The sequence below is a fragment of the Nocardiopsis sp. RV163 genome, from assembly GCF_001029525.1.
GTDB classification, from domain to species: Bacteria; Actinomycetota; Actinomycetes; order Streptosporangiales; family Streptosporangiaceae; genus Nocardiopsis; species Nocardiopsis dassonvillei.
The window spans coordinates 1-57,671 of sequence record NZ_LEKI01000006.1; the positions used below are offsets into that span (position 1 = coordinate 1).

The window sequence follows — 57,671 nt, forward strand, 5'->3', positions numbered from 1 at the left end:
GCGGGGAGACCTCCTGGTCGCCCAGGGTGAAGGAGCTCCACACCTGCAGGTCCTCGCCGTCCGCGCGGTGGACGCCCAGGCTCCGGGCCATCTCCGCCGTCTCGCACAGGCCGACGCGTTCCTGGAGCTGGGCGAAGTAGGTGTTCACCGAACCCTTCGTCCCGCTGATCATGTTGTGCTCGCCGCCGTCGCTCTCCCCGGCGTTGCCCACGTCCCAGGGCGCCATCCTGCCGCCCTCGCAGTTCTCCAGACCGCTCACCGTCGTGGACTTGGGCGAGGAGAAGCTGGTGTCGTACTTGAGCCCGGCGTCCAGGGCGGCGGCCAGGGTGAACGGCTTGAACGTCGAACCCGCCTGGTAGCCCAGCGACCCGCCGTCCTCGTGGTCCACGGACAGGTTGATCGAGGTGGTGCCCGGCTCGTCGCCGAAGCCGTAGCGCATGTTCTGGGCCATCACCCGCACCCGGCCGGTACCGGGCTCCAAGAGGACCTCGGCGGCGAACTTGTGGGAGTCGCCCGCGGGGACGTAGCGCTCGATCGCCTGCTCGGCGGCCTCCTGCATGTCCAGGTCCAGGGTGGTGCGCACGGTGATCCCGCCCCGCTCCAGTATCCGGTCGCGCTCCTCCCGGGTCTCGGCGAGCGCGTCGGAGCCGCCCAGCCACCGCATGACGTAGTCGCAGAAGAAGGGCTCCTCGCTGCTGAAGCAACTGCCCGCGCGGGGGGTCTCGTCCACCTCCAGGCCCCGGCTCTTGTACTCCTGCGCCTCCGCGCTCTCCAGGTGTCCGGTGGCGACCATCCGGTCCAGCACCAGGTTGCGGCGCTCGACGGAGGCCTCGGGGTTGGTGAGCGGGTCGTAGTACGAGGGCGCGCGCACCAGCGCCACGATCGTGGCGGCCTGCGCGGGATCGAGCTCGGAGGCCGGGACGGAGAAGTAGCGCTCGGCGGCGACCTCGATGCCGTACGCGTTCTGGCCGAAGTAGGCGAGGTTGAGGTAGCCCTCCATGATCTCGTCCTTCGTGAGCTTCTCCTCCAGCTCGATGGCGTAGCGCAGCTCCAGCACCTTGCGGGTCAGGGTGCGCGCGTTGGCGCTCGCCAGCTCCTCCTCGGTGTCGGCCTGTTCCATGAGGAGGTTCTTCACGTACTGCTGGGTGATGGTGGACCCGCCCTGGGTGTTGCCCAGGGCGGTGCGGACGGCGGCACGCAGCGTGCCGCGCAGGTCCAGCCCGGCGTGCTCGTAGAAGCGGTCGTCCTCGATCGCCATGAGGGCGGCGGGCGCCCAGGGGCTGATCTCGTCCAGCGGAACCACGTCGCGCTCGCGCTCGGCGACCTCGGCGATCGGCTCTCCGTGGACGTCGGTCAGCAGCACGCGCTCGGACGGACGCGGCACGGCCAGGTCGCTGGGCAGGGCCATGAAGGCCGCGGCGGAGTCCTTGGCCGCCAGTCCGAGACCGCCGACCCAGGGCATGACCATCGCCGCCGTGAGCAGCCCGGCGACCGCGCTGGTTCCGGCCAGGCGCTGTACCGTCTCCCGGCGGTCCCCCGTCGGGGTCGGCTCCGACACCTTTCGGCGCAGGACCTCGGCCCACCGCCGGACACGCGGACCCGCGGCGGCCGGCACCGCGCGGGAGACGGCCCCGCGCCAGTTCCGGCGCGGGGCCTCGTGCCGCCGCCCACGCGGCGGACGCTGGTTGGACTCCGTCACGTCGCCCCCTACGTCCGTGTGCCGCCCCGCCCGCGGAACGTGCGGGCAGGCAACTCCGTCGACCACGCTCTCAGGGCGGACGTAAAGGGCGGACCGGGTTGACGGGCGCGTCGGCGAAAAAATTCCTCAATGACAAGCAAAGCACCGCATGGCGAACATATTTCGTCGATCACCATGAAACAGGCACGCCACACAACCGACACCGGAAGGGGCGCCCCCGGAGAAGAGCCCGCGGGCCACGGGTGGACGAATACGGGACAAAAGTTCCCTAGGCGACTATCCGTCCACGCCCGGATGTCCGGAATACGGCCATACAGCTCGCGCGTGCATTCGGTCATCCCTACCCACCGCAGCACACCGTCCAACATTACCGATCAGTTTTCCGTCATTTCCACATAATGCATCGGAAAACAACCACAGAGACGCCTGAATCGACTGCATCCTTATGACCGTTTTGAGAGGTTTACTCGGTAGAAACCCGACAAACACCGGCTCTTAGCACACACACCCAGCGTGATCAGGATCACAGAAATTATCCGGCCATGGCACTCCGCCAAACACCACAAGAGGGCAGACGATAGACAGCGGAGGGCACCGAAGCCTTAATCCGGACAGTTTCTGTTCCGGATTATCCGCGAACTCCGCCTTGCCCCGGACCAACTCCCGGTTATTTCCTCCTGCCGAAAAACAGCACGGTTCCGCAACGTCGAACCACGACAATTACGGTGTAGCCAGTGATCGGACGCCTGCCCATCCTCGATATCTCTCCAGAGAACGACCTCGGACCGGTGAAAGCGGTTCCGGGCGAACGCTTCACCGTGGGAGCCACGGTGATCCGCGAGGGCCACGACTCCCTCGCCGCGGGCGTCGTCGTCTACTCCCCCGAGGGACGCCGCGAACAGCTCGTCCCCATGCGCGAGCACGTCCCCGGCACCGACCGCTACGAGGCCCTTGTCAGCCTCCCCGCGGAGGGGACGTGGTCCTTCGCCGTCGAGTCGTGGACCGACCCCTTCGCCACCTGGCACCACGTCGCGGGCGTCAAGCTCCCGCTGGACCAGGACACCGGACTCGTCCTGGAGGAGGGCGCCCGCCTGCTCGCCCGCGCCGGGCGACGGGTTCCGCGCCGCCCCTTCCTGAACGCCGCCGCAAAGGCGCTGCGCGACACCTCGATGACACCGGTGGAGCGCTTCGAGGCGGCGCTCACCCCCGAGGTCCTGGCCGAGATGGAGCGCGCGCCCCTGCGCGAGCTGGTCACCAGGTCCAGGCGCACCAGCGTCGTCGTCCACCGCGAGCGCGCGCTGTTCGGCTCCTGGTACGAGTTCTTCCCGCGCTCGGAGGGCGCCCAGGTCGACACCGTGCCCGGCCAGGAGCTCTCGGGCACCCTCGCCACTGCGGCCAAGCGCCTGCCCGCCATCGCCGACATGGGCTTCGACGTGGTCTACCTCCCGCCAATCCACCCGGTCGGCACCACCCACCGCAAGGGCGCCAACAACGCCCTGACCGCCGGTCCCGGCGATCCCGGTTCGGTGTGGGCCATCGGGTCGGCCGACGGCGGCCACGACGCGGTCCACCCCGACCTGGGCACCCTCGCCGACTTCGACGCCTTCGTCGCCGAGGCCCGCGAGCACGGCATGGAGATCGCCCTGGACCTGGCCCTGCAGTGCTCCCCCGACCACCCCTGGGTCACCGAGCACCCCGAGTGGTTCACCGCCCGGGCCGACGGCTCCATCGCCTACGCCGAGAACCCGCCCAAGAAGTACCAGGACATCTACCCGCTCAACTTCGACCGCGACTTCAAGGGCCTTTACGCGGAGGTCCTGCGGGTGGTCGAGCACTGGATCGCGCACGGCGTGCGGATCTTCCGCGTCGACAACCCGCACACCAAACCGGTCGCGTTCTGGCAGAAGCTGCTCGCCGACGTCGCCGACAGGCACCCCGACGTGCTCTTCCTCGCCGAGGCCTTCACCCGGCCCGCCATGATGCGCACCCTGGCCAAGGTCGGCTTCCACCAGTCCTACACCTACTTCACCTGGCGCAACGGCAAGGAGGAGCTGACCGACTACCTCACCGAGCTGAGCCGGGAGAGCGCCCACTACCTGCGGCCCAACTTCTTCGCCAACACCCCGGACATCCTGCACGCCTACCTCCAGCACGGCGGTCGGCCCGCTTTCGCCGTCCGCGCCGTGCTGGCGGCCCTGCTCTCCCCCACCTGGGGCGTCTACTCCGGCTTCGAGCTGTGCGAGAACACCCCGGCCGGACCGGGCAGCGAGGAGTACCTCGACTCGGAGAAGTACCAGTACCGCCCCCGCGACTGGGCCGCGGCCGAGGCCTCCGGCGAGACCCTCGCCGGCCTCCTCACACTGCTCAACCGGCTGCGCCGGGAGCACCCGGCCCTGCGGGAGCTGCGCAACCTGCGCTTCCACCACGTGGACCGTCCCGAGATCGTCTGCTTCTCCAAGCACCGGCCCGGTACCGGCCCCAAGGACCCCGACGACGCCGTGATCGCCGTCGTCAACCTCGACCCGCACCGCGCACGCGAGGCGACGGTGCACCTGGATCTGCCGTCCATCGGCCTCACAAGGGAGGAGGAGCTCAGGGTGACCGACGAGCTGACCGGCCGTTCCTACACCTGGGGTGCGGACAACTACGTCCGACTCGACCCCGCGGCCGGTCCCGCGCACGTGTTCACCGTCAGCGGCAGATAGCGGCTCCGGAACCAGCGCGCGGGGCCCGGCGGAGCCGCTGCTCCGCCGGAGCCCCGCCGTGTCCGAAACGCCTGTTGAACCGACGCCGAACATTCTTGGTGGGGAGCATTAGATGAGCAAAGACGAGCCCGGCCCCGGCGGACGCGGTCACGCCGAACACGGCCCGCTCGCCCCGGCCACCGGGGCCGCCACCGGCCCGCTGATGTCCTCCGGCGGCACCAGTGATCCCCACTGGTACAAACACGCCGTCTTCTACGAGGTGCTCGCCCGGGGCTTCTTCGACTCCAACGGCGACGGCACCGGCGACCTCGCCGGTCTGGTGCAGAAGCTGGACTACCTCCAGTGGCTGGGCATCGACTGCGTGTGGCTGCTGCCGATGTACGAGTCGCCCCTGCGCGACGGCGGCTACGACATCTCCGACTACTTCAAGATCCTCCCGGAGTTCGGCCGCACCGCCGACTTCGTGGAGCTCCTGGACGAGGCGCACCGGCGCGGGATCCGGGTCATCACCGACCTCGTCATGAACCACACCAGCGACCAGCACCCGTGGTTCAAGGCCTCCCGCGAGGACCCGGACGGGCCCTACGGGGACTTCTACGTGTGGTCGGACACCGACGACCGCTACGACGAGGCCCGCATCATCTTCGTCGACACCGAGACGTCGAACTGGACCTACGACGAGGTCCGCGGCCAGTACTACTGGCACCGCTTCTTCTCCCACCAGCCCGACCTCAACTTCGAGAACCCCGCCGTCCAGGAGGCGATCCTGGAGGTCCTGCGCTACTGGCTGGACCTGGGCATCGACGGGTTCCGCCTGGACGCCGTGCCCTACCTGTACGAGCGCGAGGGCACCAACTGCGAGAACCTCAAGGAGACGCACGAGTTCCTCAAGCGCGTGCGCGCCGAGGTGGACCGGCTCTACCCCGACCGCGTGCTGCTGAGCGAGGCCAACCAGTGGCCGTCCGACGTCGTCGACTACTTCGGCGACTTCGAGTCCGGCGGCGACGAGTGCCACATGAACTTCCACTTCCCGCTGATGCCGCGCATGTTCATGGCGGTCCGGCAGGAGCAGCGCTTCCCCATCTCGGAGATCCTCGCCCAGACGCCGCCGATCCCCCGCAACTGCCAGTGGGCGATCTTCCTGCGCAACCACGACGAGCTGACCCTGGAGATGGTCACCGACGAGGAGCGCGACTACATGTACTCCGAGTACGCCAAGGAACCCCGCATGCGCGCCAACGTGGGGATCCGCAGGCGGCTCGCACCCCTGCTGGACAACGACCGCAACCAGATCGAGCTGTTCACGGCCCTGCTGCTGTCCCTGCCGGGCTCGCCCGTCCTGTACTACGGCGACGAGATCGGCATGGGCGACAACATCTGGCTGGGCGACCGCGACGCCGTGCGCACGCCCATGCAGTGGAGCTCGGACCGAAACGCCGGATTCTCCAAGGGCGACCCGGCCCGCCTGTACCTGCCGCTGATCATGGACCCGGTCTACGGGTACCAGGCGCTCAACGTGGAGTCCCAGCGCGACAACCCCGGCTCGCTGCTGCACTGGACGCGCCGCATGATCCAGATCCGCAAGCGCCACCCCGTGTTCGGCACCGGCGCCTTCACCGAACTCAACGCCACCAACCCGAGCGTGCTGGCCTTCATCCGCGAGCACGGCGACGACCGGATGCTCTGCGTCAACAACCTGTCGCGGTACCCGCAGCCCGTGGAGCTGGACCTGGGGCGCTACGCCGGGGTCGCTCCGGTGGAGTGCGTGGGCGGTGTGCGCTTCCCCGAGATCGGGGAGCTGCCCTATCTGCTCACCCTGCCCGGGCACGGCTTCTACTGGTTCCAGCTACCCGTCACAGCCCACCGGGAGTCCGAGGGCACGAGCCGGGACGGCATGCCGTCCTACGGGCTGCCCGGGGCCGGGGCCCGGGTGCACGCCACCTTCGAGAGCTCGCCGGTGTCGGCGGCCTCGGCCCGGCCGCACGCACCGGACCACCCACTGAGCACGACGTCCAGCATCCCGGCCGGGTTCTCCCCCGCCTTCGGCGACGGCGCCCGCACCCCCTCCCACGGGAGCGCGGTGCGCGCCCCGGGCCCCTCCGGCCCGGCCGCCGAGCGCACGGGCCGGGGTGGGGGCGAGAAGGGGAACGGGTCGCTCTGACATGTCCCAACTCGAAGAACTCCTGGCCGTGTGGCTACCGAGACAGCGCTGGTTCTCCGGCAAGGGGATCCCCATCCGCCAGATCCGGGTCGAGAGCAGGCACACGCTGGTCACCTCGGGCCCCGAAGGCCCGGACCTGAGCGTCCTGGTCCTCCAGGCCGGACAGCGGGGCCGCAGCTCCCGCTACCAGGTGCTGCTGGGCTCGCGGCCGCCGCGGTCCCTGCCACCGGACCTGGCGCGCGTGGCCATCGGCGTGTGCCGGGTGGCGGGCGGCAGACCCAGGGTGGTCTACGACGCCGCCCACGACGAGGAGCTGACACGGATGCTCCTGGAGCGGTTCGCCGCCCCCACCGGGGCCGAGCCCTCCGGGAAGGTGCGCTTCCGCAGCCTGCCGGGCGCCAGCATCCGCACCGGTTCGGCCGGGCGGCTGCTCACCGGCGAGCAGTCCAACACGTCGCTGGTCTTCGGCGAGGACTACGTCCTCAAGACCTTCCGCAGGCTCTGGCCCGGGCCCAACCCGGACCTGGAGCTGAACATGGCCCTGTCGGGGGCCCCTTACGTGGCCCGGCCGTGCGGGTGGATCGAGGCCGACCTGGTCGGGCACTCCACGCCGACGACGCTGGCCATGCTCCAGACCTACATCCCGCACGCCACGGACGGGTGGGTACTCGCCACCGCCAACGTGCGCGCCCTGTTGGAGGGGCCGGGGGACGGTCGCGAGTCCGCGTTCACCGGCGAGGCCGCCCGGCTGGGCCGCACCACCGCCGAGGTGCACCGGTCGCTGGCCCGGGCCCTGCCCACGGACGTGCTCACCCCGACGGGCGCGGCCGAGATGGCCGACGCCATGGTCGAGCGCCTGGCGATGGCCAGCGCCGAGGTGCCGGAGCTGGCCGAGCACGCGCCCCGGGTGATGGAGGCCTACGCCGACTTCTCCGAGGTGGACGAGCCGCTGCCGATACAGCGCATCCACGGCGACTACCACCTGGGGCAGGCGATCCGGACCGGGTCCGGATGGGTGCTGCTGGACTTCGAGGGCGAGCCCACCGTGCCGGTGCGCGACCGCCAGCGCCTGTCCAGCCCGCTGCGGGACGTGGCGGGGATGCTCCGCTCCTTCGACTACGCGGCCGGGCACCTGCTGATCGGGCACCCGGGCGACCCCGATCTGGAGTGGGCGGCCCGCTCCTGGGCCCGGCACAACCGCGAGGCGTTCTGCCGGGGCTACGCCGACGGCGGCGGGGCCGACCCGGAGAAGCACCTGGCGGTCCTGCGGGCCTTCGAGTTCGACAAGGCCGTGTACGAGGTGCTGTACGAGGCCCGCAACCGGCCGAACTGGCTGCGGGTCCCGCTGGAGTCCATCGCGACCGCGGCCGCGCCTCCCGTGCCCGGTTAGGCGGTGTCCGGTGAAAGTTCGCTTGGCCCCTGGGTGGCCGGGCTCGGGCGTCGGCGGGGTTCCGGAGGTGCCGGAGGCGGGTTCGCGAGGAACGGGCCGACCCGCCGAAGGCGCCGAGGGTTCGGGCCCTTGAGGCGCCCGAGCACGGGGCGGAGCGAAGCGGAGCCCCGAAGAGCCCGGCCTCCCCCGAGCGGGGCGGCCTCAGCTTCGACCACCACGCCCCCCGATCCGTCCGCACGAGTACCACGGAGTCAGCATTGACCTCGCCGCGCAGCGAACAACGTCCGCGTGCCAGCGCAGCCAAGACTGCGACGAACGGGAAGAACCCGAAGAAGAAGGCCGTGGAGAGCATCCCGGTCGTGGAGGAGGTGCCGGTCGCCGAGGCGGCGGCCGCGGTGGAACCCGCCCCCGTGAAGCCCGCCGGAGCCGGGGCGGCCAGGGCGAGCGGGAAGGCCGCGACGGCGAAGACGGCTGAGAGGGCTCCGGCCGCGAAGCGGACCCCGGCCTCCTCGAAGGGCCGGGCCTCCGCCGACGGGAAGGCCGCGGCGAACGGGAGGGCCCCGGCCGCCTCCCGGCGCAAGGGGCCCGACCCCGAGCTGTCCGCCGCCCTGGACCGGCTGGTGGACGGCCACCACCACGACCCGCACGCGCTGCTGGGCGTGCACGCCGAGGGCCGGGGCACCGTCGTTCGGGCCCTGCGGCCGGGCGCGGTGGAGGTGCACGCCGTCCTGGCCGACGGCTCGCGGCTGCGCCTGGACCACCTGCACCGGGGCGTGTTCTCCGCGAAGGTGTCCCGGAGCAGGCTCGGCTCCGGGCCCGACTACCGGATCAGCGCCCGCTACGAGGACGGCGCCGAGCACGTTGCCGCCGACCCCTACCGGTTCGCGCCCACCCTGGGCGAGCTGGACCTGCACCTGATCGGTGAGGGCCGCCACGAGGAGCTGTGGAACGCCCTCGGAGCGCACGTGCGGGTCGAGGACACCGCGATGGGCGAGGTGGTCGGCACCCGGTTCGCGGTGTGGGCGCCGGACGCGCGGGGCGTGCGGATGATCGGCGACTTCAACCACTGGAGCGGCGTCGGGCACCCGATGCGGAGCCTCGGCTCCAGCGGCGTGTGGGAGCTGTTCGTGCCCGGGATCGGCGAGGGCGGCCTGTACAAGTTCCAGATCCTGGGCGCCGACGGGCACTGGCGCGACAAGGCCGACCCCATGGCGCGGTGCACGCAGATGCCGCCGGCGACCGCCTCCGTGGTCACCTCCTCCACGCACGTGTGGTCCGACCAGGAGTGGATGGCCGAGCGCAAGGGCGTGGAGCAGCACCGGGCGCCGATGAGCGTGTACGAAGTGCACCTGGGCTCCTGGCGGCCCGGACTGGGCTACGCCGAACTGGCCGAGGAGCTCGTCGGGTACGTGACCGACATGGGGTTCACGCACGTGGAGTTCCTGCCCGTGGCGGGGCACCCCTACGACGGCTCCTGGGGATACCAGGTGACCTCGTACTACGCGCCCACGCCACGGTTCGGCACGCCGGACGAGTTCCGCCACCTGGTGGACGCCCTGCACCGCGCGGGCGTCGGCGTGCTGCTGGACTGGGTGCCCGCGCACTTCCCGAAGGACGAGTGGGCGCTGGCCCGCTTCGACGGGAGCGCGCTGTACGAGCACCCCGACCCCCGCCGGGGCGAGCACCCGGACTGGGGGACGCTGATCTTCAACTACGGGCGGACCGAGGTGCGCAACTTCCTCGTGGCCAACGCCCTGTACTGGTTGGAGGAGTTCCACGTCGACGGCCTGCGGGTGGACGCGGTGGCCTCGATGATCTACCTGGACTACTCGCGCGGCTCCGGGGCCTGGGAGCCGAACGTGTTCGGAGGCAGGGAGAACCTGGAGGCGATCGACTTCCTCAAGGAGCTCAACACCACCGTCTACCGGCGCAACCCGCACGTGGCGATGATCGCGGAGGAGTCCACCGCCTACACGGGCGTGACCGCGCCCGTGGACCACGGCGGGCTCGGCTTCGGGTTCAAGTGGAACATGGGGTGGATGCACGACACCCTGGAGTACGTCAAGAAGGAGCCGGTCCACCGCCAGTACCACCACGACGACGTCACGTTCTCGATGGTCTACGCCTACAGCGAGAACTACGTGCTGCCGCTGTCGCACGACGAGGTGGTGCACGGCAAGCAGTCGCTGTTCAACAAGCCGCCCGGCGACGAGTGGCAGCGGTCGGCGACCCTGCGCGCGCTCCTGGCGTTCATGTGGTCCCACCCGGGCAAGCAGCTGCTGTTCATGGGCGGGGAGATCGCCCAGGGCGACGAGTGGTCGCACCGGGAGGGCGTGCCGTGGTGGCTGCTCCAGTTCGAGCACCACGCGGGGGCGCAGCGTCTGGTGCGGACTCTCAACGAGGTCTACCGGCCACGGGCCGCACTGTGGTCGCGGGACACCGAACCGGCGGGCTTCACCTGGCTGGACGGCGGTGACCGCGAGGGGAACACGCTGTCGTACCTGCGCCACGGAGAGGACGGTTCGGTGCTCGCCTGCGCGGTGAACTTCTCGCCGGTGCCCCGTACCGGGCGGCGGATGGGCCTGCCCTCCGGGGGCCGCTGGAACGCGGTGCTCAACACCGACGAGGCGCGCTTCGGCGGGTCGGACCACCCCGCGCCCGCCCGCGTGGACGCCGAGCCCGTGCCCTGGGACGGGCAGCCGTTCTCGGCGGAGATCGCCTTGCCCCCGCTCGGCGCGGTCTGGTTCGAGCCCGAGGCCTAGCAGGGCCCACGGTGCGGTGCCCGGGCCCGTCGGCCCGGGCACCAGACTGTGTATCATCTACACTGTACTTGATACACAGTTAAGGGGCGGCGCCGTGGCCAGTACCGAGATCCGGACCTTCCGCGAGGACGACCGCGCCGAACTGCGGGCGCTGTTCGCCCGTGCGGGCGAGGGGTCGCCGTCCGGGGAGCTGTGGGGACACCTCCCGTCCGAGGCCGCGATCTACCTGGACCCCTACATGGACCACGTGCCCGACTCGCTGCTGGTCGCCCTCGTCGACGGACGGATGGCTGGCTACCTGACCGGCTGCCCCGAACCCGCCGCGATGCCCGGGGAGAGCGAGCTCATGGACCGCGCGATACGGGAGCACCGGCTCGCGCTGCGTCGCGGACCCGCGGCCTTCTTCGCCCGGGCCATGCTGGACACGGGAGTGTCCGCCCTCAGGCGCAGGCCCACCGCGGGCGAGCTCTCGGACCCGCGCTGGCCCGCCCACCTGCACGTCAACGTCGAGTCCCGGGCACGCGGCACCGGCGTGGGCGCCGCCCTAGTGCGCGAGTGGCAGGAGCGGCTGCGCTCCCGGGGATCCCGCGGCTGCCACCTGCAGACCCTCGTGGAGAACACCGGCGCCGTGCGCTTCTTCGCGCGGGCCGGGTTCGAACCCCACGGTCCGGCCCCTGTGGTGCCGGGCCTGCGCTTCCGGGGGAAGCGCGTGCACCAGCGGACCATGGTGTGGAACCCGTGAGCTCTTCGGCCCCGGAGGGAACGGGCTCACGGACGAACGTCTGACCGCCCGTCGGGAACACCCGCCGCGTCCGGCCGCCGGACCGCGCGTTCGCGGGTGGGGCGTCCTCGCCGACCGGCGGCCGCGCCCGGGCACCGCACCGGTGCGCGAGCGGTGCGGGCGGCGGAAGCGGAACAGGACCGAAAACCTCCGCGAGGGGCCCTTCCGCTCACCCCCGCCGCGTGCTTGTGTGTCCCGCACCACAGGCGCGACCGCTGGGAGGCCCCGTGTCCGACAACAGCCAGAGTTTCGTCCGGGTGCTGGGAAGGGGTGACGTCCTCGCCCTCGGCTTCGGCGCGATGATCGGTTTCGGCTGGATCGTGCTGGTGGGCGACTTCGTCGGCGCGGCGGGCAGCGCGGGCGCGGCGCTGTCCTTCGTGGTCGGCGGAGTCATCATGGCCTTCGTCGGCCTCACCTACGCCGAACTCGTCGCCGCGATGCCGCACGCGGGCGGGGAGCACCACTACGCCATGCGCGCCATCGGACCCAAGTGGGCCTTCACCGCCTCCTGGGCCATGATCCTGGGCTACGTCTCCGTCGTCGCCTTCGAGGCCGTGGCCGTCCCCCGGACCCTCGTCTACCTCTTCCCCGACATGGCGGTCGGCCGCCTGTGGACCGTCGCCGGGTACGACGTCCACGCCGGTCTGGTCGCCGTCGGCGTGGCCGCGGCCGCGCTGATGACCGCCGTCAACTACGTCGGGATCAGACCCGCGAGCGCCTTCCAGACCATCGCGGTACTTTTCCTGCTGGTCACCGGGGCCGTCATGGTCACCGGCGCGTTCGTCGGCGGGTCCGTGGACAACATGCGACCGCTCTTCGGCGGCGTCCCGGGCATGTTCGTGGTCCTGGTGGCGGTCCCGTTCCTCTTCGTAGGCTTCGACGTCATCCCGCAGTCGGCCTCCGAGATCAGACTCCCGTACCGCATGGTCGGCACCCTGCTGGTGCTGTCGGTGCTCTGCGCGACGGCCTGGTACGTGATGGTCGTGCTGACGGCGGGCTCGGGCCTGGGCCCGGCCGAACCGGCGGACTCGGAACTGGCCTCCGCCGACGCCGTCGCCGCCATGTGGGACAGCGCGGCCATGGGCAACCTGCTCGTCCTCGGCGGTGTCGCGGGCCTGCTCACCAGCTGGAACGCCTTCCTCATCGGCGGCAGCCGCCTCATCTACGCCATGGCCGCCTCGCGGATGCTCCCGGCCTGGTTCGGCCGTCTGCACCCTCGCTTTCGCACTCCGTCCAACGCCGTGCTGTTCGTCGGCTCGCTCTCCCTGGTGTCCCCGTTCTTCGGCGAGCCGATGCTGGGCTGGCTGGTCAACGCCGGCGGCCTGAACATCGTGGTCGGCTTCGTCACCGTGGTGGTCAGCTTCCTCGTGCTGCGCCGCCGCGAACCCGCCATGGAGCGGCCCTTCACCGTCCCGGCGGGCGTCCCCGTGGGAACGCTGGCACTCGTGCTGTCCGTGGGACTGCTCCTGCTCTACCTGCCCGGCATGCCCGCGGCGCTGAGCTGGCCCAACGAGTGGCTGATGGTGCTCGTGTGGTGGGTGGCCGGGGCCGCCCTGATGTGGCGCCTGCCCCGGATCACCGCGGGGCCCGACGCGGAGCGGCGCCTGGTCGAGGTGATGGACGCGCGCTCCCGCCGGGTCCCGCGGGCCTGACGGACGCCGCCGTGCGCACCGGCGGAGCGCACGGCGGCGGGATCCTAGCTCCCCCGCGCGTGCCAGCCCGAGAGGCGGGCGACCGCCTCGTCCAGCACCTCGTCCCTCTTGCAGAACGCGAACCGGAGCAGGTGCGCGCCCTCCTCCTGACTGTCGTAGAACACCTGGGCGGGCACCGCCGCCACCCCGGCCTCCCGGGGCAGAGCGCGGGCCACCTCCACCCCGTCGGTGTACCCGAGCGGGCGGATGTCGGCCATGACGAAGTAGGTGCCCTCGCACGCGTCCACCTCGAAACCGGCCCCGGTCAGCCCCTCCACCAGGCGGTCGCGCTTGCCCTGGAGGGCGGTGCGCTGGGCGGCTACCCACTCCTCCTCCCGGTCGATTGCCCCGGCCGCGGCAAGCTGGAGCGCGCCGTTCGCGGAGAAGGTGAGGAACTGGTTCACCGTGCGCACCGCTTTGACCAGCGGTTCGGGCCCCATCACCCAGCCGGTCTTCCACCCGGTCACCGCGAACATCTTGCCGACCGAGGACACCGACAGCGTCCGCTCGCGCATGCCCGGCAGGGTGGCCAGCGGCACGTGCGGCCGCCCGTCGAAGGTGAGGAACTCGTACACCTCGTCGGTGAACGCGATCAGGTCGTGCTCACGGCACACCCGCGCGACCTCTTCCAGTTCCCCGGCGGTGAACACGGTCCCCGTGGGGTTGTGCGGCGTGTTCACCAGGACCATCCGCGTGCGGGGGCCCACGGCCGCGCGCAGCTCGGCGGGGTCGAAGGCGAACCGGCCGGTCACGGGGTCCGGCCGCAGCGTCACCGGCCTGCGCACCCCGCCCGCCAGCGTGATCATGGCGGCGTAGGAGTCGTACATCGGCTCGAAGACGATCACCTCGTCTCCGCGCTCCACCAGGGCGAGCATCGCGGCCGCGATCCCCGCGGTGGCGCCGACGGTCACGTAGACCTCGGTGTCCGGGTCCAGCTCGATGCCGTAGTGGCGGGCCCGGTAGCGGCTCACCGCCCGGCGAAGCTCGGGGCGGCCCGGCCCGGGCGGGTACTGGTTCACCCCCTCCAGGATGTGCCCGGAGGCGGCCTCCAGCAGGGAGCGGGGACCGTCGGTGTCGGGGAACCCCTGCCCCAGGTTGACCGATCCGGTCTCCACGGCCAGCCGCGTCATCTCGGCGAAGACCGTCTCGCCGTACACGCGCATTCGTTCGATCAGCGGTTCATCCACCCGACGAGCGTATCCACCCGCCCGGTCGGGGGGCCAGAAGCGGGGACGCCGACGGGGCGGGCCCCGGGAGGACCCGCCCCGTCCGCGACCGCCTACAGCAGCAGGCTCAGCACCATCCACGTCACGGGGCCGGCGATCAGCAGCGAGTCCAGGCGGTCCATGAGGCCGCCGTGCCCGGGCATGAACCTGCCCATGTCCTTGACCCCGAGGTCGCGCTTGAACAGCGACTCGATGAGGTCTCCGACGGTGGCGGCCAGCACGACGGCCAGGCCCAGGACCACGCCGACCCACCACGGGCCGTCCAGCATGAGCGTCACGCACAGCGCGCCCGCCACGGCGCAGCCCACGACCGATCCGCCGAAGCCCTCCCAGGTCTTGTTGGGGCTGATCACCGGCGCCATCCTGTGCCGACCCAGCAGGATTCCGGCGAAGTACCCGCCGATGTCGCTGGAGATCGTCACCACGATGAACGTGACCAGGCGGTACTGGCCGTCCTCGGGATGGGAGATGAGCAGCAGCCACGTGCCGAAGAGGAACGGCAGGTACACCAGGGTGAACAGGTTGGCCGCGACGTCGGCCACGAACCCTTCCGTCCCTCCGCGCAACCGCCACACCAGAGCGACGATCGCGGTCAGCGCGGTCGTGCCCACCAGCCAGTCGGTTCCTCCGAAGTAGGCGGCGACCTGCATGGCCACGCCGCCCACGGCCAGCGGTGCCAGTGCCAGGGCCATACCCTTGCCCGCGAACGCCCGGTTGACCTCGCGCAGGCCGATCAGCACCCCCAGGGAGGTGATGATCGTGAACAGCTGGGGGAGGGGGAAGATGGAGAAGAACACGAGAGCGCCCAGGGCGCACCCGCTGGCGATGGCCACCGGGAGGTTGCGGCCCGTCCGGACCGGCTCACCCCCCGGTTTGTGCAGCACGAAGCGCTGCCCGTCCGGATCGGGACCGCCCTGCGGCCCGCCGCCGGGTCTGTGCTCGGGAGAGCGGTCATCGCCTCCCGAGTCGCTGGAGGAAGGAGGGGTCACCGGCTAAACCTCGAGCAGTTCCGATTCCTTGTGCTTCAGCAGCTCGTCGACGGAAGCGACGTACTTCGAAGACAGCTCGTCCAGCTCGGCCTGGGCGCGGTGCGCCTCGTCCTCGCCGATGTCGCCGGACTTGACGGCCTTCTCGAAGGTGTCCTTGGCGCGGCGGCGGACGTTGCGGATCGAGACCTTGCCGTCCTCGGCCTTGGTCCGCGCGACCTTGACGTACTCCTTGCGGCGCTCCTCGGACAGATCGGGGAAGACCACGCGGATGACCTGGCCGTCGTCGGAGGGGTTCACACCCAGGTCGCTGTTGCGGATGGCGTTGATGATGTCGGTTCGCGAGTTGACGTCGAACGGCGAGATGACCACCATGCGCGGCTCGGGGACCGAGAAGGAGGCAAGCTGGTTGATCGGCGTCCGGGCGCCGTAGTAGTCGACGGTGATCTTGTTGAAGGTCGCCGGGGTGGGGCGGCCGGTACGGATCGTGGCGAAGTCCTCCTTCGCCACGGTCACGGCCTTCTCCATCTTCTCCTCGGCCTCGAGGAGGGTCTCTTCGATCATGTGGGCGCTCCCTGGTGTCGTGGCTTGCTGTGGTCGCGGAGGCTGTCTAGACCGGGGTCGGCCCGACGATGGTGCCGATCTTCTCACCGCGCACCGCGCGCAGGATGTTGCCCTGGCTCATCAGGTCGAACACCACGATGGGCAACCCGTTGTCCATGCACAGGCTGACCGCGGTGGCGTCCATGACCTTGAGGCCGCGGGTGAGGACCTCGTTGTAGTTGAGCTTGTCGAACTTGACCGCGTCGGGGTTGCGCTGGGGGTCGGAGTCGTAGACCCCGTCGACCTGGGTGCCCTTGAGGACCGCCTGCGCGCCGATCTCCAGCGCGCGCTGGGCGGCGGTGGTGTCGGTCGAGAAGAACGGTGCGCCCAGACCGGCGCCGAAGATGACCACGCGGCCCTTCTCCAGGTGGCGGACGGCGCGGCGGGGGATGTAGGCCTCGGCGACCTGGCTCATGTGGATCGCGGTCTGCACGCGGGTGTCCACACCGAGCCGCTCCAGGAAGTCCTGGAGGGCGAGGCAGTTGATGACGGTGCCGAGCATGCCCATGTAGTCGGCGCGTCCGCGCTCGATGCCGCCCTCGGTGAGCTGGGCCCCGCGGAACATGTTGCCGCCGCCGACGACCACGGCGACCTGGATGCCCTCGGAGACCGCCTCGGCGATGGACTCGGCCACGTACTGGACGACCTCGGTGTCGATGCCCAGGCCGCCACCGCCCGCGAACGCCTCGCCGGAGAGTTTGAGCATCACGCGCTTCCACCCGGAACCGTGCATCGCCGGTTCGGTGCTCGTCGCTTCGTTCACAGCCTGTGGCCTCCCTTGTCGTCCCCGAGCGGCACAGGGTCCCCCGAGTGATCATCGCTGCGGCCGGCCGGGTTCACGCGCCCCGCCACCCGCCCATATCCACCGAAGGTGCCGGGGAGCAGTCTCCCCGGCACCTCCATCATCTCAAAAACCTCAGGCCTGGCCGACCTTGAAGCGGACGAAGCGCTTGACGGTCACGCCGGCCTCGTCGACGACCTTCTGGACCGTCTTCTTGTTCTCCTTGACGAACGGCTGGCCGAGCAGCGTCACGTCCTTGAAGTAACCGTTGAGGCGGCCCTCCACGATCTTGGGGATGGCCTGCTCGGGCTTGCCCTCCTCGCGGGTGGTCTGCTCGGCGATGCGGCGCTCGTTCTCCACGACCTCGGCGGGAACGTCGTCCCGACCGATGTACTGCGGGGCCAGCGCGGCGATCTGCTGGGCGAGGTCCTTGCCGACCTCCTCGTCAGCCTTGTCCAGCTCGACCAGGACGCCCATGGTGGGGGGCAGGTCCGGGTCGGACTTGTGGAGGTAGCTGGCGACGTAGGCGCCCTCGAACTTGGCGAAGCGGCGGAACTCCAGCTTCTCGCCGATGACCGCGCTCTTGGCCTCGATGAAGGCCTGGAGGGTCTTGCCCGGCTCGATCTCGGCGGCGGCGACGGTGGCGAGGTCGTCGCTGTCCTGGGCGGCGACGAAGTCGGCGACCTGGTTGACCAGCGCGATGAACTGGTCGTTCTTGGCGACGAAGTCGGTCTCGCAGTTGAGCTCGACGAGGGTGGCCTTGCCTTCGGACTCCTGCTTGAGGACGACCATGCCCTGGGCGGCGGTGCGCTCGGCGCGCTTGCCGACGTCCTTGGCACCCTTGACGCGCAGGGCCTCGACGGCCTTGTCGAAGTCGCCGTCGGCCTCGGTCAGGGCCTTCTTGCAGGCCATCATGCCGGCGCCGGTCATGTCGCGCAGCTTCTTGACGTCCGCGGCGGTGAAGTTCGCCATGACTGTTCTCGGATTCCCTTGGAGTGGAGAGTCTGTACGGAAAGTGGAGCTGATCCGGTCCCGGGCACCGAGCGGCCGCCCCGCCGGGGGCGGCGGGGCGGCGACGGTGCTCGGAGGCACGGGACTACTCGGCGTCGGGGGCCTTCGCGGGCGCGTCGACCGGGGAGTCCTCGGCGGTGGCCTCGGCCGGGGCCTCGGCGGCGACCTCGTCGGCCGGGGCGACGGCGGCGGTCTCGGCCGGAGCCTGCTCGGCCGCGGTCTCGGCGGCCTCGGCGGTGGCCTGGCCCGAGTCGGCCTTGCCCTCCAGGAGCTCGCGCTCCCACTCGGCCAGGGGCTCCTCGGCGGACTTGCGCTCGCCGGAGGCCTCGGAGGCGCCCGAGCGGGCCATGAGACCGTCGGCGACGGCGTCGGCGACCACGCGGGTGAGCAGGCTGACGCTGCGGATGGCGTCGTCGTTACCCGGGATCGGGTAGTCGACCTCGTCCGGGTCGCAGTTGGTGTCCAGGATGGCCACCACCGGGATGTTCAGCTTGCGAGCCTCGCTGATCGCGATGTGCTCCTTCTTGGTGTCCACGATCCAGACCGCGCTGGGCACGCGGGACATGTCGCGGATACCGCCGAGGGTGCGCTCCAGCTTCTCCTTCTCACGGCGAAGGTTGAGGAGCTCCTTCTTGGTGAGCGAGGAGCCGGCGACGTCGTCGAAGTCGATCTCCTCCAGCTCCTTGAGGCGCTGGAGCCGCTTGTGCACGGTGGAGAAGTTGGTGAGCATGCCGCCCAGCCAGCGCTGGTTGACGTAGGGCATGCCGACGCGGCGGGCCTGCTCGTCGATGGCCTCCTGCGCCTGCTTCTTGGTGCCGACGAACAGGACGGTGCCGCCGTGGGCGACCGTCTGCTTGACGAACTCGTAGGCGCGGTCGATGTAGGCCAGCGACTTCTGGAGGTCGATGATGTAGATGCCGTTGCGCTCGGTGAAGATGAAGCGCTTCATCTTGGGGTTCCAGCGACGGGTCTGGTGCCCGAAGTGGACGCCGCTCTCCAGGAGCTGGCGGATCGTCACGACTGTGGCCATGACCTGGTCCTCCTTGAGGTGGCGGGGAGGGAACCCCGCCCTCGGTTGTTCCTGACGCCCCGGCCGTACCGCCGCACCGCCCGGAGGCGGCGCGGACCGTGGGTGCGGCCCCTCGCTGAGGAGGCTCGTGGACGTGCGTATTGTGATCGGCCCGACGGGCCACAGACGATTCTATCTCCATCGGGAATACGTCGGGACCTGCGCCGCGTCGAGCCCCTTCCGCGGCGGGATCGTCCACAGGCCCGGGCTCCCCCTGGCGTCGCGGCCCCCGCGCCCGGACCCTGGAGGTATGGCCCCCTCGCTGCTCCTGACCCTGTCCCTGGCGCTCTCGCTCCTGTCCCCGCACCACCCCGCCGAGGCCGACTGGCGCTGGCCGGTGGACCCGCCGGTCGAGGTGCTGCGCTCCTTCGACCCGCCCGAACAGCGCTGGCTGTCGGGGCACCTGGGCGTGGACCTGGCCGCGGAACCCGGCCGGGAGGTCCGCGCCGCCGGGGCCGGGCGGGTGCACTTCGCGGGCCGGGTGGCGGGCGCACCGCTGGTGAGCGTGGCGCACGGCGATCTGCGCACCACCTACCTGCCGGTGGAGTCCGACCTGGTCCGCGGCGCCCCGATCGCCCCCGGGGACGTCCTGGGCACGCTCGCCGCCGCACCGCCGCACTGCCCGGACCGCCCCTGCCTGCACTGGGGCCTGCTCCGCGGCGACGACTACCTCGATCCGCTCTCCCTGCTCGGCCTGGCGCGGTTCCGCCTGCTGCCGGTCCCGCCGACCGCGTCGCCGCACGGGCTCGGACGGCCCCGCCGACGCCGTACCGGCCGCGGAGCGGACGGCTTCCGCGCTCCGGGCCGCCCCGCCCTGCGCGGGCGGTGTCGCGTCCGCGTCCTCAAGACCACCGCTGCGGGGGAGGGACGCGGGCGCACGGTAAGCGGACCGGGCGGACCGAGACGGGACCGAGGCGGTGCGGCGAGCGATCAGGCGCGGGGGTGGGCCCGGCGGTAGGTGTCGCGCAGGCGCTCCACGGACACGTGGGTGTAGATCTGCGTGCTGCGCGGGCTGGCGTGGCCGAGGAACTCCTGCACGCTGCGCAGGTCGGCGCCGCCGTTGAGCAGGTGGGTGGCCGCGCTGTGCCGCAGACCGTGCGGCGCGCTGTCAGCGCCGACGGCGCGCAGGTGGGCGTGCACGTCCTCGCGGGCCTGGCGGACGCCGAGGCGGCCGCCCCGCGCCCCCAGGAACAGCGCGGAGCCGCTGGCGGCACCCGCCATCTCCGGGCGCCCGCCGTACAGCCAGGCGTCGAGGGCGTCCAGGGCCGGACCGCCCACGGGGACCGTGCGCTCCTTGGCCCCCTTGCCCAGGACCCGCACGGTATCGCGTTCGCGGTCCACGTCGGCGAGGTCCAGGGCGCACAGCTCTGCGACGCGCACGCCGGTGGCGTAGAGCGTCTCCACCACCGCGCGGCGGCGCAGGCCGACCGGGGTCTGCTCGGCCTCCCCCGCGAACGCCGAGGCGGCCTGGCGCTCGTCGAGCACCGTGGGCAGGGAGCGCTGCTGCGCCGGGCTGGCCAGGCGCGGACCGGGGTCGGCCGCCAGCACGCCCTCGCGGTGCAGGAACCGGGTGAACGCGCGGACCGCGGCCACGCGGCGGGCCACGGTGGCCCGGCCGGCGCCCGCGTCGCGGGCACGGGACAGCCATCCGCGCACCAGGTCCACGTCCAGGTCCCGCACGCCCCGTCCCCGCTCCTCCAGGTGTGCCAGGAGGGAGCGCAGGTCGGCCAAGTAGCCGCGCACGGTGTGGGGCGAGCGCCCCAGCTCGCCCGACAGGTGCGCGGCGAAGCGCTCCAGCACGCCTACCTCCCGGAAGGCAGGCAGGCGACCCCCTCGACCTCCACGAGGTAGGTGGGGTCGACCAGACCGCTCACCTCCACCAGGGAAGCTGCGGGCGGGTGTCCGTCGGGCAGGCACTCGGCCAGGGCAGAGCGGAACTCCTCCAGGTCGGAGATGTGGCGCAGGTAGTAGGTGAGCTTGACCAGGTGGCCCAGGTCCGCGCCGTGGCGGGACAGGACGGCCTCCAGGTTGCGGAAGATCTGGCGCGTCTGCCCCCCGACGTCTCCGGCGACCTCTCCCCCGGGCCCCTCGGGGGTCTGTCCGGAGACGAACAGCAGCGGCCCGTCCGCCACCAGGGCGTCACTGTAGGGTTTGGTCATGGCGTCACCGTACCCGCCCCGCGGGGTGCGCTACCGTCGCCGCGCGCCGGTCCGCGTGCCGCCCCCGGCCGGGGCCCGTGTACCGGCTTCGCCTCCCCGCGCGCCGGAGGGCCCCACGGACCGGAGCGGGACGCGGAGCGTACGCGGCGGGCGGGACGCCTCTGCGCCGGACCGGACAGGCCGAGGCCGTCCACGGCTCCTCACCGCCCCGGCCCCGCAGCGCTCCGGCGGCCCCCGACCTCTCCGTACCGTCGGCGGACGCTGTGAGCGGGCCGCTGGCCGCGACCGCCCGTGCGCGCTCACTGCGGCAGCCGCCAGCCCGCGGGACAGCGCTCCACCAGCCCGGCCGCGGCCAGCATCCCCAGGGAGCGCAGGGTCCTCTCCAGGCGGGTCCCGCTGGCCACGGCGATCACCGCCGGTCCGGCACCGGACCGGGGCACCGCCGCCAGGACCCGGGCGCTGTCCTGGTCGAGCTCGGCCGACACCCGCAGCGGCCCGGACTCCGGCGGCAGCTCCCCCAGTGCGCTCACCTGGGCGACGACGTCGTCCGCGCAGGTGACGCAGCCCGCGTTCCAGTCGCGGAGCAGCAGGTGGCAGCCCGCGGACATCGCCGAGGTGACCGGGCCGGGGACCGCCATCAGCACCCGGTTGAGCTCAGCGGCGTGCGAGGCGGTGTTCAGCGCCCCGCTGCGCCGTCCGGCCTCCACCACCACCGTGCCCGGTGTGAGCGCGGCGATCAGCCGGTTGCGGACCAGGAAGTCCGGTGCGCGCGGGGTGGCGCCCGCCGGCCGCTCGCTCACCAGCGCCCCGGTGCGGGCGACGTCGGCGAACAGGCCCGCGTGCCCGCGCGGGTAGTCCACGTCCAGCCCACAGGCCAGCACCACGACCGTGCCCCCGTGGGCCTGGGCCGCCCGGTGCGCGGCCCCGTCGATCCCGTAGGCCCCGCCGGAGACCACCACGACCGCGCGCTCGGCCAGTTCGTAGGCCATCTCCGCCGCCACGTGCTCCCCGTAGGACGTGGCCGAGCGCGCGCCCACCACGGCCACAGAGCGCAGGCACAGGTGACGCAGGTCCCCCGCGCCGCGCACCCACAGTCCGTGCGGGCGCCGCCCGCCGGGCAGGTCCAGCTCGTCGAGGCGGCCGGGCCACTCGGGGTCCCGCGGTGCCACGAAGCGGATGCCGGACGCCGCCGAGTCGCCGAGCAGTCCGTCGGGGTCCACCGTCCGTGCCGCGGCGCCCCACCGCGCCCACCTGCGTTGCAGCAGGGTCTGCGCCTCCGGCCGCGGGCCGTCCTCCCCGGCTCCGACGGGCACCGGTGGCGGGTGCGCCCCCGCCACCAGCAGCGCCCACACCCGTTCCGCGCCGTGCTCGGCGAGCATCGCGCCCAGCCACGGATCCCCCGGCGGGGCCACCGCCGTCAGGCAGGCCCGCGCCCGCGCGTCCGCCTCGTCCTCCGCGTCCCGCACCGTTCCCCCGCTCCCCTTCTCCGTGTCCGTGCTCACCACGCGCGCCCCGCCCAGAGCGCGAAGGCGTAGGCCGCCTCCTCCTCGCCGGGGCGGTCCCGGTCGGCGAGGTCGGCCAGGGTCCAGGCGACCCTCAGTGCGCGGTCCACCCCCCGGGCGCTGATCTGTCCGAGGTCCATCGCTCTGCCCAGCACCCGCAGTGCGGAGGACTCCACCGGGAACTCCCTGCGCAGCGGCGCCCCGGGGATGGCCGCGTTGGTGGTCCAGGGCGTGTGCGCCAGCCGCTCGGCGGCGCGGGCGCGGGCCTTCTCCACCCGGGCGGCCACCACCTCGGAGGACTCGGCGAAGACGCGGTCGGCGAGCAGCTCGGCCCTCGACACCGGTTGCAGCTCCACCTTGAGGTCGATCCGATCCAGCAGGGGCCCGGACAGGCGGGAGAAGTAGCGGCGCCGCTCACCGGCGGGACAGGTGCACAGGGCGCCGGGTTTGGCGCAGGGGCAGGGATTGGCGGCCATCACGAGCTGGAAGCGGGCCGGGAAGGTCACCGTCGAGGAGGCCCGGGCCAGGACCACCTCGCCGCGCTCCAGGGGTTCGCGCAGGGAGTCCAGCACCCCGCGCCCGAACTGCGGGGCCTCGTCGACGAAGAGCACGCCGCGGTGGGCCTTGGACACCCAGCCGGGCGTGGGGTAGCCGCTGCCGCCGCCGATGATCGAGGCCCGGGTGGAGGTGTGGTGCGGCGCCGCGAAGGGGGGAGCGGTGACAAGGGGGGCGCCGGGCGGCAGCATGCCCGCCACCGAGTGGATCGCGGTGGCCTCCAGAGCCTCGGCTGGGCTGAGCGGGGGCAGCACGGTGGGCAGGCGTTCGGCGAGCAGGCTCTTGCCGGTGCCGGGAGGTCCCAGCATCATGAGGTTGTGGCCTCCGGCCGCGGCGATCTCCACCGCGCGTCGGGCCACCGGCTGGCCCAGGACGTCGGACAGGTCTGGCCCCTGGCCGCGCGGCTCCCGGGGGCGGGGCACGGCCTCCTCCTCGTGCGCCTCGGGGGAGTACTCCCCGCGCAGCCACCGGCACAGGTCCATCAGGCTGTCCACCGCCGTCACCTCGGCGCCCGGCACCAGCCGGGCCTCGGCGGCGTTCCCCCGCGCGACGACGAACCTGCGGTAGCCCTGCTCGGCGGCCGACACGACCGCCGGGAGGACCCCCAGCACCGGCCGCGCCCGGCCGTCCAGGCCCAGTTCGGCGATGAGGACGCTGTCCTGCAGCCGCTCCACCGGCACCGAGCCCGCCGCCGCCAGGACGGCGGCGGCGATGGCCAGGTCGAACAGGCTCCCGGACTTGGGCAGGCTGGCCGGGGACAGGCTGATGACGATCTGGCCGCTGGGCCACTCCTCGCCGCTGTTGACGACGGCGGCGCGGATGCGGTCCCTGGCCTCACGGAGCGCGGCGTCGGGCAGCCCCACCAGGGTCACCCCGAAGTCGCCGCCGCCCAGGTGCACCTCCACCTCGACGATGTGCCCCCGGACGCCCAGCAGGGCGATGCAGCGGGTGCGGGCGAGCGTCATCATGCCATCCCCCGCTCATGGGAGACGAACACGCGCCCGCCGCTGATCAGGACGCAGACGCCGTCCACGCGCAGGGGGTGGGAGGACACCCGGTGCCGGACCGCCCAGGCGTGCCCGAGGCGGCGCAGGCGGCGCCGCTTGTCGGGGGTGATGGCCTCCACCGGGTGCCCGTACCGGACGGAGGTACGCGTCTTGACCTCCGCGACGACCAGCACGGGGCCGTCCCGGGCCACGATGTCGATCTCCCCGTCGGGGATGCGCCAGTTGCGGGCGACCACCCGCATCCCGGCGCGTCGGAGGAAGGCCACGGCGAGGTCCTCGCCACGGCCGCCCAGCGTCCTTCGGTACTCGGCCCACCGGTCCATGGTCGACCACCTCCCGTAACCACGGTCGGTGATCGCCGTTCACGGCGCCAGGGCCTGTCCCCTCCTGTGGAAAAGACCGGCGTCGTCCGGGGGCGCGTCCCGGGGGCCGGAACCCGGGGGTCTCCCCGGCCGCCCGGCGGCCGGATCAGCTCTGCGCGCCGCCCTCGGCGGGCGGCATCTCCAGGTCGGCCTTGGTGATCTCCTCGACGTTGACGTCCTTGAACGTCACCACGCGAACGTTGCGGACGAACCTGGCCGGACGGTACATGTCCCAGACCCAGGCGTCCTCCATCACGACCTCGAAGTACATCTCCCCGTTCTCGGTCGAACGCGGCTGGAGGTCGACGTGGTTGGTGAGGTAGAACCGCCGCTCGGTCTCCACCACGTAGCTGAACAGACCGACGACGTCGCGGTACTCGCGATAGAGCTGGAGCTCCATCTCGGCCTCGTACTTCTCCAGGTCCTCAGAACTCATCCACGCGCTCGCTTTCGTCGCACTCTCCGGTCGTGGTGTGCCGGTCCCCTTCCACCCGGACACCGCCGACGGCCGGGATGTTCCCGGTCGAGGGCGGCCCCGCGCGTCGGGGACGCCGATACCGTCCAGCCTCCATCATGCGTCACGGAAGGGCCCCGTGTACTCCGCCGTGAGGATTTTCTCGCCGGACCGCCCGCGGCGCGTCACCCGTCCGCGGCGTTGAGCTCCTCGAAGGACTCCGGGACGCTGAGCGGGCCGACCTGGCCGAACGGCCAGATGATCACGAAGGCCCGCCCCACGACGTGGTCGATCGGGACCGCACCGCCGCCGGGGTTGTTCTGGTTGAGCCGCGAGTCGGAGGAGATCGCCCGGTGGTCCCCCATCAGCCACAGGTGTCCCTCGGGCACCTCGATCGGGCCGAACTCGGTGTGCGTGGCCACGCTGCCCGGGTACAGGTAGGCCTCCTCGTCGAGGGGGACCCCGTTGACCAGGACGCGGTTCTGCTCGTCGCAGCACTCCACGGTGTCACCCGGCAGGCCGATGACCCGCTTGATGTACTCCTTGCCCGTGGGCGCCGCGCCAAGCTGCTGCTGCACCCACGTGAACCCGGCCGAGACGGGGTTGGTGGGCTCCGGGACCGACACGGTGTTCGGGTCGTCCCAGGACCCGTTGCCGTCGAAGACGACCACCTCGCCGCGCTCGATGTCGCGGAGCTGGTAGACGACCTTGTTGACGAGCACCCGGTCGCCGACGAGGAGGGTGTTCTCCATAGAGGTGGAGGGGATGTAGAAGGCCTGCACCAGCCAGGTCCTGATCACGAACGCCAGGACCACGGCGATCACGATCAGGACGGGGAGTTCCTTCCAGAACGACCCCTTCTTCTCGGTGCTCTGGGACTTGCTCATCTCGTCGTCCGCCCCCTCCTCCGACTCCTCGCCGTCGGTACCGGAGACAGCACTGGCTCCCGAGCTCTCATGAGCTCGGGAGCCAGTGGCGGAGTCGTGCTCCTCCGGACCGGGCTGGGCGGATTCCTCGTCCTGGACCCCGTCCGAGCCGAGGTCCTTCTCGTCTTTGCTCATCGAGCCGAAGCCTATCCTGCCTCCCTGGCGGGAGCGGAGAGATTCGACACGGAAAAACGCCGGGAGGAAGCCCCGGGCCACCCGGTCGCGGACTAGCGGCGCTCGCGGATGCGGGCGGCCTTGCCTCGCAGGTCGCGCAGGTAGTACAGCTTGGCGCGACGCACGCGGCCGCGTGCGGCGACCTCGTACTTCTCGATGGCCGGGGTGTGGATCGGGAAGGTGCGCTCCACGCCCACGCCGTAGCTCACCTTGCGGATGGTGAAGGTCTCGCGGTTGCCCGAGCCCTGGCGGCGGATGACGACGCCCTTGAAGACCTGGACACGGGTACGGTTGCCCTCGGTCACACGGACGTGGACGTTGAGGGTGTCACCCGGACGGAACTCCGGGACGTCGGAACGAAGCTGGGCCTTCTCCAGCTCCTGAATGGCGGTGTGCATCTCGCGAATCCTCATCGATAGCGCTCCGCGTCCTGCTCCCCGGCGGGGAGGGGGTACGCGGGCGAGGGCCCGAATGGGTCTGTACTGTCGAACCGCCCGGGTGACCGTCACAGAGGCCGACGTCGTACCGCCGGCATGCGGATGCCGCCGGTCACCGAGGGGAACCCACCCAGTTTGCCACATCTCAGGTGGCGTCTCGAACGGCCTCCTCGGCCAGGACCTCCCGGTCGCGCCGGTCCAGCGCCTCCTCGGGCAGGGCCTCCACCAGGTCCGGGCGGTTGCGCGCGGTCTTGCGCAGGGCCTGGTCGCGGCGCCAGCGGTCCACCGCGCCGTGGTTGCCCGACAGCAGCACCGGCGGCACCTCCCGGCCCCGCCAGGAGGCGGGCTTGGTGTAGACGGACCCCTCCACGAGGTTCTCCATGCCGCCGGAGGCGAAGGAGTCCTGCACCGCGGACTCGGTGTTGCCGAGGACGCCCGGCAGCAGCCGGGTGATCGCCTCGACCATCACCAGTGTCGCGGACTCGCCGCCGTTGAGCACGTAGTCGCCGATGCTGACCTCCTCTACGGGCATCCGCTCCGCGGCGTCAGCCGCGACCCGCGAGTCGATGCCCTCGTAGCGGCCGCAGCCGAAGACCAGCCGCTCCTCCTTGGCCAGGCGCTCGGCGTCGGCCTGCCGGAAGGGGCGGCCGCTGGGAGTGGGCAGGATCAGCCGCGCGGAGCCCTCCCCCACGACCCCGTCCAGCGCCTCGCCCCACGGCTCGGGCTTCATCACCATGCCCGGGCCGCCGCCGTAGGGGGTGTCGTCCACGGTGTTGTGGCGGTCGTGGGTCCACGAGCGCAGGTCGTGCACGCGAACGTCGAGCAGCCCGGACACGCGGGCCCTGCCGATCAGGGACAGGTCCAGGGGGCCGAAGTACTCGGGGAAGATGCTGATGATGTCGATACGCACGGCGCGCCCCTTCAGTCGGCGAGGTCGAGCAGGCCGGGCGGCGGGTCGATGACGATCCGGCCACCGGCCACGTCCACCTCGGGGACCAGGGCCGCCACGAAGGGCACGAGCACCTCCGCGCCGTCCGGGGTGGTCACCACCAGGAGGTCCTGCGCGTGGTGGAGCACATCCGCGACCGTGCCGACCGGCTCCGCGCCGGTGGTCACCGCGGCCAGGCCGATGAGTTCGTGGTCGTGGAACTCGTCCGGGTCGTCCAGCGGCGGGATGTCCTCCGAGTCCACGAGCAGGGCGGTACCGCGCAGCCCCTCCGCGGCGTCGCGATCGGCCACGCCCTCGAAGCGCACGAGCAGGCGGCCGCTGTGGCGGCGTGTGGAGACGACGGTGAGCGGACCGGTCCCGGCCGGGTCGGTGTCCAGCACGGAGCCGTCGGCGAACCGGGCCGAGGGGTCGTCCGTGCGTACGTCCACGGCGACGTCGCCGCGGACTCCGTGCGCACGGCCGATCCGGCCGACAACGAGTCGCATGGGGATTCTTCCTTCCGCCCCTCGGGGGGTGAGAAAACTGTGCCCGGGACCGGGCGCGTGCGGTGGGCACGGGCCCCGGGGTCCCGGGCACGGGTGCGGGGCGCCGACCGCTGGCGGTCGGCGCCCCGAGAGGCGCGTCAGCGCACTTCGTGCAGGTCCAGCAGGTCCACGCGGACGTAGCGGCCCCCGGCCAGGGCGCCGATGACGGTCCGCAGGGACTTGGCGGTGCGGCCGTTGCGGCCGATCACCTTGCCGAGGTCGTCGGGATGGACCCGGACCTCCAGGACTTTGCCCTTGCGGAGCCTCTTGGCTCTCACCTGGACGTCGTCGGAGTTCGCAACGATCCCCTTCACGAGGTGCTCAAGCGCCTCTTCAAGCACGTCAGGCCTCGCCCTCGGACTTCTCAGTCTCGGTGGTCTCAGCGGTCTCGGCGGGCTTGTCCGCCTTGTCCGCCTTGTCCGCCTTCTTCTCGGACTTGCGGCCCTTGCCCTTGCCCTCGGCGCCGGGGAGCACGAGCTCCTTCAGAGCGGCCTGGAAGGCGGCTTCCTTGGCCTCGGGGTCCTTGGCCTCGGCGACCTGGAGCGGAGCCGGGGCGGGCAGGCCCTTGAACTTCTGCCAGTCACCGGTCTTGCGCAGGAGGACCTTGACCGCGTCGGAGGGCTGGGCGCCCACGGACAGCCAGTACTGGGCCCGCTCGGAGTCGACCTCGATGAAGCTCGGGTGCTCCTTGGGGTGGTACTTGCCGATCTCCTCGATCGCCTTGCCGTCCCGCTTGGTGCGGGCGTCGGCGACGATGATGCGGTACTGGGGCGTACGGATCTTGCCCATACGCTTGAGCTTCAGTTTGACAGCCACTGGAGTGGTCTTCTCCCGATTAACGGTGTAAGGCGCCCGGCGGCGAAACCACGTGGGGTTGCGGCACCCGACGGGACAGACGTGGGTGGCGGGCTAGTTAGAGGGCTGGCCCGGCACCGTTAGTCGACTACTCATTGTGCCAGACGCGGACGTGTTCCCCGGACACGACACCGGCGACACCCGCGCACGGATCGGTGGCGGACACGGAGACGGCCCGTCCCCGGAACGTGGACGGGCCGCCCCGCCCGGTCTCCCGGGCGGCGCCAACCGCCCGCCTCCGAGGAGGCGGGCACGCGGGCGGGCCCTGGGCCCGCCCGCGTCCGCGGTGCGGTCGGCTGCGCCACACGCATGGTAGCGCTCGGCCGACGGGCGCGAGGTCCGGTACCGGCCGCGCCTACTTCTTGGGCAGCTTGAAGTTGGACAGGTCGGGCATGTTGGGGCCGCCGAAGCCGGGCGGGAGCGTGGGCTGGCCGCCGCCCCCCAGGCCCGGAGGCAGCTGCGGCGGCTGCTGGCCGCCCTCCTCCTGGCGGCGCTGGCGCTCGGCCGCACGGTCGGCCTCCTGCTGGCGGGCCTTCATCGGGTTGCCGCTGCGCTGCTTGCCCTTCTTGGCCTTCTTCGCCTGGGCCTTGGCCTTCTTGCGGTTGGCGCCGCCCATGCCCGGCATCCCGGGCATACCCGGCATGCCGCCGCTCTTCATCTTGCGCATCATCTTCTGCGCCTCGAAGAAGCGGGTGACCAGACCGTTGACATCGCTGACCTGGGTGCCCGAACCGTTGGCGATGCGCAGGCGGCGCGAGCCGTTGATCATCTTGGGGTTGGCGCGCTCGCCCGGGGTCATCGACTGGATGACGGCCTGGATGCGGTCCAGGTCCTTGTCGTCGATGCTGTCGATCTGCTCGCGCATCTGGCCCATGCCGGGCATCATGCCGAGCAGGTTGCCGATCGGGCCCAGCTTGCGGACCATCTGCATCTGCTGGAGGAAGTCGTCGAGCGTGAAGTCCTCGTCCGACGCCATGGTCGAGGCCATCTTCTCGACCTCGGCCTCGTCGAACGTGCGCTGGGCCTGTTCGATGAGGGTGAGGACGTCACCCATGTCCAGGATGCGCGAGGCCATCCGGTCCGGGTGGAAGAGGTCGAAGTCCTCCAGCTTCTCGCCGGTGGACGCGAACATGATGGGGCGGCCGGTGATGTGGCGGATGGACAGGGCCGCGCCGCCGCGCGCGTCGCCGTCGAGCTTGGTGAGCGCGACCGCGTCGTAGCCGACCCCGTCGAGGAAGGCCTGCGCGGTGTTGACCGCGTCCTGGCCGATCATCGCGTCGACGACGAAGAGGATCTCGTCCGGGTCGACCGCGTCGCGGATGTCCGCGGCCTGCTGCATCATCTCGCTGTCCACGCCGAGGCGGCCAGCGGTGTCGATGATCACCACGTTGTGGTTGTTGCGGCGGGCGTGCTCGACGGACTCGCGGGCGACCCGGACGGGGTCGCCGACGCCGTTGCCGGGCTCGGGCGCGAACACGGGGGTACCGGCGCGCTCACCGACCACCTGGAGCTGCGTGACGGCGTTGGGGCGCTGGAGGTCGGCGGCGACCAGCAGCGGCGTGTTGCGGTCGGCGGCCAGCCACCGCGCGAGCTTGCCCGCCAGGGTGGTCTTACCGGCGCCCTGGAGGCCCGCGAGCATGATCACGGTCGGCGGGTTCTTGGCGAAGCGGATCTGCCGGGTCTCGCCGCCGAGGATCCCGACCAGTTCCTCGTTGACGATCTTGATGACCTGCTGGGCCGGGTTGAGGGCCTTGGAGACCTCCTCGCCCCGGGCGCGCTCCTTGATCCGCGCGATGAACTCGCGGACCACCGGCAGCGCGACGTCCGCCTCCAGCAGCGCGAGACGGATCTCCCGCGCGGTCGCGTTGATGTCCTCCTCGGACAGGCGCCCTTTACCGCGCAGCGAGGAGAAGACCGATGTCAGCCGGTCGGAAAGCGTCTCGAACACGAGTGTGGCCAGTCCTTCGTCTCGGAGTTGGTCTCCCAGCCTACCGGGCCGGGATCACCTCGCAGTATCACGAGGCGGGCGGGGCCGGAACAACGCCGAGGGCGGGGACGCCGTCCCCGCCCTCGGCCGCCGTGCGCTCGGGGCCGCGCCCCGCGGGTACCTCTAGTCGCCCTCTTCCCCGGCCGTCTCCGACGCCTCCTCAGAGGGGGAGGCCCCACCCGACAGCGTGGCCTCGCGCTGCTCGGCGAGGGCCGCCAGCATCTCCTCCTGCTGGCCGCCGGTCAGGCCGCGGGTGGAAAGCTGTGCCTCACCGTCGATGGGGTAGGTCTGCTGGACGGAGCTGACGATGTTGTAGTCGGCGCTGCACGAGAGCTCCAGCGTGCCGCCCGCCTCCAGGGTGCCGCTGTCCTCGCAGTTCTGCTCGCCGATGTCGGCGTTGCTGAAGGTGACGTCCATGCTCACGGCCACCTCGCCGCTGCCGTCGCCGCCCGCGTCGCGCACGGTCCCGGTCCAGGTGCAGTTGGGCCCGTCCTCGCACGTCATGGATGGGCTGCCCTCCCAGCCGACCTCGATGCGGGCGTCCCGGGAGGAGGTCAGCTCCTCCTCGGTGGCGGTGGTGACGCCGTCGTAGAGCTCCTCGACAGCGGCGGTCTCGGCCTCGGCCAGGTCCAGGCGGACCTGGGGGCCGGTCTCGGCCTCCTCGGGGACGAGCTCCTCGATGGCGATGCGCTGGATCTGGCCGGTCTCGGCGTTGATCCAGACCTGGTTGCGCTCGCCCGCCAGGTCGATCCGGTGGGTGAGCGTGCCGTCCAGGTTCTCCTCGACCGCCTCCTCCGAGTCCAGCTCGATGCCGCCCAGGATGGCGGAGAGCTCCGGCGGGGCCAGGGAGGCGCTCGGGTTGAACCCGGCCTGGGCCGAGGAGGCCCGCACCCAGTTCCCGTCGAAGTCGTCGAAGTCGGGGCTGAAGACACCCTGGTCGAGCCAGAAGTCCTCCGCGGCGCGCAGGAACATCCTGCCGTCCGCGCTGATCAGCTCGGCCTCGATGCCGTTGGCGCGGACGGTGCCGCTGGCCGTGCCGCCGTCGGCGACGGTCAGCGAGGCGTCGCGCACGTCGGCGGAGCCGACGCTCTCGGCCACCTGCCCGGTGGCGGTGAGCGCCGGGTAGGCGGCCAGGTCGGCCAGGGCCTGCTCCATCAGCGGCGCGGCGGCCACCGGCTCGGCGGCCTCCGGGCTGGGCTCCTCCTCGCCGCCGCCCCCGGGGCGCAGGTGGCTGAGGTCGATGGAGCAGCCGGACAGGCCGAGGGCGACGACCGCGCCCGCGGCGGCGAGGGCCACGCGCCCGCCTCTGCGACCCGTGATGTGACTAACCGGCGCCATCTTGCCTCCTGACCCCGACATGTGGGGCACTGTACGAATCAGCATGGTTTCCGGGTGGACGGCGGGGTGGACGCGCCGATCCCCGACCCGTTCCTGGTGTGGGATGCGCATGCGCGGCTCCCGGTTGTGCCGCGGGCCCCTTGTTCGGTGGGAGCCGGGAACGGGGCCGCCCGCGTGGCGGAGCCGTCGGTCGGGCGCCGTGCGCCCGGGCTCTACCGCCTTACCGCTCAGAGGGTACCGAACGGATACACAGGCCACAGCCAATACGGTGTCAGAAATGCTCATATATGCCATGAAAAGTGGCTGAGCACACGAACGGGGCTGACGGAGATCTCTCTCCGTCAGCCCCTGGACACCTCGCCGGGTCAGTGGCGCAAGGCCCGCGGCCTCGACGCTGAGGTCTAGGCCTTGGCCTTCGGCGAGGCCGTCTCCCCGCCCGGAGGCGTCGGCAGGGAGACCGCTTCCGTCGCGTCCTCGAGCTCGTCGAGTTCGTCGAAGGCGTAGGCGGACTCGGCGTGCAGCTCGTGGTCGAGCCCGTTGGTCTCCACCTCCTCGGGGATGCGGAACCCGATGACGAGGTGGATGACCTTGGCGATGACCCAGGTGACGGCGAAGGAGTAGAGCATGACGCCGATGACGGCGATGGCCTGAACGGCCAGCAGGCCGACGCCGCCGCCGTAGAGCAGGCCGTCGGAGCCGCCCGCCACACCCGCGGCGACGAGTCCGAGGACCAGGGAGCCGACGATGCCGCCGACCATGTGGATGCCCACCACGTCGAGCGCGTCGTCGTACTTGAACTTGAACTTCCAGCTGATGGCGTAGGCGCAGACCGCGCCGGAGAGCAGGCCGACGGCGATGGCGCCGAGCGGCGTGACGTTGGCGGCGGCCGGGGTGATGGCGACCAGGCCCGCGACGGCGCCGGAGGCGAAGCCCAGCGCGCTGACCTTGCCGTAGCGGATGCGCTCGACGAGCATCCAAGCACCGGTGGCGGCGGCGGTGGCGACCTGGGTGTTGACCAGGGCCAGGGCGGCAGTGCCGTCGGCGGCGTAGGCGGAGCCCGCGTTGAAGCCGAACCAGCCGAACCACAGGAGCGCGGTGCCCAGCAGGACGAACGGCAGGTTGTGGGGGCGCATCGACTCCGAGCCGAAGCCCTTGCGGCGGCCCAGGACGAAGGTCAGGGCCAGCGCGGCGGCGCCGGCGTTGATGTGCACCGCGGTGCCGCCCGCGAAGTCGATGACCGTGTAGCCGCCGATCTCCAGCTGCTCGATCCAGCCCTCGCCCCAGACCCAGTGTGCGACGGGGAAGTAGACGAGGAGCGCCCAGACCGGGACGAACAGCAGCCAGGCGCCGAACTTGGCGCGGTCGGCGATGGCGCCGCTGATGAGGGCCACGGTGATGACCGCGAACATCATCTGGAACCCGGCGTCGACCAGCAGCGGGTAGCCGCCGGTGCCGTCCTCGGCCGCGGGCTCGATCTCACCGATCAGGTTGGACAGGCCGACGTAGTCCAGGCCGCCGATGAAGGTGTCGAGCGCCCCGGGCCCGTCGGAGTAGGTGAGCGAGTGGCCGATGACGACCCAGAGCACGCTCACGACCGCGATGCTCGCGAAGCTCATCAGCATCATGTTGAGGACGCTCTTGGCCCGTGACATGCCTCCGTAGAAGAAGGCCAGGCCCGGGGTCATGAGCATCACGAGCGCTGCGCTGATCAGCAGCCACGCCGTGTTGCCGGAGTCAATCATTGCGTCGCCTCCATAGGACGGACGGGGGATTGTGTCTGTGAGGGCGGCGGTCAGCGAGCGCATCATCGGGCCCGATGCAGAACACCACGCAGGCAACTGTCGGACCGGGGTGTTTCTCGCCAGGGCCAGGTGTGTTGCGCGCCGGTAAAAGGACAGACGGCAGTGTTAAGGCGTCATGAACCGAAGCCGCAGTACGCGCGAACGCACGTGCACCGTCGCAGAGCGACCCCCGTCACACCACCGGAGAGCGATTAAACGACTGCGGAAGGTGACATCTCACGGGATCGGCGGGGGCGCGGTCGGGTACCGGCGCCCGCGCGTTGCACCGGGGTTTCCGTCACGTGTCGTGCGCCACATCCGCGTTCCGGCCGCCGAAGGCCCGGTCGGAGAGGCGCGGACACCAGGAGAGCGGGCGCGAAAAGGCCGGACACCCCTGCGGATGTCCGGCCGTGCGTCGTGGTGTCCCCCGTCACTCCGTGGACAGGATCGCGTCCACGAAGACCTCGGGATCGAAGGGGGCCAGGTCGTCGGGGCCCTCCCCGAGCCCGACCAGCTTGACCGGCACGCCCAGTTCGCGCTGGACCTGCACGATGATGCCGCCCTTGGCGGTGCCGTCGAGCTTGGTCAGGGCGATGCCGGTGACGTTGACGACCTCGCCGAACACCCGGGCCTGGCGCAGGCCGTTCTGCCCGGTCGTCGCGTCCAGGACGAGCAGGACCTCGTCCACCTGGGACTTCTTCTCCACGACCCGCTTGACCTTGCCCAGCTCGTCCATGAGCCCCGTCTTGGTGTGCAGGCGTCCGGCGGTGTCGATGATGACGGTGTCGGCGCCCTCCTCGACGCCCCGCGCCACGGCGTCGAAGGCAACGCTGGCGGGGTCGGCGCCCTCCTCCTTGCGCACGACCGGGGCGCCCACGCGGCTGCCCCAGGTCTCCAGCTGCTCGGTGGCGGCGGCGCGGAAGGTGTCGGCGGCGCCGAGCACGACGCTGCGGCCGTCGCCGACCAGGACGCGGGCCAGCTTGCCGGTGGTGGTGGTCTTGCCGGTGCCGTTGACCCCGACGACCATGACCACGCCCGGGCGCCCGCCGTGCGGGCCGGTGCGCACGGCTCGGTCGGCCTCGGTGGTGATCTGGGCGAGCAGCTCCTCGCGCAGCAGCGCCCGCACGTCCTCCGTGCCGCGGGTGCCCAGGACCTTGACCCGGGTACGCAGGTTCTCCACGATCTGCGCGGCGGAGGCCACGCCGATGTCGGCGGTGATGAGGGTGTCCTCTATCTCCTCCCAGGTGTCCTCGTCCAGGGAGTCGGAGGACAGGAGGTTGAGCAGGCCCTTGCCGAAGGCGTTCTGCGAGCGGGCCAGGCGCGCGCGCAGGCGGACCATGCGCCCGGCCGACGGCGGCGGGGTCTCCAGCTCCGGAGGGGCGGGCTCGACGGTCTCCCGCACGGGCGGAGGCGCCTGGGCGGGGGGCGTGCTGACGGTCCCCGAGTCCCGTTCCCGGTCCTCCACGGCGGTGGCCCCGGCGGCGCCGCCGGTGGGTTCGGGTTCGGTCTCGTCCTTGCCCGGTTCGACCGAGCGCCGGGTCGTGACCAGGAAGAACCCACCGGCGGCCAGGAGCACGACGGCGATGATGATGGCGACGAGCAAGGTGATGTCCATAGCACCTTCCAGTGTTCCAGAGTGTGCGACGCGTTCGCGTCACGGCCGGGTGGCGCGCTGAGAACGAAGCGGGTACCGGTGAACCCCTCCCCTTCCCGAACGCCCCGGAACCACCGGCGACAGCGGGGGCTCAGGTGCCGCGGTGGCGCGTGGTGCGCAGGATGAGCACGAAGAAGGGCGCGCCGAGGAAGGCGGTGACCACGCCGATGGGCAGTTCCGCGGGGGCGACGAGGGTCCGGGCGACGATGTCCACCAGGACCAGGAAGGCGCCGCCGAGGAGCACGGTGACCGGCAGGATCGCCCGGTAGTTGGAGCCCACCAGGCGGCGCACGACGTGCGGGACGACGATCCCCACGAAGCCGATCAGACCGCTCACCGACACCGCGGCGGCCGTGGCCAGGGACGCGGCGCTGATCACCACGATGCGCACTGCGGCCGGATTCAGTCCCAGGCTGACCGCCTTGTCGTCGCCCAGGGCGAGCATGTCCAGCAGGTAGCCGCTGGCCAGCAGGACGACCAGCCCGACCACCGCGTACGGGGCGACCAGCCGCACGTCGTCCCAGCCGCCCCTGCCGAGTCCGCCGAGCAGCCAGGCGAAGATGCGCTGGAGTTCGTCCACGCCCATCTGCTGGACGAGGGTCTGGGCGGCGGACAGGAACGAGGAGACGGCCACGCCCGCCAGGACGAGCGCGGCGGTGCCGCCCCCGCCCGCGGTGGACCCGAGCAGGTAGGCGGCGGCCACTCCGAGCAGTGCGCCCGCGAACGCGGCGACCGGGACAAGGGCGCGCGGGGAGTCGCTGAACTGCGCGCCGAAGACGATGACCGTCGTAGCGCCGAGCCCCGCCCCGGCGGCGGCGCCGAGGAGGTAGGGGTCGGCCAGCGGGTTGCGGAAAACGCCCTGGTAGGCGCCGCCCGCGGTAGCCAGGAGGGCACCGACGAGCGCGCCCATCACCACGCGCGGCAGGCGCAGCTCCACCAGGACGGCCGCCTCCCGTTCGGTGAGGGGGGACCGCGTACCGAACGGCAGGAGGCTGAGCAGGTGCCGGGCGATGTCGGCCGAGGAGAGGGAGGCAGCTCCGGCGGAGACGCCGAGCAGGGCCGCCGCGAGCAGCACGGCCAGCCCGCCCGCGACCCACCCCAGCGCAAGGCCGGCACCGCCCCGCACGTCAGTCCGCCGCGTTCTCGGTGACGGCCCGGCCGACCAGCTCGGCGAACTCGACCACGCGCGGCCCCCAGCGGGAGGCGATGTCGGCGTCGAGCAGGTGGACGGCGTCGTTCTCCACGGCGGTGACGGTGTCGAAGGCGGGGCGCCCGGCCACGTCGGCGACCGTCGACTCGTCCCCGTAGGACAGGAAGATCAGGTCCGGGTTCTGCTCCACGACGTACTCCTGGGAAAGCTGCGGGTAGCCGGCCGCGGCCCCGTCGGCGTCTGCCGCGTCGGCGATGTTGACCAGGCCGAAGGCGGCGTAGACCTGGCCGACGAAGGTGTCGGAGGTGGCGGCGTAGGAGGTCTCGTCGAGCTCCTGGTAGAAGGACAGGCCGACGTCGCGGGTCTCCTCGCACACGCCCTCGACGATCGCGTTGAACTCGTCCTCGACCCGGGTGGCCTCGGTGTCGGCCTCCTCGGTGTGGCCGGTGACGTCGCCGAGCATGCGGATCTGGGCGTAGGTGTCCTCGAGGTCCTGGGCGGCGTCCAGGACGAGCGACGGGACACCGACGTCCTCCAGTTGTTCGGCGGTCGCCTCGGCGCTGCGGGCGAGCAGGACCAGGTCGGGGTCGTACTCGGTGATGGCCTCCACGCTGGGCTCGAAGCCGCTCAGCGAGGTGGTGGGGGCCTCCTCCGGGTAGTCGGAGTACTCGTCGGCGGCCTCGACGCGGTCGCCCGCGCCGATGGCGAAGAGCATCTCGGTGTGGCTGGCCGACAGGGAGACGATCCGCTCGGGGGCATCCCCGACGGTGACCTCGCCGGTGGCGTCGGTGACGGTGACGGGGAAGGTGCCGTCGCCCACGGACAGGCGCTCGGGATCGGGCTCCGGGGGCCCGCAGGGGACGGAGGCGGCCTCGGTGGCGGGCCCGGCCCCGGGCTCGCCGCCGTCCTGTGCGCCGCAGGCGGTCAGGGCGAGCACGGTGCCGAGGAGGACGGGGGAAAGGTGGCGTGCGGTCCGCACGGTGCTCCTTGTCGGGCGGGGGGAAGGAGCTGCACGGTTCCGACGGAGGCGGCCTGTCCTTCCCACGAGGACGGGGACGTCGGTGTCGGGGAGGCGACCTGGCTCGTCCCCCGAGGGGGCCTCACAGTTGCGGGACAGCGCCGGGTTGGACGGCCGGTTGTGGCCGCGCTACCGGACTTCGCTCCGTCGACACCGGTCGGGCCGCCCGCGGGCGGCCCGGAACCTCCAGCGTACTCGGCCCGCCCCCCGCCCCCGCGAGCACCCCGACGGCTACTCTGGCCTGCGCTTTCTCCTGCGGGGCCGCGCTCCTTCGCGGTGGAGGGCCGGGAGGTCGCCACACGGGGACATGCCATCCCTTTTCACGTCTTTTATTGCTTTCGCGAAAAAAGCGAAGAATGACCGTTTTGATTATTTCTGTAAATCAGAGGGGTGGTTCAGCCCCCCGTGTGTCCAGATTGAGCCTTGGTGAGCATTGACACTTTCATGGCACACGGCAATGATCTCGTTGCTATGCGCGCCGATTAACCGATGACGGACATTAAGCGGCGTATCCCCCTGAGCACCACAGTCGTACCCAGTGGGGTACCCCCGCTCCCCCGGTGTCCTGAGGCGCGCACCGAGAAGGGATGTGTTGACAAGGTGGTACCCCACCGCACGCGCCTGGCGTCGCTCGCCGGGTTGACACTCGTAGCGGGCCTGGTCGCGGCCGCACCGGCCAGCGCCGACGAAGCCTCCGAGCTCGCCCCCCTGCACCCCGCCCCCTCCGCCGAGAACGGTGAACTGACCCACCAGGCGAACGGCCTGTGGTTCATCGAAATGGAGAGCCCCCCGACCACCGCCGGCACCCCCTCGACACAGGTCGAGAACGAGCACGAGGCGTTCCGCGCCGAGGCCGAGGAGACGGGCCTGGAGTACACCGAACGGCACTCGTTCGGTGACCTCTGGAACGGCTTCTCCGTGGAGATGGACGACGCACAGGTGGGCACGGCACGGGAGATCCCCGGTGTCAGCGCCATCTACCCCGTCGTCACCTACGAGGTCCCCGAGGGCGACGCCGGTGTCCCCGACCTGGACACCGCGCTGCCGATGACCGGGGCGGACATCGCCCAGAACGAACTCGGCCTCACCGGCGAGGGACTGCGCGTGGCCGTCATGGACACCGGAGTCGACTACACCCACCCCGACCTGGGCGGCGGCGGCTTCCCGAACGACCGGGTGGTCACCGGGTACGACTTCGTCGGCGACGCCTTCGACGCGGGCGACCCCACCACCGCGCCCGCCCCCGACGACGACCCCCAGGACTGCCACGGCCACGGCACCCACGTGGCCGGGATCGTCGGTGCCCGGGGCGAGGTCACCGGTGTGGCGCCCGGCGTGGACTTCGGCGCCTACAAGGTGTTCGGCTGCGAGGGCTCCACCACCTCCGACATCATGATCGCCGCCATGGAGCGGGCCCTGGCCGACGACATGGACGTGCTCAACATGAGCATCGGCTCGGCGCACTCCTGGCCGCAGTACCCCACCGCGGTCGCCTCCGACAACCTCGTCGACGAGGGCATGGTCGTGGTCGCCTCCATCGGCAACGAGGGCGACACCGGCCTGTACTCCGCGGGCGCCCCCGGCCTGGGCGAGGACGTGATCGGCGTCGCCTCCTACGACAACACCCACATCCGGTCCGCGTCGGCGACCGCCAACCCCAGCGGCGAGACCCTGGCCTACATGGAGATGGGCGAGGCCTCCCCGCCGCCCGCCTCGGGCGAGACCGACGAACTCGTCCACGTCGGACGGGGCTGCCCGTCCCTGGGCGACGAACTGGAGGCCGACCCAGAGGGCAGAACAGCCCTGATGGTGCGCGGCGCGTGCACCTTCGCCGAGAAGTACGACGCGGCCGTGGCCGCTGGCGCCACCGGCGTGGTGATGTATAACAACGTCGCCGGCATGTTCGCGGGCGGCGGCATCGTAGACCAGGGCGCCTTCTCCATCGGGATCTCCGACACCTCCGGTGCCCACCTGCTGGAACTCCTGGAGGGCGACGAGCCCGTCACCCTGTCCTGGACCGGTGAGAGCACCACCATCCCCAACCCGACAGGCGGGCTGATCAGCTCCTTCAGCTCCTTCGGCCTGTCCCCCGACCTGGCCCTGAAGCCGGACATCGGCGCGCCCGGCGGCCTGATCAACTCCACCTACCCCATGGCCAAGGGCGGCTACGCCACCATCAGCGGCACCTCGATGTCCTCGCCGCACGTGGCGGGCGGCGTCGCGCTGCTGCTGGAGGCCCGCCCCGACCTCGGCGCGCACGAGGTGCGCGACGTCCTCCAGAACAGCGCCGACCCCAAGGCCTGGTGGGGCGACCCCGACGCGGGCTACACCGACAACGTCCACCGCCAGGGCGCGGGCATGATGGACGTGCCCGGCGCCGTGCTGGCCACCAGCGCCGTGACCCCGGGCAAGCTGTCCCTGGGCGCCACCGGGGGCCAGGTGACCGAGACGGTCACCATCGCCAACGACGGTGACGAGGAGGCCACCTACACCCTGGGCCACGAGAGCGCCCTGGGCACCCACGGCAACACCTTCACCCCCGGTTACAACGACGCCTCCGCCCTGGTGGCCTTCGACCGGGACGAGGTGACCGTCGCCCCGGGCGGCACGGCCGAGGTGCAGGTGACCTTCACCCCGCCCGCCCAGGACTTCGCGCAGATGATCTACGGCGGCTACGTCTCCGTGGCCGAGGCCGGCGGCGAGACCTACCGCGTCCCCTACGCCGCCTACAACGGCGACTACCAGCAGATCGAGGCGATGACCCCGATCACCGACGGCAGCGGCAACGTGCTCGAACTGCCGTGGCTGACCAGGATCACCGAGTGCGGCGCGTTCTCCGGCCTGGAGTGCGTGAGCGAGGGCGGCGGCACGTTCGAGAACCAGCCGGACGGCGCCACCTACACCCTGGAGTGGGTCGACGGCCTGCCCGACGTCCCGTACGTGATCGCGCACTTCGACCACCACGTCACGCTGCTGGAGATGACCGTCGTCGACGAGCGCACCGGGCGCCCCGTGCACCCGGACCGCAACGTCGGGGTGTCGGTGGACCACGTGAACCGCAGCGCGACCGGCACGTCGTTCTTCAGCTACGCGTGGGACGGCACGGTCCTGGACCGCCACGACCGGATCACCTTGGTCCGCGACGGTGAGTACCGCCTGGAGGCCCGCGCGCTCAAGGCGCTCGGTGACCCGGACAACCCCGACCACTGGGAGACCTGGACCTCCCCGGTCATCACCATCGACCGCGGCTAGCAGCGCCCCTTTGGGGCTCCGCTTCGCTTCGCCCCGTGTTCGGGCGCCCGGAAAGCGGGAGACTTCGGCGTCGCCGGCGGATTGGCTCGCTCCTCGCGAATCCGCCTCCGACACCTGCGGAACCCCGCGGGCGCCCGAACCCACGTCGGCCGGGGCCGATGCGAAGAAGCCCGAAGGGGACGTCACCGGGGCCGCTCCCCCTCCCGGGAGGGCGGCCCCGGCCGTGCGTCAGGCGGGGCGCTCCAGCTTCTGGCTGATCACCTGGGAGATGCCGTCACCCTGCATCGTCACGCCGTACAGCGCGTCGGCCGCCTCCATCGTGCGCTTCTGGTGTGTGATCACGATCAGCTGCGAGGCGGCCCGCAGCTCCTCGAAGATCACCAGCAGGCGCTGGAGGTTGGTGTCGTCCAGGGCCGCCTCGACCTCGTCCATCACGTAGAACGGGGACGGCCGGGCCTTGAAGATCGCGGCCAGGAAGGCCACCGCGGTCAGGGAGCGCTCGCCGCCGGAGAGCAGCGACAGGCGCTTGACCTTCTTGCCGGGCGGACGGGCCTCCACCTCCACACCGGTGGTCAGCATGTCCTCGGGCGAGGTGAGCAGCAGCCGCCCCTCGCCCCCGGGGAAGAGCCGCCCGAAGATCGCCGCGAACTCCCGCTCCACGTCCAGGTAGGCGGAGGAGAACACCTCCTGCACCCGGGCGTCGACCTCCTGGACGATGTCCATGAGGTCCCGACGGGTCTTCTTGAGGTCCTCCAGCTGGGCGTTGAGGAAGGCGTGCCGCTCCTCCAGCGCCGCGAACTCCTCCAGCGCGAGCGGGTTGATCTTGCCCAACTGGTTGAGCTGGCGCTCGGCGGCCTTGGCCCGCTTGGCCTGCACCTCGCGCACGTACGGCAGCGGGACCGCGTCCTCCTCGGCGTCGCCCGGAGGGGGCACGGGCACGTTCGGCCCGTACTCGGCGACGAGGGCGGGCACGTCGACGCCCATCTCCTCGCTCGCCCTGACCTCGAGCTGCTCCAGGCGCAGGCGCCGCTCGGCCCGGGCCACCTCGCCGCTGTGCGCCGAGCTGGTCAGCTTCTCCAGGTCGACGGACAGCTCGCGGACACGGGCGCGCACGGTCCGCAGCTCGGCGTCGCGCGCCTCCTTGTCCGCCTCGGCGGCGGTGCGCTCGGCCTCGGCCGCGGCCAGGGACACCGCGATCCGCTCCAGGGCCAGGCGTGCGCCCTCGGCGGCGGCCTCGGCGATGGTGGCCTGCGCGGCGCGGGTGCGACGGCGCTCGGCGGCGCGCTCCATGGCGCGGCGCTCCTCGAACGCCTGGGCGCGCAGCTGCTCGGCGCGGCCCTGGATCGAACGGGCACGCTCCTCGGCGGTGCGCACCGACAGGCGGCGCTCCACCTCCGTGGCGCGGACCCGCGAGGCCTGGGCGGCGAGCTCGTCGCGGGTCTCGGGGTCCGGCGCGTCCTCCTCGATGGAGGCGGTCACCTCCTCCGCCTCGGCCAGCTCCTCCTCCAGCCGCTCCAGCTTGGCGGCCTCCTCTCCGCGCGCGGCGGCGGCCTTGGCGGCGGCGGCAGCGTACCGCTCGGACTCGGCCTCGGCGGAACGGGCCTGCCCGCCCAGCTTGCCCAGCCGCTGCGCGGACTCGTTGCGCCTGCGGTCGCCCTGGCGGCGACGCGCGGTCAACTCCTCGACCTCGGCGGCCAGGTCGGCGCGCTCGCGCCTGCGCTCCTCCAGTTCGGCGGCGATCCGCCCGGCGGCCTCGGTGGCCGTCTCCAGCCTCCCGGCCGCCTCGTCCACGGCCGCCTGGACCTCCAGCAGGCTCGGCGCGGCGGCCGAACCGCCGTGCACCAGCGCGGTGGAGAACACGTCCCCCTCGGGGGTGACGGCACGCACCCCGGGGACCTTGCGGACCAGGTCGCGGGCGGCGCGGGCGTCGGCCGCCAGCGCGGTGCGGTCCAGTAGGGCGGTGACCGCTCCGGCCAGGTGTTCGGGGGCCACCACGGCGTCGAGGGCGTAGCGGACCCCGGAGGGCAGCGCTGGCCACTCCCCCCGGGGCACCGAGGGGATGGCCTGGGCGATGACGATCCCGGCGCGGCCCGCGTCCTCGGACCGGAGCAGGTCGAGCGCGGCCACGGCGGTGTCGGGGTCGCTGACCGCGACCGCTCCGGCGGCCGTGCCGAAGGCCGCGGCCACGGCGGTCTCCTGGCCGGACTCGACCTGGACGAGCGCGGCGAGGCTGCCGAGCATTCCCGGCAGGTCGGCGCCCAGGAGGGTGCCGGCGCCGTCCTTGTGCGCCAGCCCCAGCTCCAGGGCCTCCTTGCGCGCGGCGAGCGCGGCCCGCTCCCCCTCGGCGGTGCGCTCGGCGTCGCGCAGCCGGTTGATCCCGGCGTCGGCCTCGGACAGACGGCGGGCCGCCTCCTCCTGGGCGGCGTCGAGCTCGGCGTCGCCCTCGTCGAGGCCTGCGGCCTCCTCGGCGGCCATCTCGTACTCGGCCTGGGCCCGCTCCGCGCGTTCGGCGGCCTGGCGGGCGGACTCCTCCAGCCGGGTGATCTCGTCCCCGTTCGAGGCGAGTCGGCCGCGCAGGCTCTCCACCCGCGCGGACAGCCGCACGAGGCCCTCCCTGCGCTCGGCGGAGGCGCGGTTGGCGGCCTCCAGCCGCTTCTCCTCGCGGTGCAGGGCGTCCTCGGCGGCGGAGCGCTCGGCGACGGTGGCCTCCAGGGCCTCGCGGGCCTCCTCCAAGCGGGTGAGCAGCTCCTCCTCCTGGGCGGCGGCCTCCTCGGCCTCGATCTCCAGTTCCTCCGGGTCCCTGCGGTGGACGGGTTCGTCGGAGACGGAGGCCAGGTTGCGGTGGCGCTCATTGGCCAGGCCGCGCACGGCGTCCAGGCGCTCGGTCAGGCGCGACAGCGCGTGGTAGGTCTCCAGGGCGCGGGCCAGAGCGGGCGCGGCATCGGCGGCCTGCGCCTCCAGCTCGGCCTCGCGCTCCTGTGTCTGGGCGAGGGCGGCCTCGGCGGCCGCGCGGCGGGCGAGGACCTCCTTCTCGTCCGCCTCCTCCTTTGCGAGCTGGCCGGTGAGGGTGACGATGTCGTCGGCGAGCAGGCGCAGGCGGGCGTCGCGCAGGTCGGCCTGGATGACTGCGGCCCTGCGGGCCAGCTCCGCCTGGCGGCCCAGAGGCTTGAGCTGGCGGCGCAGCTCAGCGGTGAGGTCGGTGACCCGGTCCAGGTTGCCCTGCATCGCGTTGAGCTTGCGGATCGCCTTCTCTTTGCGCTTGCGGTGCTTGAGGATGCCCGCGGCCTCCTCGATGAGGGCGCGGCGCTCCTCGGGACCGGCGTGCAGGACGGTGTCCAGTTGCCCCTGCCCGACGATGACGTGCATCTCACGGCCGATACCGGAGTCGCTGAGCAGGTCCTGGATGTCCAGGAGGCGGCAGGTGTCGCCGTTGATGGCGTACTCCGAGCCGCCGTTGCGGAACATGGTCCGCCGGATGGTGACCTCGGTGTAGTCGATGGGCAGCGCACCGTCGGCGTTGTCGATGGTGAGGCTGACCTCGGCGCGGCCCAGCGCCTGGCGGGTGGAGGTGCCCGCGAAGATGACGTCCTCCATCTTGCCGCCGCGCAGGGACTTGGCCCCCTGCTCCCCCATCACCCAGGACAGGGCGTCCACCACGTTGGACTTGCCCGAGCCGTTGGGACCGACCACACAGGTGATCCCGGGCTCGAAACGCAAGGTGGTGGCCGACGCGAACGACTTGAAGCCGCGCAGCGTCAGATTCTTCAGGTACACCCACACCTCCCACGACGGTCACCGTTGATACACAGCGCGACCACCTAAGGGTGCCACGAAGCGGTGACCTGAGGGCGGGGTTCTGCCTGGTGTCCCGCGCGGACGGCCTCGGGACCCGCGCCCGGACGGGGAAGGAGGGGGATGTCCGGCGGGCACGGAGGGTTGTGGAAGGGCCCGCCGGGTACAACGGTAAAAAGAGCCGCAAGGGAAAGGAAAATCTGCGGCGAAGCGGACTGAGGACAGCGGGCCCGGTCCGTCGACGGTCCCGGCCAGGGACGCCTGACTCGTGTGTTCGGCGTCCCCGTCAGTGGGTCGACCACATCGGGAAGAGCAGCTCTGGCTGCGCCCGAAACGTCGACGGCGTCAGGTCAGGCGAGCGCCGGCTCGCGGTCGGTCGCGCCGGAGGCGGCATCAGTGACGGCCATGCTGAGCTGGTCGTTCTGTGCCTGGAGACGGCTGATCTCGTCCTCGAGGTCGCGTACCCGGTTCTGGAGCCGCCGCACCTCCGAGACCATCCGAGGGTCGGAGACGCCGACGTGGCCAAACAGAGCCTTCGCCATGATGTGGGTCCTCCACGCTGAGTGACCAGTTATGATCCGCGCACGTGATGCCCCGTGGAAAGCCGACCGATGGCGGTCCGGCCCGGGTGGAAGATCTGCGCGATTCGTCTTCCAGAGTCTCACTGTGCGCGCCGCTGGTCAAGATTGGATTACGACAGTCCGTAACGGCCACGCCCCGGACAGGTATCCCGGGCAGGTGGCAGCGCACGATCCGAACACGGCTACCCCGGTCCGGCCGGAACGCGCGGACCGGCCGCACGATGGTCGCCTCACACCCCGCGAGACCCTGCCGCGAACCCCTGGGGGCCGCCGCGGTCGCGCGGTGTGCTCGAATCGCGTTACCCCACAAGCATACTCACCGTTCGTCGAAACCGGTGAACGTCCCCCCAGACGAGGACCAACGTTCGACCACGGAGTCCACACGACCGGGTGTTGCGCCGCCCCGGAGATGGCCAAGGAGCCGCTCGCACGCGTCCTTGGGACCCTCGGCGACCACCTCGACGCGGCCGTCCCGGAGGTTCGTCGCCGCCCCGACCAGACCCAGCTCCAGTGCCTTGGACCGCGTCCACCAGCGGAAACCCACGCCCTGCACGTGCCCGCGCACCCACGCGGTCACCCGGACGGCCTCGACCTCGTCCCCCACGGACGGACTCCTTACTTACCTGGCAGACATACTTTGCTTGCCGACACGCCAAAGGGGCCTTATTTTCGGCCGCGGGGCGCCCTCTGGCAGGTCGGACAGCTGTAGGAGGAGCGGTTCATGAACGCCTCGCGCACGATCAGGGCGCCGCACCGCCCGCACGGGCAGTCACGGCGGCCGTATGCGTTGAGCCCGCGCTCGAAGTAGCCGCTCTCACCGTTGACGTTGACGTACAGGCCGTCGAAGGTGGTGCCGCCCACCTCCAGAGCCTCGTTCATCACCTGGCCCACGTGACCCAGCAGCTCCACCGCCTCGGCTTCGGACAGCCCCCGCGTCGAGCGCGCCCAGTGCAGCCGGGACCGCCACAGCGCCTCGTCGGCGTAGATGTTGCCCACCCCGCTGATCAGCGACTGGTCCAGCAGAGCCCGTTTGACCTCGGTGCTCCGGGCCCGCAGCGCCCGCACGAAGTCCTCGGCGACGAAGTCGGGGTCCAGCGGGTCCAGGGCGATGTGGTCCACCGACGAGGGCACGTCCTCGCGTACCCCGGGCACGTCCACCATCAGGTGGCCGAAGGTGCGCTGGTCGACGAAGCGCAGCTCGGTGCCGTCCGACAGGGGCAGGCGCACCCGCAGGTGCCTCTCGTCGGGTTTGCCCTCGGGCTGGACCAGCATCTGCCCGCTCATGCCCAGGTGGGTGAGGAGCATCTCCCCGTTGTCCAGGACGAGCCACAGGTACTTGCCGCGTCGCCGCGCGGCGGCGGGCACGCGGCCCGACAGGCGGGCGGCGAAGTCGGAGGGACCCGGCGGGTAGCGGCGCACCGCGCGGGGGTGCAGGACCTCGACGGCGCCGATGGTGCGGCCCAGGGCGTGTTCGGCCAGGCCTCGCCGGACGACCTCGACCTCGGGGAGTTCGGGCACGGCCGCCTCACCCCTGCCCGTCGCCGGGGACGGCACCGGCCGTGCCCGCGGTGCCGGCGGCGGCCTCGGAACGGGCCTTGATGGCCTTCCACGCGGACTCGGCGGCCTGCTGCTCGGCCTCCTTCTTGCTGCGCCCCTCGCCCAGACCGTAGCTCTCCCCCGCGACGCGGACCGTCGCGCGGAAGGTCTTCTGGTGGTCGGGCCCGCTCTCGTCCACGTGGTACTCGGGGACGCCCAGCATCTCGGCCGCGGTCAGCTCCTGGAGGGAGGTCTTCCAGTCCAGACCCGCGCCCAGCCCGGAGGCGGTGGCGATGAGCGGGTCGAAGAGGCGGTGCACGAACTCCGAGGCCACGTCCAGGCCGCGGTCCAGGTAGACGGCGCCGATGACGGCCTCCAGGGTGTCAGCGAGGATCGAGGACTTGTCGCGCCCCCCGGTCCCCTCCTCACCGCGGCCGAGCCGGATGTAGGCGCCGACGCCCAGCCCCCGGGCGACGTCGGCGAGGGCGCGCATGTTGACCACGGCGGCGCGCAGCTTGGCCAACTGCCCCTCGGGCAGGTCGGGGTGCTTTCGGAAGAGGGTGTCGGTGACCACCAGGCCGAGCACGGAGTCCCCGAGGAACTCCAAGCGCTCGTTGGTGGGCAGGCCGCCCTTCTCGTAGGCGTAGGAGCGGTGGGTCAGCGCCCTGAGGAGGATTTTCGGATCGACTTCGACCCCGATGGCCTGGTGGAACGCCTTGGCTTCGGAGACGGGGAGTTGGTTGGCCACTCGTTCACTTCCCTGTTCGTACGCGCCGGGCTGCGGCGCGCGGACGGCTGGAGTCGGGTGCGGCCCCCGCGGCTCCGTCAGGGTGCTCGAAAACGAGGTGACCGTCGCGGGAGGCTCCGCTCCCCCGGCAACCACCACGAACTCGGGAACCCGGGAGAGCCCGGACCGCCGTGCGGCGCGCGCACGCTCCCGCGCGCCGGTGCTCGTCGTGTATCACGGTTTGTTCCTTGGGATCACTCTACAAACCCGCCTACGGCGGCGCTCAAGGAGTACGAGGACAGGGGGCCGAATCCACGCGGACACCGCCCGCACCGGCGCGGGCACCCGCCGCGCACGCGGAGCGGCACGGGCACGGGCACGGGACTCGGCACGTGCGCGGGGACGGACGCTCCGGGCGCCGGGCGCCCGGTGACAGCACTTCGGGGCGGACCCCTGTGCGGGATCCGCCCCGAGATGGCTGGGGAACCGGGTGCGAGGACCCGGGACCCGTCATCCGCCGGACGCGTTCGGCTGCGGTGCGCAGGACCAACGATGTGATCCACGGCACGCCTAGGCCGGGTTGGTGACCTGGCGGTTGTTGTAGGTGCCGCAGGTCGGGCACGCGATGTGGGGCTGCTTGGGGTCGCGGCAGCGCGGGCAGTTGACCAGCACCGGGCGCGACGCCTTCCACTGGGAACGGCGGGTCCGGGTGTTGCTCCGCGACATCTTCCGCTTCGGGACGGCCACTTCAATCCTCCTGGGTCACCCCCGCGCGGTCGCGGGAGGTCGCTTCTCTCGGTCACCCCGCGCACTGTGGCGGGGAAGGTGTGCCCCGGTCGGCGGGGGCTCGCCCGGGGGCGGCCATCCGCGATCGGTGCACGAGCTCATCGTTCGCCGGGGTCGTCCGCGATGTCGCGGAGCGCCTCCCAGCGCGGGTCGATGTTGTCGCCGTGGCCGTGGTCGGGCCCGGCCTCGGCGAGTTTGGCACCGCACTCGGAGCACAGGCCGGGGCAGTCCGGACCGCACAACGGTGTGAGCGGGAGCGCGAGCACGACGGCGTCTCGGACCACGGGTCCGAGGTCGAGGAGATCGCCCTCCAGATAGTAGTCCTCATCCTCGTCGTCCGCGTCCTCGCCCGCCCCCGTCACCGCGTCGTCGTCGGCGGAGTAGCGGTACAGCTCCTGGAATCCGGCCTCGACACCGTCCGAGATCGGGTCCAGACAGCGCGAGCACTCCGCTGTGAGCTGGCCGCGGACGGTACCGGTGACGAGGACCCCCTCCATCACCGCCTCCAGGCGCAGGTCCAACTCGACCTCGCTGCCCTCGGGCACGGCCGCCATCGCCGTGGCGAACGCCTCGGGAACGGTGACGATGCGGTTGACGGTCCGCATCGACCCCGGCTGGCGGCCCAGCTGGCGTGTGTCGACCACGAACGGGTCACGAGGATCTAGGCGAGACAGGGTCATCGGGCTTTCACGAGGGTTGCGGGCGCAGCACCGGCGCGCGGGAGGCGTCGCGTGCGACGGGCGCGGCCGGTGTCGGGGCACGCCGAGAACCGACGGTGCCCATGGTCAAACCGAGATTGTACCCAGCATGTACCCTGCCGCCCAAATCAGTCCCGGCCCGGTGGCGGGACGGGCGGCGGAGCCGAACGCCCGGGGCCCGGATCAGAGGCCCTCGGACCTCCTCTGCGCGTACTTCTCGCGCAGGCGCTCCTGGACGTAGGGGGTGACCAGGCTGGAGACGTCCCCGCGGTGCTGGGCGATCTCGCGCACGAGGCTGGAGGACAGGAAGGAGTACTGCGGGTTCGCCGTCATGAACACGGTCTCCACGCCGGAGAGCTGGTAGTTCATCTGGGCGATCTGGAGCTCGTAGTCGAAGTCGCTGACCGAGCGCAGGCTGCGGACGATGGTCTCGATGCCGTTCTCCCGGCAGAAGTCGACGAGGAGGCCGTCGAACTCGCTGATCCGGACGTTGTCGAACCCGGCGGTGCCCTCCCGGAGCATGTCGAGCTTCTCCGGGACCGTGAACAGGCCGCGCTTGTTGACGTTGTTGAGCACGGCGGCGACGACCTCGTCGTACTGTTTGGCCGCCCGGCCGATGATGTCGATATGACCGTAGGTCACCGGGTCGAAGGAACCCGGGCAGACGACACGGCGCACGGTGGATCGCCCCTTTCAGCAACGAACGACGTTCGGGTACCGCGATGGTAGGGCTTGGCCCCGGCGCGGATTCGGGCACCACCCGTTTAGCGGTCGTCTTCGTCCGTGGTGGGGACGTGTGCGCGCTTTGGGCGCACCGCCCGCCGTGACGGCCGAAGCGGGTTTCCCCTCCCGAACCGGCGACCTCCTCCTGGCCGTGTTCTAACCCCGCTTCCCTCCGCCGCCCGGGAGGCGCGCCGGGACCGGAGGCCGGGCGTGCGGGGCGTGGCCCGCGGTGAGGCGCGCGGACCGGGACGGGTGTGGCGAGGGTGTCGGGCGCTGGTGGGCGACGGGCACGGAAACACCGCGCCGCAAGCGTCAGGTGAGGGTGGTGGTGGGCGACGGGCACGGAAACACCGCGCCGCAGGCGTCAGGTGAGGGTGGTGGTGGGCGACGGGCACGGAAACACCGCGCCGCAGGCGTCAGGTGAGGGTGGTGGTGGGCGACGGGTGGGCGTACCAGAGAACCGCTTCCCCGTAACCCCGGCTGCGGTCGCGCTCCAGGCCCTCGGGCCAGGAGGGTTCGGGGCCGCGCTTGGAACGTTCGACGACGACCACGGCGTCCTCGGCCAGCCAGCCGCGGCCGACCAGGTCGGCCAGCACCCCGGCGACCTCGGCGTCGGTGACTGCGTAGGGCGGGTCGGCGACGACGAGGCCGTAGGGGTCGCCGGTGTTGTCCGCGCCGACCACGCGCTCCACACGGTCGGCGACCAGTCGCGCCCCGGGGAGCCCGAGCGTCTGGATGTTGCCCCGCAGCACCTGGGCCGCCCGGCGGTCGGCCTCCACCAGCAGCGCGTGCGCGGCTCCCCGGGACAGCGCCTCCAGGCCGATGGCCCCCGAGCCCGCGTACAGGTCCATCACACGGACGCCGTCGAGGGAGCCGAGGTCGGACTGGACGGAGGAGAACAGCGCCTCGCGGGCCCGGTCGCTGGTGGGGCGGGTGTTACGGCCCTCGGGGACGGAGATGCGCCGTCCACCGGCCGTACCGGCGATGATGCGGGTCATGCCCCCACGGTAGCGGCCGGGGCGCGCGGGCGCCCCGGCCGTTCAGGCCTTGTCCAGGTACTCCGCCCGTTCCTCTGGCAACAGCGTCTCCAGCGCCCGGACCAGCGGCGGGTGCCCGGTCAGTCCGGGATCGGCCGCAACGTAGGCCGTCGCCTCCTCGCGCGCGTCCCCGATGAGTTCCTCGTCCTTGAGCAGGGTGAGCATGCGCAGGCTGGACCGGGCGCCGGACTGCGAGTCGCCCAGCACGTCGCCCTCACGGCGCATCTCCAGGTCCACCCGGGAGAGTTCGAAGCCGTCGGTGGTCGCGGCCACCGCCGCCAGACGTTCCCGCGCCGGGGAGCCCTCCTCGGAGTCGGTGACCAGCAGGCACAGCCCCGGCAACTGACCCCGGCCGACCCGGCCGCGCAGCTGGTGGAGCTGCGAGACGCCGAAGCGGTCCGCGTCCATGATGACCATCACTGTGGCGTTGGGCACGTCCACGCCCACCTCGATGACGGTGGTGGAGACGACGGCGTCGGTGTCCCCGGCCGAGAACCGGCGCATCACCGCGTCCTTGTCGTCGGGCGCCATCCGGCCGTGCAGGACCTCCACGCGCAGTTCGGAGAGCGGCCCCTCCCGCAGCCGCGCCGCCACGTCGAGCACGGCCAGGGGCGGCCGGGCGCCCGCGGCCTCCTCTCCGTCGCCCGCGCGGACCTCCTCCTCCGCCTCCTCCTTGACGTCGTCGCCGATCCGCGGGCAGACCACGAAGGCCTGGTGCCCGCCGCCCGCCTCCTCCCGGATGCGCTCCCAGGCCCTGGCCAGGAAGTGCGGCTTCTCGCTCGCGGGCACCACGTGCGTGGACACGGGCGCGCGACCAAGGGGGAGCTGGGTGAGGGCGACCACGTCGAGGTCGCCGTAGACGGTCATCGCGACGGTGCGCGGGATGGGCGTGGCCGTCATGACCAGCACGTGGGGGCGCCCGTCCACGGCCTTCTCCCGCAGGGCGTCGCGCTGCTCCACGCCGAACCGGTGCTGCTCGTCGACCACCACCAGCCCCAGGTCGGCGAAGGACACGTGCTCCTGGAGCAGGGCGTGGGTGCCCACGACGATCCCCGCGGCGCCGGACGCCGCGTCGAGCAGGGCCTCCCGGCGGGAGGCGGCGTTCATCGAGCCGGTGAGCAGCGCCACCCGCGTGGCGTTCTCCGCGCCGTCGATCTGCCCCGCGCGGCCGAGCGCGCCGAGCATGGCGCTGATGGACCGGTGGTGCTGCTGGGCCAGGACCTCGGTGGGCGCGAGCATGACGGCCTGGCCGCCGGAGTCCACGACCCGGAGCATGGCCCGCAGCGCCACCAGGGTCTTGCCCGCGCCGACGTCGCCCTGGAGCAGGCAGTGCATGGGGTGGGCGGCGTCGAGCCGCTCGGCGAGGCGTTCGCCCACCTCCCGCTGGCCCTCGGTGAGCGCGAACGGCAGTCGGGCGTCGAAGGCGTCCAGGAGGCCGCCGACCGCGCCGGGCCGGGGCTTGGCGGGCAGGTCCTCCGCGCGGTGGCGCCGTTGGGCGAGCGCGAGCTGCAGGACGAAGGCCTCGTCCCACTTCAACCGGCGGCGGGCGGCACCGACGTCGGACCACTCCGCGGGCCGGTGGATGCGGCGCAGGGCGTCGGCGACACCGAGGAGTCCGCGCCGTTCGCGCAGTTCGGGGGGCAGCGGGTCGGGCAGGCTGTCCACGTCGGCGAGGACGATGTCGACGGTGCGGGCGATGGTGGTGGAGTCCAGGCCCTTGACCGCCGGGTAGACGGGGATGAGCTCCTCGGCGTAGGCCCGGGCCCGTTCACCCTCGTGGCCGTCCTCGTCGAGGAGTTCGTACTGGGGGTGGTCGAGCTGGCGGCGGCCCTTGAAGGTGGAGACCCGGCCGGAGAACATCGCCAGGCGCCCGGGCACGAGGGCTCCCTGGTGGTAGGAGCCCCGGTTGAAGAAGGTCAGGTGCAGGCGCCCGGTGCCGTCGGTGACGGTGGCCTCCATCATGTCCATGCGGCGCCGCCCCTGCCGCGCGGGCACGGTGCGCCGCTTGGCGTCCAGGACGCGGGCCTGCACGGTGACCTCCTCGCCCTCGCGCAGTGCCGCGAGGTCGGTCAGGTCGCCGCGCCGGTCGTACCGGCGCGGGTAGTAGCGCAGCAGGTCGCCGAGGGTGTGCAGGTCGAGCTTCTCGGCGAGGGCCTTGGCCGTCTTACCCCTGAGGGGCCCCCTGCTCAGCGGTTCGTCCCAGGTGCTCACGTGTGCTTCCCGTCTCGGATCGCCGGTCACCGCCACGGTAGTCCTCCGGTGCGACGCTCGCGCGCCTTCCCGCCGCCGCGGTCGGCCCCTCGTCACGGGGACGGGTCCGGGGCACCGCTGTCGGGGCCCCGGGCCGGGGCGCCCGGCGGCGGTTCTCCGTCGGCGGCTCCCGCCCCTCCCGATCGGGGTATACTCGTCGGAGTTCATCGCGTTTTCGCCATGCCCGCGTGGCTGATTCGATGCTCTCGGTGGTCAACCGGGTCGTTCTCGACCACGGCGCGGCCCACCATCACACGTACGGACACCGGTCGTAGGCCCGCACTGCGCGTCGGGCCAGGTCCTTCGTGTAACCTTCCACGGTTGGCGTCACCGTCAACCAGTCCGCCCGACCTCTCCCGGTCGGATGAACCTTCGCGTGCGGCGACGTGCGCGATCCCGAGCGCTTGAATGGAGTTACCGTGGCTTCCGTCTGCGACGTCTGCGGCAAGGGACCAGGGTTCGGTAACAGTGTTTCCCACTCGCACCGTCGCACCCGCCGCCGCTGGAACCCCAACATCCAGACCGTCCGCACCCGTGTGGGCGGCACGCCCAAGCGCGTGAACGCCTGCACCTCGTGTATCAAGGCCGGCAAGGTGACCCGCTAGGGTTCCCGCCCTCAGGACCTTCCATGGAGGCCTCCGACCATCTCGGTCGGGGGCCTTCACCCTTGCCGGGAACCTGTCGGACGCCGGGTCCCGCGCAGCGCGGCGCGCGCCTCGGCCTGCCGCGGACCCACGAGATCCCCCGCTCCCCCGTTCACAGTTCGCAGACGTGCCCGTTGAGGGAGCAGCGGACCGGGCTCTGCGGCACACCGGTCGCCTCGAATGTGAGCGCCACCGAGTCGCCGGGCTCCAGGCTGCCCTGGTCGGCGGGTCGGCGGGCCAGGATGCCGTCCTCGATCCTCGCCCATTCCGCGCCGTTGACGTGCGTGACCTCGGCGGAGTCGAAGGCCAGGGCCAGCTCCCAACCGTCCAGGCTGGCCCGCGAGGTGTTGGTGACGGTGACGTGGCCGCTGAAGCCGACCGCCGTGGAGTCCGTGACGCGGTAGACGACCGTGGTCGGCTCCGAACCCGCCTGGGTCTGCGGCCCCTGCGACCCCCCGCCCTCGGCCGCGGGCTCCTCGGTGTCGGTCCCGGGCGGGGCGTCGTGCGTGGGCTGGACCCCGTCCTGGGCTCCGGGGGCCTCGGTCGCGCCGGGGGTGCCGCCGAACTGGAGGTAGATCTGGGTGGTGCTGTACCCGAACAGGAGCAGGCCCAGGATCACGCCCGAGACGACGAGCACGTTGAGCAGCCGCGGGGGTTCGACGCGTTTGGGGACCGTGCTCTCGATGAGGCCGCCGAGCCGCCGCAGCACGCCGACGTCCTCCGGCTCGCTGCGGTGCGCACCCCGGCGGTTGCCGTTCCGCCAGCCATGCCGCCCCATAAACCGCCCCTCGACGTTGCCAGCGCCCTCCACCGAGAGCTCCCGGTCTCGGTCCCTCCCTCGTCGCCCTCCGCCGTGCTCGCCCCGTCTGGCGCGGGGTACACCGGCGAAGCCGTGGTTTCCTGCTCCGACCGTCGGTCGCTCCCGGGGACTTCCTGGGGCCTCGGCGTCCCACGGGGCGGGTGCCGCGCCCGGAAAGGCCGCGTTGGCAAAGCCTAGCGCGAGAGTTAAACAGGACAAATCCCATCGGGCGCCTCAGCGCCGGAAATGATCCCATCCTCCGCGAGGTGGAACCCGCCCGTCGATAGTGACCGGAATTGTGTTTTCCGACGCGGTTTCACCCGTTGTTCGCACAACGGTTCCCACTCTGGACCAGTGAGCGGGCAGAACGGTGCGCGGCGGGAACACGGCGGCGAGGGCGTGGTCCTCTCCCCCGGCGACCATCAGGTCGCGCGCGGCCCGCTCGGCCGTGTCGGCTCCGGCTCCCAGGACTCGGACCGCCTCGACGAGAGCGGGCTCGGGGCGCAGCGCCTCCCCCTCGAGGTCGATGCGCACGCCGCTGGCCCGGCAGACGTGTGCGAGGTCCTGGGCGAGGCCGTCGCTGACGTCGAGCATGGCCGTGGCGCCGAGCCGGGCCGCCTCCGCCCCGAGGGCGTAGGGCGGGCTGGGCCTGCGGTGCTCGGACAGGCACTCGGCCGGGCCGTCGATTCCCTTCTCCAGCAGGGCGAGCCCCGCGGCCGACAGCCCCAGACGGCCGGTGTAGGCGACCACGTCGCCGGGGCGGGCGCCGTCACGGCGGACCGGCGCCCGCCCCTGGAGGTCGCCGAGCGCGGTGACCGCGATGGTGAGGGTGTCCGAGCCGACCATGTCCCCGCCCACGACGGCGCCGCCCGCGACCGCGCACTCGTCGCGGACCCCGGCGGTGAACTCCTCCGCCCAGGACACCGGGAGGTCTGCGGGAGCGGCGAAGCCGATGAGCAGCCCGGTGGGGCGGGCGCCCATGGCGGCGACGTCGGCGAAGTTCTGCGCGACGGCCCGGTGCCCCACATCGCGGGCGGTGGACCACTCGCGCCGGAAGTGGCGGCCCTCGACCAGCAGGTCGGTGGTCGCGACCGTCCGGCCGTCGGGGGACGCGACGACGGCCGCGTCGTCCCCGGGTCCCAGGATTACATCGTCCGTGGTGGGGAATTGGCTCGTCACGCGTGCGATCAGAGCGAACTCACCAAGCCCCCCAATGGTGTTCCGCACAGGGATCAGGGTACGGTGACGCTCCGGCGCGGTGGTCCGGACCCACGCTTGTCATCCGTCCGTCATCGGCCGCACCCCGGCTCGGCCCTGAACCACTCGCCGCTCCGACCGGCGACACGAAGGAGTACTCATGGTGCAGGCATACATCCTGATCCAGACCGAGGTCGGTCAGGCAGCCGAGGTGGCGGGGCGCATCCTGGGCATCGAGGGGGTCGAGAAGGCCCACGACGTGACCGGGCCCTACGATGTCATCGTCCAGGCCAGCGCCGAAGACATCGATTCGCTGGGCGCCCTCGTGGTGGCCCGGATCCAGCGGTTGGACGGCATCGCCCGGACTCTCACCTGTCCCATCGTCAACATCTGACGCATCGCGTCATCCGGAGCGGGGTCTGCTGTGCTGAGTCGGTTCGCGTACGGCGGTGTGGTCGCGGCCCTGGCCCTGGTGGCGACGGGATGCGGCGCGCAGACCGTGCGGATGCAGCCGCCCGAGCCGGACGCGGCGACCGCCGGGGTATGCGCCGACCTCGTCGCGGCGCTCCCCGACACCCTGCTGGGAGCGGAGCGGGCACAGGTGCGGCCCGACTCGAAGCTCACGGCCGCCTGGGGCGACCCGCCCATCGGAGTGCGCTGCGGAGTGGAACGCCCGGTGACGCTGACCAGCACCTCCTACCTTCAGGAGGTCAACGGTGTTCCGTGGTTGCCGCAGCCGGAGGACGCCCCCACCATGTATACGGCGATCGGCCACGAGGCCTACGTGGAGCTGTCGGTCCCGGCCGCCCACGGCGCCCCCGCCGCCGCGCTGTCCACGGTCAGCGACCTGATCGTCGAACACGTCCCCGCGCTTCCCGAAGGGGAGCTGTGACACGGCGCCCGCGCTGACGCCGACGCCCCGTGCGACCTGTGGACGACACGCGCGCAGGGCCGCCAGCCGACGCTGACGGCCCCACGTCGGTCACCACGGGGTCACGGTGACGGTGGAAAGTCCCGTCAGTCCTCCGCCCCTGCCGACTCCTCCGCGGACGGCTCGTCCCCGGCGCCCTCCTCGGCTCCGGCGTCTCCGCCCTCGGGGCCCTCCATGGTCCCGGCGTCCACACCGGCGCCGCTGCCGAGCATGGCGTCGACCTCCTCGGCGTTCTCGGCCACGCCACCGGAGCAGGCTGCGCCCGGCTCGGGAACGTCGGTGCCGCGCTCGTAGAGCCGCACGAAGCGCTGGAGGTTCTCGTCGTCGGCGCTCTCGGCGGTGATCTGGCGCCCCCAACTGGAGGCGACGATCGGCGCGTCCAGCTCACCCGCGTAGGGACTGACCACCAGGTAGTCGCCGGAGCTGTACATGTCGGTCAGCGCCTGCACCTGGTCCTCGGGCAGGTCGGGCCGGTAGTTGATCCACACCGCGCCGTGCTCCAGGGAGTGCACAGCGAACTCGTGGGTCACCGGCTCGGTGTAGACGCCGCAGTTCTGCCAGGCGTTCCAGTGGTCGCCGCCCACGGGCGGGTTCTGCTCGTAGTCGACGCGCTGTCCGGTGTCCACGTGGACGTAGGAGCCGACCTCGTACTCCTCCACCCCCGAGATCGTGCGGCTGCGGAACTCCATGAAGACGAGGAAACCGATCAGACCCACGACCAGGACCACGGCGGTCGTGATACCGGTGGTGGTAAGGATCTTGCGGCGGCGTTCCTCTTTGAGGCGTTGCGCCTTCAACTCGGCGGCGCGGCGGCGACGCTCCTCCGCCGTCTTCTTCTTGGCCACTGGTGTCTCCTGGGATGGATGGTGACATTAGGGACTTACCTATCCTCTACTTTGGCACCAGAGTTGGGCGATTCGACCAGGATGGTTCCTATGGAACAGAGAAACGGTCCCGCGACCGGGACGGCCGACCACGTCGGCGATGCCCCGGACGACGACGGACCCCCGTGGGAGGACGG

50 protein-coding genes (1 of these 50 running past the window's edge) are annotated in these 57,671 nt (G+C 71.9%); 12 read left to right on the plus strand and 38 right to left on the minus strand.

From position 1 onward, the window contains the following. The coding region (locus tag ABD54_RS02040; RefSeq protein WP_235431937.1) for a transglycosylase domain-containing protein at positions 1 to 1,558 on the minus strand (1,558 nt) is incomplete at its 3' end. Positions 1,559 to 2,433: 875 nt separating this feature from the next. Here ABD54_RS02040 and ABD54_RS02045 point away from each other — a divergent pair. The 6 genes from ABD54_RS02045 to ABD54_RS02070 all read left to right on the plus strand — a co-directional run bounded on the left by ABD54_RS02045 (position 2,434) and on the right by ABD54_RS02070 (position 13,150). Next, a complete protein-coding gene (locus ABD54_RS02045) occupies positions 2,434 to 4,404 on the plus strand; it encodes an alpha-1,4-glucan--maltose-1-phosphate maltosyltransferase (protein WP_047867729.1) in 1,971 nt (656 codons plus the stop codon). Between the two features lie 112 nt (positions 4,405 to 4,516). After that, positions 4,517 to 6,565: a maltose alpha-D-glucosyltransferase gene (gene treS / locus ABD54_RS02050; RefSeq protein WP_047867730.1), complete on the plus strand. Its 2,049-nt coding sequence runs from the start codon at positions 4,517 to 4,519 to the stop codon at positions 6,563 to 6,565. Between the two features lies 1 nt (position 6,566). Next, entirely contained in the window at positions 6,567 to 7,955 is a 1,389-nt protein-coding gene (locus ABD54_RS02055) for a phosphotransferase (RefSeq protein WP_047867731.1), read from the plus strand. A 596-nt stretch (positions 7,956 to 8,551) separates the two neighbouring features. Further along, positions 8,552 to 10,717: a 1,4-alpha-glucan branching protein GlgB gene (glgB, locus tag ABD54_RS02060; protein WP_394324527.1), complete on the plus strand. Its 2,166-nt coding sequence runs from the start codon at positions 8,552 to 8,554 to the stop codon at positions 10,715 to 10,717. A 94-nt stretch (positions 10,718 to 10,811) separates the two neighbouring features. Further along, positions 10,812 to 11,459, plus strand: a complete 648-nt coding sequence (locus tag ABD54_RS02065; RefSeq protein ID WP_047867732.1) for a GNAT family N-acetyltransferase — start codon at positions 10,812 to 10,814, stop codon at positions 11,457 to 11,459. 266 nt (positions 11,460 to 11,725) lie between these two features. After that, positions 11,726 to 13,150 (plus strand): APC family permease, encoded by a 1,425-nt coding sequence (locus ABD54_RS02070; protein WP_047867733.1) that lies wholly within the window; start codon positions 11,726 to 11,728, stop codon positions 13,148 to 13,150. 44 nt (positions 13,151 to 13,194) lie between these two features. On the opposite strand, the gene ABD54_RS02075 is transcribed toward ABD54_RS02070, so the two are convergent. The 6 genes from ABD54_RS02075 to rpsB form a co-directional block, all read right to left on the minus strand. After that, positions 13,195 to 14,376: a pyridoxal phosphate-dependent aminotransferase gene (locus ABD54_RS02075; protein WP_047867734.1), complete on the minus strand. Its 1,182-nt coding sequence runs from the start codon at positions 14,374 to 14,376 to the stop codon at positions 13,195 to 13,197. Between the two features lie 92 nt (positions 14,377 to 14,468). Then, on the minus strand, positions 14,469 to 15,404 hold the full coding sequence (locus ABD54_RS02080; RefSeq protein ID WP_047867735.1) for a phosphatidate cytidylyltransferase: 936 nt from the start codon (positions 15,402 to 15,404) through the stop codon (positions 14,469 to 14,471). A gap of 3 nt (positions 15,405 to 15,407) precedes the next feature. Further along, on the minus strand, positions 15,408 to 15,965 hold the full coding sequence (gene frr, locus ABD54_RS02085; RefSeq protein ID WP_047867736.1) for a ribosome recycling factor: 558 nt from the start codon (positions 15,963 to 15,965) through the stop codon (positions 15,408 to 15,410). A gap of 46 nt (positions 15,966 to 16,011) precedes the next feature. Beyond that, a complete protein-coding gene (pyrH, locus tag ABD54_RS02090) occupies positions 16,012 to 16,737 on the minus strand; it encodes a UMP kinase (RefSeq protein WP_047867783.1) in 726 nt (241 codons plus the stop codon). A gap of 183 nt (positions 16,738 to 16,920) precedes the next feature. Continuing rightward, the gene (tsf, locus tag ABD54_RS02095; RefSeq protein ID WP_017566252.1) at positions 16,921 to 17,757 is read right to left on the minus strand and encodes a translation elongation factor Ts; all 837 of its coding nucleotides are present in this window, start codon (positions 17,755 to 17,757) and stop codon (positions 16,921 to 16,923) included. Between the two features lie 124 nt (positions 17,758 to 17,881). After that, positions 17,882 to 18,826, minus strand: a complete 945-nt coding sequence (gene rpsB / locus ABD54_RS02100; RefSeq protein ID WP_047867737.1) for a 30S ribosomal protein S2 — start codon at positions 18,824 to 18,826, stop codon at positions 17,882 to 17,884. Between the two features lie 289 nt (positions 18,827 to 19,115). Here rpsB and ABD54_RS26895 point away from each other — a divergent pair, with 289 nt between their 5' ends. Then, positions 19,116 to 19,823, plus strand: coding sequence for a M23 family metallopeptidase (locus tag ABD54_RS26895; RefSeq protein ID WP_082166641.1), 708 nt, complete (start codon positions 19,116 to 19,118; stop codon positions 19,821 to 19,823). Here the strand turns inward: ABD54_RS26895 and ABD54_RS02110 are convergent. The 18 genes from ABD54_RS02110 to ABD54_RS02195 all read right to left on the minus strand — a co-directional run bounded on the left by ABD54_RS02110 (position 19,796) and on the right by ABD54_RS02195 (position 37,658). After that, positions 19,796 to 20,665, minus strand: a complete 870-nt coding sequence (locus tag ABD54_RS02110; RefSeq protein ID WP_047867738.1) for a tyrosine recombinase XerC — start codon at positions 20,663 to 20,665, stop codon at positions 19,796 to 19,798. The two genes, ABD54_RS26895 and ABD54_RS02110, sit on opposite strands and share 28 nt — an antisense overlap. A gap of 2 nt (positions 20,666 to 20,667) precedes the next feature. Then, a complete protein-coding gene (locus ABD54_RS02115; protein ID WP_047867739.1) occupies positions 20,668 to 21,024 on the minus strand; it encodes a RidA family protein in 357 nt (118 codons plus the stop codon). Between the two features lie 299 nt (positions 21,025 to 21,323). Next, entirely contained in the window at positions 21,324 to 22,526 is a 1,203-nt protein-coding gene (dprA, locus tag ABD54_RS02120; RefSeq protein WP_394324526.1) for a DNA-processing protein DprA, read from the minus strand. Further along, complete coding sequence (locus ABD54_RS02125; protein ID WP_047867786.1) at positions 22,523 to 24,046, minus strand: YifB family Mg chelatase-like AAA ATPase; 1,524 nt, start codon at positions 24,044 to 24,046, stop codon at positions 22,523 to 22,525. The genes dprA and ABD54_RS02125 overlap by 4 nt, the downstream gene beginning before the upstream one ends. Further along, positions 24,046 to 24,411, minus strand: a complete 366-nt coding sequence (locus ABD54_RS02130; protein WP_047867740.1) for a YraN family protein — start codon at positions 24,409 to 24,411, stop codon at positions 24,046 to 24,048. Before ABD54_RS02130 ends, ABD54_RS02125 begins: the two co-directional genes overlap by 1 nt. A 145-nt stretch (positions 24,412 to 24,556) precedes the next feature. Next, the gene (locus ABD54_RS02135) at positions 24,557 to 24,886 is read right to left on the minus strand and encodes a DUF2469 domain-containing protein (protein ID WP_047867741.1); all 330 of its coding nucleotides are present in this window, start codon (positions 24,884 to 24,886) and stop codon (positions 24,557 to 24,559) included. Between the two features lie 203 nt (positions 24,887 to 25,089). Further along, positions 25,090 to 25,965, minus strand: coding sequence for a signal peptidase I (lepB, locus tag ABD54_RS02140; protein WP_047867742.1), 876 nt, complete (start codon positions 25,963 to 25,965; stop codon positions 25,090 to 25,092). A 92-nt stretch (positions 25,966 to 26,057) separates the two neighbouring features. Next, on the minus strand, positions 26,058 to 26,402 hold the full coding sequence (gene rplS, locus ABD54_RS02145; RefSeq protein WP_019608682.1) for a 50S ribosomal protein L19: 345 nt from the start codon (positions 26,400 to 26,402) through the stop codon (positions 26,058 to 26,060). 184 nt (positions 26,403 to 26,586) lie between these two features. Then, the gene (gene trmD, locus ABD54_RS02150; RefSeq protein ID WP_047867743.1) at positions 26,587 to 27,351 is read right to left on the minus strand and encodes a tRNA (guanosine(37)-N1)-methyltransferase TrmD; all 765 of its coding nucleotides are present in this window, start codon (positions 27,349 to 27,351) and stop codon (positions 26,587 to 26,589) included. An 11-nt stretch (positions 27,352 to 27,362) separates the two neighbouring features. Next, positions 27,363 to 27,875, minus strand: coding sequence for a ribosome maturation factor RimM (rimM, locus tag ABD54_RS02155; RefSeq protein ID WP_047867744.1), 513 nt, complete (start codon positions 27,873 to 27,875; stop codon positions 27,363 to 27,365). A gap of 137 nt (positions 27,876 to 28,012) precedes the next feature. After that, entirely contained in the window at positions 28,013 to 28,255 is a 243-nt protein-coding gene (locus tag ABD54_RS02160) for an RNA-binding protein (RefSeq protein WP_013151282.1), read from the minus strand. Position 28,256: 1 nt separating this feature from the next. Next, complete coding sequence (gene rpsP, locus ABD54_RS02165) at positions 28,257 to 28,730, minus strand: 30S ribosomal protein S16 (RefSeq protein ID WP_047867745.1); 474 nt, start codon at positions 28,728 to 28,730, stop codon at positions 28,257 to 28,259. Positions 28,731 to 29,124: 394 nt separating this feature from the next. Further along, positions 29,125 to 30,717: a signal recognition particle protein gene (gene ffh / locus ABD54_RS02170; protein ID WP_047867746.1), complete on the minus strand. Its 1,593-nt coding sequence runs from the start codon at positions 30,715 to 30,717 to the stop codon at positions 29,125 to 29,127. 162 nt (positions 30,718 to 30,879) lie between these two features. Then, a complete protein-coding gene (locus tag ABD54_RS02175) occupies positions 30,880 to 32,094 on the minus strand; it encodes a hypothetical protein (RefSeq protein ID WP_047867747.1) in 1,215 nt (404 codons plus the stop codon). 401 nt (positions 32,095 to 32,495) lie between these two features. Beyond that, the gene (locus ABD54_RS02180) at positions 32,496 to 33,836 is read right to left on the minus strand and encodes an ammonium transporter (RefSeq protein ID WP_047867748.1); all 1,341 of its coding nucleotides are present in this window, start codon (positions 33,834 to 33,836) and stop codon (positions 32,496 to 32,498) included. A gap of 469 nt (positions 33,837 to 34,305) precedes the next feature. Continuing rightward, positions 34,306 to 35,490 (minus strand): signal recognition particle-docking protein FtsY, encoded by a 1,185-nt coding sequence (ftsY, locus tag ABD54_RS02185; protein WP_047867749.1) that lies wholly within the window; start codon positions 35,488 to 35,490, stop codon positions 34,306 to 34,308. Positions 35,491 to 35,620: 130 nt separating this feature from the next. Next, the gene (locus ABD54_RS02190; RefSeq protein WP_047867750.1) at positions 35,621 to 36,655 is read right to left on the minus strand and encodes an iron ABC transporter permease; all 1,035 of its coding nucleotides are present in this window, start codon (positions 36,653 to 36,655) and stop codon (positions 35,621 to 35,623) included. A gap of 1 nt (position 36,656) precedes the next feature. After that, positions 36,657 to 37,658 (minus strand): ABC transporter substrate-binding protein, encoded by a 1,002-nt coding sequence (locus ABD54_RS02195; RefSeq protein WP_047867751.1) that lies wholly within the window; start codon positions 37,656 to 37,658, stop codon positions 36,657 to 36,659. A gap of 639 nt (positions 37,659 to 38,297) precedes the next feature. Here ABD54_RS02195 and ABD54_RS02200 point away from each other — a divergent pair. Next, positions 38,298 to 40,949, plus strand: coding sequence for a S8 family serine peptidase (locus ABD54_RS02200; protein ID WP_047867752.1), 2,652 nt, complete (start codon positions 38,298 to 38,300; stop codon positions 40,947 to 40,949). Positions 40,950 to 41,177: 228 nt separating this feature from the next. On the opposite strand, the gene smc is transcribed toward ABD54_RS02200, so the two are convergent. The 10 genes from smc to recG all read right to left on the minus strand — a co-directional run bounded on the left by smc (position 41,178) and on the right by recG (position 53,040). Beyond that, positions 41,178 to 44,723, minus strand: a complete 3,546-nt coding sequence (gene smc / locus ABD54_RS02205; RefSeq protein WP_047867753.1) for a chromosome segregation protein SMC — start codon at positions 44,721 to 44,723, stop codon at positions 41,178 to 41,180. A 368-nt stretch (positions 44,724 to 45,091) separates the two neighbouring features. Continuing rightward, complete coding sequence (locus ABD54_RS02210; RefSeq protein ID WP_019608670.1) at positions 45,092 to 45,283, minus strand: hypothetical protein; 192 nt, start codon at positions 45,281 to 45,283, stop codon at positions 45,092 to 45,094. A gap of 355 nt (positions 45,284 to 45,638) precedes the next feature. Next, positions 45,639 to 45,926: an acylphosphatase gene (locus tag ABD54_RS02215; RefSeq protein WP_047867754.1), complete on the minus strand. Its 288-nt coding sequence runs from the start codon at positions 45,924 to 45,926 to the stop codon at positions 45,639 to 45,641. Positions 45,927 to 45,985: 59 nt separating this feature from the next. Then, entirely contained in the window at positions 45,986 to 46,840 is an 855-nt protein-coding gene (gene mutM, locus ABD54_RS02220; RefSeq protein WP_047867787.1) for a bifunctional DNA-formamidopyrimidine glycosylase/DNA-(apurinic or apyrimidinic site) lyase, read from the minus strand. Between the two features lie 7 nt (positions 46,841 to 46,847). Beyond that, entirely contained in the window at positions 46,848 to 47,606 is a 759-nt protein-coding gene (rnc, locus tag ABD54_RS02225) for a ribonuclease III (RefSeq protein ID WP_047867755.1), read from the minus strand. Between the two features lie 549 nt (positions 47,607 to 48,155). After that, positions 48,156 to 48,332: a 50S ribosomal protein L32 gene (gene rpmF, locus ABD54_RS02230; protein WP_013151268.1), complete on the minus strand. Its 177-nt coding sequence runs from the start codon at positions 48,330 to 48,332 to the stop codon at positions 48,156 to 48,158. Positions 48,333 to 48,469: 137 nt separating this feature from the next. Next, on the minus strand, positions 48,470 to 49,015 hold the full coding sequence (locus ABD54_RS02235) for a DUF177 domain-containing protein (RefSeq protein WP_235431938.1): 546 nt from the start codon (positions 49,013 to 49,015) through the stop codon (positions 48,470 to 48,472). Between the two features lie 237 nt (positions 49,016 to 49,252). After that, complete coding sequence (gene coaD, locus ABD54_RS02240) at positions 49,253 to 49,747, minus strand: pantetheine-phosphate adenylyltransferase (RefSeq protein WP_047867757.1); 495 nt, start codon at positions 49,745 to 49,747, stop codon at positions 49,253 to 49,255. Between the two features lie 461 nt (positions 49,748 to 50,208). Then, positions 50,209 to 50,790, minus strand: coding sequence for a 16S rRNA (guanine(966)-N(2))-methyltransferase RsmD (gene rsmD, locus ABD54_RS02245; RefSeq protein ID WP_047867758.1), 582 nt, complete (start codon positions 50,788 to 50,790; stop codon positions 50,209 to 50,211). Between the two features lie 42 nt (positions 50,791 to 50,832). Next, positions 50,833 to 53,040, minus strand: a complete 2,208-nt coding sequence (recG, locus tag ABD54_RS02250) for an ATP-dependent DNA helicase RecG (RefSeq protein WP_047867759.1) — start codon at positions 53,038 to 53,040, stop codon at positions 50,833 to 50,835. Between the two features lie 458 nt (positions 53,041 to 53,498). On the opposite strand from recG, the gene rpmB reads away from it, so the two are divergent. Then, entirely contained in the window at positions 53,499 to 53,684 is a 186-nt protein-coding gene (rpmB, locus tag ABD54_RS26900) for a 50S ribosomal protein L28 (protein WP_013151263.1), read from the plus strand. A 151-nt stretch (positions 53,685 to 53,835) separates the two neighbouring features. Here the strand turns inward: rpmB and ABD54_RS02255 are convergent, their stop codons facing one another. Together ABD54_RS02255 and ABD54_RS02260 are read right to left on the minus strand one after the other, a co-directional pair. Next, positions 53,836 to 54,501: a cellulose binding domain-containing protein gene (locus tag ABD54_RS02255; protein ID WP_047867760.1), complete on the minus strand. Its 666-nt coding sequence runs from the start codon at positions 54,499 to 54,501 to the stop codon at positions 53,836 to 53,838. Positions 54,502 to 54,756: 255 nt separating this feature from the next. Beyond that, complete coding sequence (locus ABD54_RS02260) at positions 54,757 to 55,749, minus strand: thiamine-phosphate kinase (RefSeq protein ID WP_047867761.1); 993 nt, start codon at positions 55,747 to 55,749, stop codon at positions 54,757 to 54,759. A gap of 130 nt (positions 55,750 to 55,879) precedes the next feature. Here ABD54_RS02260 and ABD54_RS02265 point away from each other — a divergent pair, with 130 nt between their 5' ends. Further along, positions 55,880 to 56,113: an Lrp/AsnC family transcriptional regulator gene (locus ABD54_RS02265; protein WP_047867762.1), complete on the plus strand. Its 234-nt coding sequence runs from the start codon at positions 55,880 to 55,882 to the stop codon at positions 56,111 to 56,113. A 30-nt stretch (positions 56,114 to 56,143) separates the two neighbouring features. Beyond that, positions 56,144 to 56,611 (plus strand): DUF3515 domain-containing protein, encoded by a 468-nt coding sequence (locus ABD54_RS02270; protein ID WP_047867763.1) that lies wholly within the window; start codon positions 56,144 to 56,146, stop codon positions 56,609 to 56,611. Between the two features lie 125 nt (positions 56,612 to 56,736). Here ABD54_RS02270 and ABD54_RS02275 read toward each other — a convergent pair whose 3' ends face one another. Beyond that, entirely contained in the window at positions 56,737 to 57,495 is a 759-nt protein-coding gene (locus tag ABD54_RS02275) for a DUF3105 domain-containing protein (RefSeq protein WP_047867764.1), read from the minus strand. Between the two features lie 90 nt (positions 57,496 to 57,585). Between ABD54_RS02275 and ABD54_RS02280 the strand changes: the two genes are divergently transcribed. Next, on the plus strand, positions 57,586 to 57,671 hold the 5' portion of the coding sequence (locus tag ABD54_RS02280) for a DUF305 domain-containing protein (RefSeq protein ID WP_047867765.1). Its footprint extends 646 nt past the window's final position; 86 of the gene's 732 nt are visible here — the first part of the coding sequence; its start codon is at positions 57,586 to 57,588; its stop codon lies beyond the right edge, outside the window.

What these genes read in the sequence shown, in the direction of transcription:
- treS (WP_047867730.1), top strand. Translation starts at nt 4,517, where the DNA reads ATGAGCAAAGACGAGCCCGGCCCCGGCGGACGCGGTCACGCCGAACAC.
- ABD54_RS02055 (WP_047867731.1), top strand. Translation starts at nt 6,567, where the DNA reads ATGTCCCAACTCGAAGAACTCCTGGCCGTGTGGCTACCGAGACAGCGC.
- frr (WP_047867736.1), bottom strand. Translation starts at nt 15,965, where the DNA reads ATGATCGAAGAGACCCTCCTCGAGGCCGAGGAGAAGATGGAGAAGGCC.
- pyrH (WP_047867783.1), bottom strand. Translation starts at nt 16,737, where the DNA reads ATGCACGGTTCCGGGTGGAAGCGCGTGATGCTCAAACTCTCCGGCGAG.
- tsf (WP_017566252.1), bottom strand. Translation starts at nt 17,757, where the DNA reads ATGGCGAACTTCACCGCCGCGGACGTCAAGAAGCTGCGCGACATGACC.
- rpsB (WP_047867737.1), bottom strand. Translation starts at nt 18,826, where the DNA reads ATGGCCACAGTCGTGACGATCCGCCAGCTCCTGGAGAGCGGCGTCCAC.
- ABD54_RS26895 (WP_082166641.1), top strand. Translation starts at nt 19,116, where the DNA reads ATGGCCCCCTCGCTGCTCCTGACCCTGTCCCTGGCGCTCTCGCTCCTG.
- ABD54_RS02115 (WP_047867739.1), bottom strand. Translation starts at nt 21,024, where the DNA reads ATGACCAAACCCTACAGTGACGCCCTGGTGGCGGACGGGCCGCTGCTG.
- ABD54_RS02125 (WP_047867786.1), bottom strand. Translation starts at nt 24,046, where the DNA reads ATGACGCTCGCCCGCACCCGCTGCATCGCCCTGCTGGGCGTCCGGGGG.
- ABD54_RS02130 (WP_047867740.1), bottom strand. Translation starts at nt 24,411, where the DNA reads ATGGACCGGTGGGCCGAGTACCGAAGGACGCTGGGCGGCCGTGGCGAG.
- ABD54_RS02135 (WP_047867741.1), bottom strand. Translation starts at nt 24,886, where the DNA reads ATGAGTTCTGAGGACCTGGAGAAGTACGAGGCCGAGATGGAGCTCCAG.
- lepB (WP_047867742.1), bottom strand. Translation starts at nt 25,965, where the DNA reads ATGAGCAAAGACGAGAAGGACCTCGGCTCGGACGGGGTCCAGGACGAG.
- rplS (WP_019608682.1), bottom strand. Translation starts at nt 26,402, where the DNA reads ATGCACACCGCCATTCAGGAGCTGGAGAAGGCCCAGCTTCGTTCCGAC.
- rimM (WP_047867744.1), bottom strand. Translation starts at nt 27,875, where the DNA reads ATGCGACTCGTTGTCGGCCGGATCGGCCGTGCGCACGGAGTCCGCGGC.
- ABD54_RS02175 (WP_047867747.1), bottom strand. Translation starts at nt 32,094, where the DNA reads ATGGCGCCGGTTAGTCACATCACGGGTCGCAGAGGCGGGCGCGTGGCC.
- ABD54_RS02180 (WP_047867748.1), bottom strand. Translation starts at nt 33,836, where the DNA reads ATGATTGACTCCGGCAACACGGCGTGGCTGCTGATCAGCGCAGCGCTC.
- ftsY (WP_047867749.1), bottom strand. Translation starts at nt 35,490, where the DNA reads ATGGACATCACCTTGCTCGTCGCCATCATCATCGCCGTCGTGCTCCTG.
- ABD54_RS02210 (WP_019608670.1), bottom strand. Translation starts at nt 45,283, where the DNA reads ATGGCGAAGGCTCTGTTTGGCCACGTCGGCGTCTCCGACCCTCGGATG.
- rsmD (WP_047867758.1), bottom strand. Translation starts at nt 50,790, where the DNA reads ATGACCCGCATCATCGCCGGTACGGCCGGTGGACGGCGCATCTCCGTC.
- ABD54_RS02255 (WP_047867760.1), bottom strand. Translation starts at nt 54,501, where the DNA reads ATGGGGCGGCATGGCTGGCGGAACGGCAACCGCCGGGGTGCGCACCGC.
- ABD54_RS02265 (WP_047867762.1), top strand. Translation starts at nt 55,880, where the DNA reads ATGGTGCAGGCATACATCCTGATCCAGACCGAGGTCGGTCAGGCAGCC.